The sequence below is a fragment of the Campylobacter sp. CNRCH_2015_1657 genome (assembly GCF_025772685.1).
In the GTDB taxonomy this organism is placed as follows: Bacteria; Campylobacterota; Campylobacteria; order Campylobacterales; family Campylobacteraceae; genus Campylobacter_D; species Campylobacter_D lari_D.
In genome coordinates, this window is record NZ_JAKMSO010000003.1 from 56,932 (window position 1) to 114,602 (window position 57,671).

The window sequence follows — 57,671 nt, forward strand, 5'->3', positions numbered from 1 at the left end:
ATTCTATAAGCAAATAAAAAAGCTAATGTTATGAGAATTTTATTTGTCAATGCTTTATTCATTATTTTTGTCCGCTAAAAGTGATCTTCTCGTCTTTAATTTTACTAGCAAGATCTTTAGCACTTGCTCCAATAAGCTTAACTTTATTTACATTTTTTGAAAGCTTATGAATACTATTGATTGTTTCAAATGTAATTTCGCTAAGCTCTTTGATTGCTGTGATTTTTTCAACATTAATCACATAAGGTTTTTCAAATTTAGAAGTAAAGCCTACTTTTGGTAAGCGTCTTTGAAGTGGTTGTTGACCCCCTTCAAAACCTCTTTTTTCGTTATAACCTTTTCTAGCAGTTTGGCCTTTTCCACCTTTAGTAGAAGTTTTACCCATACCACTACCTTGACCACGGCCTATTCTTTTGGTTTTATGTGTTGAACCTGGTGCTTTTGTTAAATTCATTGATTATCCTTTAAGCATTGTAAGTGCTTTGATAGTAGCACGCACAACATTTGCTGAATTATTTGAACCTAAAGACTTAGTTAAAATGTCTTTAATACCTGCAAGTTCCACGATAGGACGTGTTGAACCACCTGCAATAACCCCTGTACCTTCGCTTGCTGGTTTAAGTAAAATTCTACTTGCGTTGTATTTTACTTCTACATCATGAGGGATAGTTGAACCTTTTGTTTTAACTTCAACAATGTTTTTAAAAGCATCATCAACTGCTTTTCTGATAGCATCTGGAACTTCTTTAGCTTTTCCATAGCCCACACCAACTAAACCTTTTCTATTTCCAACGATAACTAAAGCAGTAAATCTAAATCTTCTACCACCTTTAACAACCTTAGTAACCCTGCCGATATCGACGATTACTTCTTCAAATTCTTCTCTATTATATTTTTCCATCGATCTTCCTTTTGGGTTATAGTTTGATTCCGTTTTCTCTTAGTGCTTCAGCTAATGCTGCAATAACACCATGGTATAAATAACCATTTCTATCAAACACTGCTTCTTCTATGTTTTTAGCTTTTAAAACTTTTGCAAATTCAGCTGCTATTTTTTTAGCACCTTCTTTATTTGCTTTAACACCAATTTTTCTTCCATCTACTGCTGCTAAAGTTACTGCTTTAACATCATCGATAGCTTGGATATATAAAGTTCTGTTTGATTTAAAAACAGAAACTCTTGGAAGAGCTTGTGTTCCTGAAATTTTTGCTCTAATTCTTTTTTTTCTTTTAATTCTTAAAGATATTTTTCTTTTTAATACATTTGCTCTCATATTCTATCCTTACTTCTTAGATGTCTTACCAGCTTTGCGGATAATACGCTCATCTGAATATTTAACACCTTTTCCTTTGTAAGGCTCAGGTGGTCTAAATTCACGAATTTGAGCAGCAACTTGACCTACCACTTGTTTATCACTACCTTTGATAATAACATTGTTTTTATCAACAGTAATTTCTATGCCTTCTGGAATAGCATAGTTGATAGGATGAGAAAAACCTAAAGCAAGTTCAAGAACTTTACCTTTTAACGCAGCTTTATAACCAACACCGTTGATTTCTAAAGTTTTGCTAAAACCATCAGTTAAACCGATGATGATGTTTTGAGCTAAAGCTCTATAAGTTCCCCAATAAGCTCTACTTTGTCTATCTTCACCTTTAGGAGAGAAAAGAATTTGTCCTTCTTTAATCTCAACATTAACATTTGCTTTTGTATCAAGCTCTTTTGCTAAATTTCCTTTTTTGAATTTTAGCAAGTTACCTTCTAATTTTACTTCTACTCCACTTGGAATAGCAACTGGTTGTTTACCTATACGAGACATTCATTTTTCCTTTTTACTTGTCTACGATATGACTACTTTATAAGAATGGATACCGAATACCATAAAAAGTAGAAACTCTTACCAAATAGTACATAAAACTTCGCCGCCAACGCCTGCTTTATAAGCTTCGTCGTTAGCTAAAACACCTTTTGAAGTGCTTACTACGATAGTACCATAACCGTTTTTAAATCTTTTGATCTCATCTTTACCTTTATAAACACGACGACCAGGTTTAGAAATACGCTTAACTTCGTTAATTACGCTTTTACCTTTTTCATCGTATTTTAAAACTACATTGATGAATTTCTTTTTATCCTCTTCAATAACATTAAAGCTTTCAATATAGCCTTTAGCTTGGAAAATTCCAAGTAAAGCTTCGATAACTTTAGAATGCAAAAGTTGAGTAGTCTCTAATCTTCTCATCCCTGCATTTCTAATTCTTGTTAGTGAATCTGAAATTAAATCATTTATCATGGTTCTTTCCTCTTACCAACTTGCTTTTTTAAGACCAGGAATTAAACCTTCATTTGCCATTTTTCTTAAGCAAACTCTACAAATTCCAAAATCTCTATAAACTGAATGTGGTCTTCCACAAATTTGGCATCTAGTATACCCTCTAACGCTAAATTTAGGTTTGCGGGCAGCTTTTGCAATCATTGATTTTTTAGCCATATTACTTTCCTTTTGCAAATGGCACGCCAAATAATTCTAATAATTTTTGTGCCTCTTTATCTGATTTTGCTGTTGTAACGATAGAAATGTTCATACCATGAGTTCTTAAGATTTTATCATATTCAACTTCTGGGAACATTAACTGCTCATCTAAACCAAAGTTATAGTTTCCTCTTCCATCAAAACCATCTCTTGGAAGACCTCTAAAGTCTTTAACACGAGGAAGAGCTATAGTAATAAGCTTATCTAAGAAAGCATACATATTATCTTTTCTTAATGTTACCATTACACCTACTGGGAAGCCTTCTCTTACTTTAAAACCAGCAACTGATTTTTTAGCTTTTGTGATAACTGCTTTTTGCCCAGCGATCAATGAAATAGTATCTGCAACATTTTGTAATACTTTTTGATCTTTTGCTAATTCCCCAGCACCTACACTGATTACAACTTTTTCAATAAAAGGAACAAGCATAGGATTTTTAATATCAAATTCTTTAACTAAAGCAGGTTTGATATTTTGAGTATATTTTTCTTTCAATCTCATCATCTTATTCTCCTGCCTTTGCTACATTTGAAATATCCATTGGCATTTCTTTATTGATAAAACCGCCATTTGGATTTTTATCACTTGGCTTAACAGCTTTTTTAGCGATTTTACAACCCTCAACAATTACTTTATTTGTCTTAGGAAATACTGCTAAAACTTTACCTGTTTTGCCTTTGTCATCGCCTGCGATAACTTTTACCATATCATTCTTTTTAATTTTTAATTTCATTACAACACCTCCGGTGCTAGTGAAACAATTTTCATAAAGCCACCATATCTTACTTCACGACCTACTGGTCCAAAAATACGCGTTCCGATAGGCTCTCTTTTAGCATCAAGAATAACTGCTGCATTTTCATCAAAACGAATTAAAGAACCATTGTCTCTATGAATTTCTTTTTTAGTTCTAACGATAACTGCTTTTACTACTTGACCTTTTTTAACTTTACCATTTGGTAGGGCTTTTTTTACAGATGCAACGATTACATCACCAACAGTAGCATATCTTCTTTTACTACCACCTAAAACCTTAATACACATTAATTCTTTTGCACCGCTATTATCAGCAACTGCAAGCCTAGTAAAACTTTGAATCATTACTCAACTCCTGCTGATACTATAGTTTTTAAGCGAAATGATTTTCTCTTAGAAAGTGGTCTGCATTCAATAGCAACTACAGTATTTCCCACTTTAAGTTCATTTCTTTCATCATGAATTAAATATTTTTTAAAGCGTTTTACGATTTTTCTGTATTTTGGGTGAACCACTTTTCTTTCAACCAAAATTGTTGCTGTTTTATCTCCAGCAATTTGAACAACAACGCCTTGAATTTCTCTTTTAAATGCCATTTTCTATCCTTATTTTAAAGCGCTAATTGCAGTATTGATTCTAGCGATGTCTTTTTTAACTTCGCTAATCTCTTTAGGATTAGTTAGCTGCATTGTTTTTAGCTTTTGTCTTAAAGTAAATAAAAGCACCTTTTTTTCTTTTAGCATTGTTGCAAGTTCACCTGCTGTTTTATCTTTAATCTCAGTATATTTCATTTTGGCTCTCTCTTGTAACAAACTTAGTTTTAAATGGCAATTTATGCATCGCTAAAGTTAAAGCTTGTCTTGCCATTTCTTCATTAACCCCTGCCATTTCATAAATAATACGACCTGGTTTAATGTTCATTACCCATTCCTCAACTGCACCTTTACCTTTACCCATACGAGTTTCTAAAGGTTTTTTAGTTAGAGGTTTATCTGGGAAAACTCTAATCCAAGTTTTACCTTGTCTTTTTACAAAACGAGTTAAAGCAATACGAGCTGCTTCGATTTGGCGTGAATTGATACGGCCAGCTTCAGTTGCTTTTAGGGCAAAATCACCAAAAGTAAATTCAGTCCCTCTGTTGGCATAACCTCTGTTACGCCCTTTCATCATTTTACGATATTTTGTTCTTTTTGGCATTAACATGATTATTTACCTCTTCTTGCTCTTCTAGTTTTTTTAGCTGGAGCGTTTTCTTCGGTTTTTTCAGGTTGAACACCCTTTTGTAAAACTTCACCTTTGAAGATCCACACTTTAATACCTATATTTCCATAAGTAGTATGTGCTTCTGCAAAACCGTAATCGATTTTTGCTCTTAAAGTGTGAAGTGGAACACGACCTTCTAGGTACCATTCAGTTCTTGCCATTTCAGCACCACCTAAACGGCCTGAAACTGAAACTTTAATCCCTTTAGCACCTGCTTTTTGCGCTCCTTGAATTACTTTTTTCATTGCTCTTCTAAAAGCAATTCTTTTTTCAAGTTGAGTAGCAACACTTTCAGCTGCAAGCTGAGCTGAAGCACCTGCTTTTCTTTCTTCTTTGATATTGATATTAACTTCTTTTTTGATTAAATCTTGAAGTTCTTTTCTTAAAATATCAACATCACTACCTTTTTTACCAATAATAATCCCTGGTCTTGCAGCTACAACAGTTACTCTTAATTTTTTCGCTGTTCTTTCTACAAGAATTTGGCTAATTCCTGCATAATAAAGTTTTCTTTTTAAAAATGTTCTGATTTTATAATCTTCACCAATATTTTCTGCTAAATTAGCTTTTGTAGGAAACCATCTTGATTCCCAATTTCTATTAATTCCTAGTCTTAAACCAATCGGATTTACTTTTTGTCCCATATTAGCTTTCCTTTTTCACTGATGCTTTTTTAGCTTTTGTAGTTTTTTCAGCACTTGCTTCTACTTTACTAACTTCTACCAAAATGTGTGAAGTTGGCTTTCTAATACGACTAGCACTTCCTCTAGCTCTTGGTCTAAATCTTTTTAAAACCGCACCAGCATCAACACGACAACTTGAAACAACAACTTCATTTGCTTCAAATCCGCCATTTGCTACAGCACTTGAAATAGCATTTGCTATAAATTTAGCACCTTTATTTGGCATAAATTTCAAACTAGCTAATGCAAGCTCTGCATTCATACCTTGAACTTCTCTAGCAATCAATCTCGCTTTAGTTGGAGATAATCTTATGAATTTAATTAACGCTCTACTCATAAATCTCCCTTACTTACCTATTTTTTTCTGAACAGAGCCTTTATGACCCTTAAATGTTCTAGTAGGTGCAAATTCACCTAATTTGTAACCGATATGATTTTCAGTAATATATACTGGGATAAAGCTTTTTCCATTATGAACATTAAAAGTTAAACCTATCATATCAGGTATAATAGTGCTGCGTCTTGACCAAGTTTTAATTGGCTTACCATCGTTAGCTTTTTTAGCAGCGATGACTTTTTTCATTACATGGTCATCAACAAAAGGACCTTTTTTTAGTGACCTAGCCATCTTACTTTCCTTTTCTTCTTGAAATTATTAGCTTATCGCTAGCTTTTTTACGGCGAGTTTTAGCACCTTTAGTTGGTTTACCCCATGGAGTAACTGGATGACGGCCTGAATTTTTCTTACCTTCACCCCCACCGTGCGGGTGATCAACTGGGTTCATCGCAGAACCTCTTGTTTGAGGACGAATACCTCTATGGCGGTTTCTTCCTGCTTTACCGATAGTCACATTTGACCATTCTTCATTACCAACTTCACCGATACTTGCCATACATTCAGCTAAAACTTGTCTCATTTCACCGCTTGCAAGTCTTAAGATAACATATTTTTCTTCTTTACCCATTAATTGAGCATAAGCACCCGCTGAACGGATCATTTGTCCGCCTTTGCCCGGTTTTAACTCGATATTGTGTACGATAGTACCCACTGGGATGTTTCTTAATTTCATAGCATTACCTGGTTTAATGTCAAGTCCACTTTCAGCAGCGCAAATAACATCACCAACGCTTAAACCTTTTGGTTGTAAGATATATCTTTTTTCACCATCTCTATAAGAGATTAATGCAATACGACAATTTCTGTATGGATCATACTCGATTGCTTCAACTTTACCTTCAATACCAAATTTTCTTCTTTTAAAATCTATAATTCTGTAAAGTTTTTTAGCACCTGCTTCTTTATGACGGCTTGTGATTCTACCATTATTGTTACGACCTGCATGAGCTGGAAGTTTTACAAGTAATGAACGCACACTAGCTTTTGCTGTGATATCATCAGAGCTTACACCTGTGATGTATCTTCTACTTGGAGTATATGGTTTATAAGTTTTAATTGCCATCTTATGCCTCCGAACTTTCTAAGCTCACACCTTCTGGTAGCTTAACATAGAATTTTTTAAAGCTATTTCTTTGACCTTCACGACCTCTAAAACGCTTTACTTTTCCATCCATTTTTAAAGAATTAATTCTTACTGGAGTTACACCAAAATATTCTCTTAAAACTTCTTTTAAACCATTTTTAGTCATTTTTGGAGAAGTTTGAATAACTACAACACCTTGCTCTTGAAGGTTTAAGCTTTTTTCAGTGTAAAGTATTGTTTTTATATCAGTAATATCTGCCATTTTAACCCTCTTTTACGATAGATTCAAGCGCTGCTTTTTCAATGATAACAGCATTAAATACAGATACTAAATAAGCATTTACTTCGCTAATATCAACTACATAGCAATTTGCTAAGTTTCTAAAAGCAAGAAGTGTTTTTTCATCTAGTAAATCTTTTACAATTAAAGCATCTTTTAAACCAAGCTTTTTAATAACTGCATTTGCATCTTTTGTTTTACCGCTTTCAATGCTTAAACTATCTACTGAGAATAATGCATTGTTTTGTGCTTTATCAGCCAATGCTCTTTCAAGCGCTAAGCGTTTTTGTTTTTTATTAACTTTTTGGAAATAATTACGATTGTTTGTAGGGCCAAATGCTACAGCACCACCAACCCAAACATTCGTTCTTGTTGAACCTGCTCTTGCACCACCACGACCTTTTTGTCTCCATGGTTTTTTACCACCACCGCTTACATCGCTTCTACCTTTAGTATGAGCTGTGTTTGCTCTAAGGCTAGCAAGATAAGATTTTACATATAAATAAAGGTTGTGAGGATTAACTTCTGCATATTTTGCTGGAAGATCGAGTTCACTAGCTTTTTCAAATTTATCATTTAAAACAGTTACTTTACTCATTTTGCAATCCTTATTTTACCCATAGCACCATTAAATCCTGGTACCGCACCTTTTACTACTAAGATGCCATTTTCTTCATCAAATGAAACTACTTCATTTTTAACAGTAACTTTTACATTACCATAATGACCTGCCATTTTCATACCTGGTTGAACACGACCTGGCCATTCGCGGTTACCGATTGATCCGTGGCGTCTGTGGAATCTTGAACCGTGACTTGCAGGACCTCCGGCAAATCCGTGTCTTTTAACAACCCCACTATAACCTCTACCTTTAGAATTAAAGCTTACTTTTAAGATAGAAGCTTCTTTTAAAGGATTAAGATCAATATCACCTGCTTCTGTGTTTGCTACTTCTAAAGAAGCAAATCTATTATATTCAGCTGAAAGATTGTATTTTTTTTGCTGACCCGCAATGCATTTATTATTTGCTTTGCCTTTTACATAAGCAACCAAAGCTTTTCCATTTTCTACTTCACATACTTTAGTTTGAACAAGTTTAAGTAAGGTTACAGGAATGCTTGGTGTGCTGATTGTTCTACTCATACCAATTTTTTCTACAATGTATTCCATATTCTATCCTTATTTACCCATAGCTCTTACTTCAACATTGACCTCTGGAGCCAAGTCAAGCTTAGTGAGTGAATCTACTGTATCTGGAGTAGCTGCTACAATATCAAGCATACGAGCATGAATTCTCATCTCAAATTGTTCGCGTGAATCTTTATTGATGTGTGGAGATTTCAAAACTGTGTATCTTTTGATTTTTGTAGGCATTGGCACTGGACCTCTGATGTCAGCACCTGTTCTTTTAACAGCTTCTACAATTGCTGCAACTGTGCGATCTAGAACTCTGTGGTCATAAGCTTTTAGCTTAAGCCTGATTCTTTCCATATTTTTTCCTTTGTAAAGAACTCGTTAGACCCATAAGAATCTAACCACCATATAAAATGATGTTGAGATTATATAAAAAGAGCCTTTGCTATGTCAAGAAATTTATACATTTTTTTTAATTATTTTCCTTTTAAAAAGGATAAAAATTAAATTTTATAAAATTTACAAGATTTTTTATACATTAAGAAAATCTAAGAAAAAATATAGTATGATTTCAAAATCTAAAGGGGCATTAGCTCAGCTGGGAGAGCACAACGCTGGCAGCGTTGGGGTCAGCGGTTCGAACCCGCTATGCTCCACCATTAATTACAAAGAAATTTATGAAATCACTACAATTTTTTTACGATAATTACCCAAAATTTCAAAAATTTGATGAAAGAAAAATTCAAATTCAAACCCATAAAAACATCATTATAAAAGGTGGTTTTGCAAGTGGTAAGAAAAATTTAATTTTAAATTTTTTATCTTTGTACAAAAGTGAAAATATACTTTTTATTGATTGTGATGATTTAAAATTTCAAGCAAGTGCTTTAATAAATCTAAATTCGTTTTTAACTTATAATCCACAAATTAAATTTTTAGCACTTTGCAACTTTGCTCATGATTTTGACTTTGCTAGTTTAAAACATCTTAACTTGCAAATCATACTAAGCGTTTGTGATAGTAATTTTTGCTTAGATCAGTTTGAAGAACTTCATTTAGACTATTTAGATTTTGAAGAATTTTTAAGCCTAAATAAAAAATATGCTGATACCAAAACCATGGTAAGTTATTTTTTACACACAGGGCGCAATGTGATTTTAAATCACAACTTTAACACAAACTCATCATACCTAAAAAGCTTTTATACCCCATTAGAGCTTACCATACTCAAACAAATCGCCTTAGAACTTGGGAATGAATTTAGCGTTAATGAACTATTAAAAACTCTAAAAAATAGTATAAAAATTTCCAAAGATACCTTATATAAAAGCATAGAAAAACTAGAATCAAACTACACTTTGTATTTTGTAAAAAATCTTGAAAAAAATTTAAAAAAAGTATATTTTTGGGACTTTTCACTAAAAAATTCTCTAAGTATACAAAAAGACTTTAGTGCTTTGTTTGAAAATTTGATTTTAAGCGAGTTATTTAAATTTAAACAAGAAATTTTTTATACTAAGCATTTTGATTTTTACTTACCAAGTCTTAAAAATGCATTTTTATGCTCGCCCTTTAAAGATAAAGATTTACTTAGTTTAAAAGTCAAAAAAATACTTAGTAAAAACCAACTCGCACTTTCAACTATTTATATCATCACGCTTTCACAAAGAGATGAGTTTTTCATAGAAGGGGTGCGTGTGATGATTTTACCTTTTGATGAGTGGGCTTTAGGAAATTAATCTAACTCATCAAGCTTATGTTGATTTATGATAGAAATAATAAGCTTGGTATAATTACTTTTAATCTCTGAATATTTTTCCAAATGACTTGCCGCTTCTTTACCATCAAGTTTTTCATTTTGATTTATAGCATCCCACCGCCAAGCTCTAAATTCCTTATAAGCATCATGACGATTTAAATTTAGCAAGTATGAATCCACACTTTCTTGTAAGCTATCAAATATACGAATTTTATGAGTTTTACCTTCACTTCTTTCTTTTGGAATCAAACCTTTCTCGCCCCAAGTCCATTCTCCAAATAAATTATTTGCTTCTTTAGCAAAACGACTTGTACCAGTTGCGCTTTCAATAATTGCTTGGGCTATGGCTAAAGATTTTGGAACTTTTTGGATACGCAGTTGGTATTCCTTGTGATCGTATAAATTTTTAACGCGATATTTTTCTTTTAAAAACCATAGTTTTTGCACAGCATTAGAATTTAGTTTTCTAAAATTACTCTTTAAAGCTTCCTCAAAAAAAATATCTATAAATTCTTTTTCATTTTCAATTTCTTTGAAAGAAACATCTAACAAAGCATTGATTTTTTTGATAAAAACTTCACGCTTTTCTTTTATACTTAAAGCATAATAATGTTTATCAAAACCTGCTATAAATTCAGCTTTTAAAAATAAAAAACTACTAAGTAAAATTATAATCAGCTTCAAAACAGCACTTTACCTTTCCTCTGAAAAATATTTGATCATCCTCTAATCTAAAATATAAATTTTCTTTGCTTTTTGGCTTTACTAAAATATCATCTTTAACTTTTTGATTTAAATAAGCAAGATAAAAACAAGCTCCCATACCTGTACCACAAGCTAAAGTCTCATCTTCTACCCCGCGTTCATAGGTTCTAACTCTTATAAATTCTTCATTTTCTATTTTAGCAAAATTAACATTTGCGTTATATTTTTTACGCACTTCTTTGCATAAATTTACATCAAATTCATTTAAATCATCAACAAAAGTCACCATATGTGGCACACCTGTATTACATCCTTGCCAAATTCTATCTTTATGTTTAAAAGCTTCTTTAATATCCTTCACTCCACTTAATTTAATCTCTACCATGTCATCATCAACAAATGATTTTATAAGTCCTGCTCCAGTTAAAAAATTTAAATATTGTGATTTTTTTAGATAATGATGAGCAAAATGAGCTGCTGCACGCGATCCATTACCGCACATATTTGCTTTACTGCCATCGCAATTATAAAATTCCCATTCAAAATCATATCTATCATGAGGCACAACTACTATAAGCCCATCAGCACCTATGCCCTCATAACGATTACAAAGAATTCTAGCTAACTCGCTACGATCTTTTTTTTCACCATCTGCAAATACTACAAAATCATTTCCGCTTGCACAATATTTATAAAATTTCATTTTTAACCTTTAAAGTATGTTTTAAAAAATTTAGCACATTTTCTTCAAATTTTTCATAACTTGAAATATTTTTTATCACAAAATCTGCTTTTTTTAGTTTTTCTTCTATATCAAGTTGCAAATTAATTCTTTTTAAGGCTTCATTTTCATCTAAATTATCTCTTTGTATTAATCTTTTTAATAAAATTTCTTTTGGAGCATAAATCAATATACTTTTTCCTAGATCTTGATAATGATTATTTTCAAAAAATAAAGGTAATTCTATAAAAAAAGCCTTATTTTTTTTATCTAAAATTAGTGCTTTTTGTAAAATTTCTTCTTTGATTTTAGGATGTAAAAAACCTTCTAACTTTTTTTTGGCGTTTAAATCATTAAATACAATAGCACCAAGCTTTTTTCTATCTATTTTTCCTGCTATGATTAAATCATTATTATCAAAAAGTTTAGCTATGGAATTAGCATTTTCATTTAAAAGCTCATGAGCTATCACATCTGCACTTAAAGTATCAAAACCCAAATTTTGAACTATTTTTATAAAGCTTGACTTTCCACCTGCTATACTTGAAGTCACAAAATAAGCATTTTGCATAATTTAACCTTAAAATATTTTTAGTTAAAATACCTTTTAAATTCTTAAAGGAAGATAAATGAATATAAGCTATGAAGATGCGGGCGTAAGTATAGATAATGGTAATACTTTTGTAGAAGCAATCAAGCCTTTAGTAAAAGAAACTTTTAATGAAAATGTTTTAGGTGGCATAGGTTCTTTTTCAGGTGCTTTTGCCATGCCAAGTGGTTTTAAAAATCCTGTTATGCTAGCAGCAACAGATGGGGTAGGCACAAAGTTGCGTCTTGCTATTGATAGTCAAAAATTTGACACAATAGGCGAAGATTTAGTAGCAATGTGCGTGAATGATTTAATTTGCAATTTTGCTACGCCTTTGTTTTTTCTAGACTATTATGCAAGTGCAAAGTTAGATGTAGAAGTAGCTAAAAAGGTTGTAGCAGGGATTGCTAATGGTTGTAAAAAAGCAAATTGTGCCTTAATAGGCGGAGAAACTGCTGAAATGCCTGGAATGTATCATAACAATGACTTTGACTTAGCAGGTTTTTCAGTGGGCATGGCTGAAAAAGATGAAATAGATAGAAGAAATTTTGTAAAAAATGGAGATATTTTACTAGCTTTGCCTAGTAGTGGGCTTCATTCTAATGGATATTCTTTAGCTAGAAAAGTATTATTTGAAGCACAAAAGCTTAAATTTGATGATAAAGTAGATGGTAAAAATTTAATCGATATTTTACTTGAACCTACAAGAATTTATGTAAAAGACTTTTTAAAATTAAAACCTTTCATCAATGCACTAGCTCATATAACAGGTGGTGGTTTAGTAGAAAATTTACCTAGAGTTTTTCCAAGAGGAATAGGTGCTATTATTAGAAAACATCATCTAAAAACTCCTGAAATTTTTTATCAAATAGGCCAAAGCGTAGAAGAAGCTGAAATGTATAGAAGCTTTAACATGGGTGTGGGCTTAGTTATGGTGGTAGATCCATCTAATGTAGGAAAAGTTTTAGAGAACTCAGATGCTTATGTAATAGGCGAAGTTGTGCTAAATGAAGGGGTTGTTTTAGAGTAATTAACTCTCTAGAGTTTGCTAATAAATCACATTGAGCTTAAAAATAAGCTTAATGTGATAGAGTGTATTTAATAAGGAGTTTATTGTTTTTAAATTATTTATAATACTAAAAACTTTTATAGTTTTTATATTCAACATTGGCACATTCTTAACTTTATTGTACCAATTGTGCTTTTTTTAAATTTTTATTTTGTCATTTTATAATCTGTTTTAAGCAAACTCTGGGCAATTAATTAAACACTAAGCCTTAAAAGGCTTAGTTAATCATTATTAAAATATAAAGTCAAACTGTAAAAATCCCGTATGCGAATGAGAATTATTTGCAAAAGTTCCATTATAATTAAATGACATTTCTAAATCTTCTGCCAAAGAAAAAATCAAAGACGCACTTGCATATTGATAAGTTCTTGGCAAATCTAAGGTTTCACTTGCTTTTAAGTTTGCAAAATTTACTCTTGATTCTACTTCAGGATTAAAATTAATTCTTGCACCTGCTTCAAATGAAGTGCTAATTTGTGGATGCCATTTATTAAGCCATTTAAGAGATGCCGTACTTGAAAATAGATTTAATTCACTCTTATAATATCTTTCATGATTTAATGCTCCATCTCCATGCATGCTGAAAGCTTTTGTGAAACCACCTTCATAGTTTAAAGACACCTCAGGAGTAATTATATTATCTGCCCCATCTAAATAAAAATTCATACCAGTTCCAATACTTGCTCCATAACCATAGGTATCTGTATTACCATTAGCCTCTCTTTTTCCTTTATCAACAAATTTTTGCACATCATTTTTGGTATATGCCGCTTTGGTATGGAATTTAAAAAAGGCTTCTTTTATCTCATCTTCTAATAAAATATTAGAATACTTCAAACCAGCATACACTGTTTGCATTTTTAAAGAAAAGTAATCTTTAGTATCCATATTAGCTTCTTCAGTTCCTACATAAGCTCCTAGCATACCTATATCTTTTAAGGTATGAAAACCTGCTACTATACCTTTAGTATTTCCTTTAGAATAATCATTTGTTCCTAAAAGCTTAATGCTATTAGATGAAAAATAAGGCAATATAAAGCCGTGATAATGCTCATCTGCATCAAAACCTACTAAGTCTTTATTTGTTTTATGATTATTGTGTATTCTTGCATGTTTGTAAGCCATTCTTGATGCATCATCTAAAACAGTATCAAGGAAGAATGATCTCATCATATAAGTGTTAATTATTGTTTGAGCCATAACAGAACCCACACCAGCACTTACATCTGCTAAGGTTTTATAAGTTCCTGAAATTGGATCATATACTAGATTTAATAAATCATTGTTTGAGCCAACATTACCTACTCCTATGTTACCACCACTACCAGTATTATTAACTATATTGTCAGGATTGATAGGTTTGCTTGCATCAAAATTTGGATCTGAAGTATCTACTGTGATATTATCTATATTTGTAGAACCACTTCCATTTCCACCTACATTAATAGCTCCATCAAAGCTACCATCTTCATTTGGTTTTACTATCCAATCTCCTACATTTACATTACCATTACCATTATTAGTAATGTGATTACCATCTTTATCAGGTTTAACTGTACCTTGGTTATCTATATTAACATCATTATTACCATTATTAACTATACCACCGCCGATATTACCATTGGAACCATTTGAAATAGAAGTATTACCACCACCACTACCTACAGTGATAGAACCTCCCAAATCTCCATCATTTTTGATTTCTAAATCACCGTTGTTATTCTCAATAGAACCGCTGATAGAACCACTATTGTTAATTGAGCCTAAATTACCATTGTTTGTAATATTTCCACCTATACTACCATGACCACTATTGATAATCTTATCTACAGAAGAATCTTTACCTATAGATACATCCCCTGTAATTTTTCCATAATCATCATTAATGATATTACCTACTTTTGAGCCATTATCAACGCTAACATCACTGCTAATAAGCCCATTACCAGAATTAGAAATATTAGTAACTTCGCTATTATTATCAACTTTAATACCACCAGTAATCTCTCCTTGCCCAGCATTGATGATGCTTCCAACTATACTTCCATTATCAACGCTAACATCTCCTGAAATTTTACCAGTAGAAACTCCATTATTATAAAAAGAACTTGCCAAAGCACCATTGATAATATTCTCAACTTTAGAGTGATTATCTACTTTTACACTACCGCTAATCTCTCCACTTCCAGCATTGATGATACTATCTATCTGTCCTTTATCATTAACCTCTATAGAACCCTCTATTTTACCATTATCTTGATTTATTATACCACCTACTATAGAAGAGCCTTCTCCATCCACTTTTATAGTTCCGGTAATCTTAGCATTATCTTTATTTAAAATACCAGTAACCACACCGCCACTACTGATTAAAATAGATCCGCCTATATTAGCACTATCAGCATTTATAATACCAAATCCATTCTCACCACCTGAGATCATACCTTTCTCTTTAACCTCTATAGTTCCTTTTAAAGCAGATCCTCTGCTTAAATAAATTCCAGCAATTCCACCATGTATTGCAGAATTTTCTCCAGCTATAGTTGTGTTTTTATTTAAATATGCGTGATCAAAATACATCCCATAACTACCACCATATATCATGCCACCATTTTTTATAGATATATCGCTTGTAGTAGAACCCGCACTTAAGAAAACACCACTTTCTCCTCCATAAATGCTACCATTATCAACATATAAATCTCCTAATTTTTGCCATTGATTTATATGTATACCACTTTTTTTAGCTATTATTTTTCCACCATCTTTTATTTCTACTGTTCCATATTTTCCATAAGATACATTAAGTCCATAACTGGCAGATTCAATTGTACCGGTATTAACTATAGATTCAATAGTAGCACCTTGTTCTATTTTAACGCCACCTGATAAATCTCCTGATCCCGTAGATTTAATATATCCATCATTTATAATTGTACCTATATTTCCATAAGCATATATACCAGTTGTTCCTTGTATAGATCCAGAATTGTTAATCGTATTAATTGAAGATCCCTTATCAACATGTATGCCAGAATCATACCAACCACTATTAACACTATTTCCAATTATGGTACCTGTATTATTAAGCGTTTCTAATTTACCTCCTTTATCAACTTTTATACCATTAGAACCACCTTTTATAATCCCGCTGTTTTCTAAATTTTTTAAAGTAGTACTATCAGATGTTACACTAACACCAGACTTAGAGCCTTCAATTAAACCTGTATTAGTGATTTTATATACAGTAGATTTTCCCCATATCTCTATACCATGATTATTACCATTAGCTGTACTTTTTATTGTACCAGCATTATTAATGGTTACATTAGTAGCACTATTCATAATTTCTACGGCATGTTTATTTGAGTTTGTAACACTACCTTTATCTGTAATAGTTAAAGTACCACCATCACTTCCATTTATGGTTACTATTCCTGTTTGTTTATCATTTATGGTACACTCTGTACCGCTACTACATCCACCACCACTAATATTTTTTGAATTTTTTACTTGTTTGGTTTTAGTGTTTTTAACACTACTATTAGAATTTTGGTCATTTATAGTTACTATACTAGCATTGGTACAGGTTGCCAAAAAAGATATAGTCGCTAAAGATAAGAAAATTTTTTTAACAAAAGAAAGATTATTGTTTGAATAAGATGATTTTAAAGTGGGATTATTTTCACATACCCCCCCCCATAAAATAAGACATTAAAACTCCTTGATTTATTAAAATTTTTTGTAATGATAAAAAATAATTATTAATATTTTTTAAATATGATAGTGCTTTTGTTAATTATTTGTGTAAATTAGGATATTTTTATTGTTGTTATTCTTAAGATAATTTAGCTTTGATTAAAAAAAGCCTCTTAAAAATAAGAGACTTTTTTCTTATTTTATAGGATGAAGTTCATTTGCATAAAAGCTTACTGAATTCATACCTTCTTTGATAGCCCATTCATAAGCTTTTACTACAAATTCCCAGTTAATGTGTGCGTAGAATTTGTCTAAATACACAGGGCGTGCATTACGGTGATCTACATAGTAAGCATGCTCCCACACATCAACTACTAAAAGTGGAACTTTACCTTCAGTGATAGGTGTAGCAGCATTGCTTGTAGCTACTAATTCTAATTTTTGATTTTGAGTGTTATAAACTAGCCAAAACCAACCAGAACCAAATACTCCTGTAGCTCCTTTGATGAATTCTTCTTTTAAATTTTCCATAGAACCAAAGTCTTTTTCAACCGCTGCTTTAAACTCATCACTTAAAGAACAGCCACAGCCACAGCATGCTTTTGGCTTAATGCAGTCAAAATAAAAGTCATGATTATACACTTGAGCAGCGTTGTTAAAAATTCCGCCATTTGAGTTTTGTATGATATAAACTAAATCTTTTCCTGCAAATTCAGTATCTTTAATAAGATTGTTTAGGTTATTTACATAAGTTTGATGGTGTTTGCCATGATGAAATGCAAAAGTTTCTGCGCTCAAAAAGTCTCCAAAAGCGTCTGCTTCGTAAGGTAGTTTTCTTAATTCAAACATATTGTTCTCCTTTTTTTAAATTTTATAGCATTCTAACATAGTTAAGTTAAAAAAGACTAAATGAGTCTTTATTTTTCAAAAAGTATTACTTTGCCTTGTTCTAAGCTTTTTGCTACATCGATAATGCGTTGGTTTTTACTACCTTTAAATTTTAAAGATAAGTCTTTTTGCTCTAAAATAAACTTCCCATCTATCAAAACATCAGCTAAGATAAGCAATTCTTTCATAGCTTGTTCTTGCAATAGCTCTTCATAAGTAAAACCTGTATATATAGTAAGATCAAGCCCTAAAGCCTTAATGTGCTTTGCTAGAATACTTAAATTTTTTGCTTGCATAAAAGGCTCCCCGCCACTAAAAGTAACACCTTGGAGCAAAGGATTTTTACAAATATCATCATACAAACTTGCTAAATCTTGCAAATATCCTTTGTTAAAATCATGTGTTTGTGGATTATGACAACCTTTGCAATGATGAGGGCAGCCTTGAGTAAAAATCACATAACGCAAACCATAGCCATCGACTATGGATTCTTTTACAACACCGGCTAATCTAAGAAAAATCGTGTTTAATTCTTGCATGAACTTCAGCTTTTTTAGCGTCATTAAAACGATCAAGCGTTCCTACTAAATAACCTGTGATTCTTCTTATGCGTTCAAATTTAATATCATCTTCTTTTCTATGGCACTTTGGACAAAACTCATCTATCACACCACTATAACCACATACCGGATCTCTATCTAGTGGGAAATTAATCGAGCCATAGCCTATATTGCTTTCTTTCATACATTTTATAATGCGTTCAAAACTTTCTAAATTCTTACTCACATCGCCGTTTAATTCTACATAAGTAATATGCCCGCCATTATTTAACTCATGATATGGGGCTTCGATTTGAATTTTTTCATATATACTAATAGGAAAATCCACAGGAATATGAAAAGAATTAGTATAAAATTCTTTATCAGTTATGCCTTTTAAAATGCCGTATTTTTTTTGATCTAGCTTTAAAAATCTTCCACTTAAGCCTTCAGCCGGGGTAGCTATGAGTGAAAAATTCAGTTTGTCTTTGAGTGCTTTTTCATCGACAAATTCACGCATAAAACGCACGATTTGCAAACCTAAGTCCCTTGCTTCTTGACTTTGTCCATGATGAGAACCTACTAAAGCTATTAAACTCTCACAAAGTCCTATATAACCTATAGCCAAAGTCCCGTGTGCTATGATTTTTTCTACGCTATCATTTTCTTTTAAAGAATCTGAATCTATCCAAATTCCCTCGCCCATTAAAAATGGGAAATTTTTAACCTTTTTTAGACTTTGAATTTTATACCTATGAAGTAATTGCTCATACACAAGCTCTAATTTTTCTTTTAAAAGTGAGTAAAAAAGCTCTAAATTTCCTTTGGCTTCTATGGCTAAACGCACAAGGTTTATACTTGTAAAGCTTAAATTTCCCCTGCCACTTGTGATTTCTTTGCTCTCATCATAAACATTTGCCATAACCCTAGTTCTACAACCCATATAAGCTACTTCACTATTATAATCATTTTTTTTATAGTATTTTGCATTAAAGCTTGCATCTAAAAAGCTAAAATTTGGAAAAAGTCTTTTAGAAGCACATTCTATAGCGAGTTTAAAAAGCTTGTAGTTTGGATCTTTTTCATTATAATTAATACCTTCTTTTACTTTAAAAATTTGCACAGGAAAAATTGGTGTTTCACCATTTCCTAAGCCTTTCATCGTGGCTTTGAGTAAATTTTCTATTACCATTTGCCCTTCAAAAGAAGTATCGGTGCCATAATTTAGCGTGCTAAAAGGCACTTGAGCTCCTGCTCTTGAGTTCATAGTATTAAGATTATGCACCAAAGCTTCCATAGCTTGAAAAGTCGCATCTTGGGTTTGCTTTAATGCTCTTTTGTAAGCATAAGCATTTGCTTGTTTTAAAAAATTCTCATCACTATTTAAATCAAGCTTTAAAAGCTCTTTAAAGCATTCTTTTTCGCTTGAAACTTGAAAATTAGCATTTTTAAAGCATTGCTCATCTAAGTTTTGCTCTAATTTTATTTCAAAAAAAGCATTTATAGCCTTTTTATACTCTTTTTGTAAAGTCTTTGCCACACCCTTTGCCATAGCAAAATCAAAATTTGGTATAGATTGACCTCCATGCATTTCATTTTGATTAGCCTGTAAAGCAATGCAAGCTAAAGAAGCATAAGATCTGATATCATTTGGCTCACGCAAACTTCCATGTCCAGTGCTAAAACCATTTTCAAAAAGCTTTAACAAGTCTATTTGACAACAAGTTTGTGTTAGCATATAAAAGTCTTTATCGTGTATATGTATATCGCCATTTTTATGTGCATTTGCGATATGTTTTGGTAAAATACACTCATCTACATAGTATTTTGCTCCTTCTGAACCATATTTTAACATCATACCCATAGCACTATCTGAGTTGATATTGGCATTTTCTCTTTTTAAATCAGCTTCTTTGGAATCTTTGAAGGTTAAATCATCATACAAATTTAGCAAATCATAGCTACCATTGCGGATTTGTGTTCTTTTTTGGCGGTATAATATATAAGATTTTGCAGTATTGATTAAAGCATTTTTTATTAAAACCTCTTCAACTTTATCTTGAATTTGTTCTACCTGTGCATGATTTTCATCAAGCAAAGCTACAACCTCATCACAAAGCCTACCTAATTCATCATTTTCTAATTTTTTATCAGTAGAGTTTATATTGGCTCTAAAAATAGCATTTTTAATTTTAAAAATATCAAATGCAACTTGACTTTTATCTCTTTTTGTAATAAATTTTATTTTCATGTAAATTTTCCTAAAAAATAATCTCTAGAAGCTAAAAAATAACGCTTTATGAAGATAAGTTTAGTACAAAAACTTGATGAAAAACTTAAAAAGACAAAAGAAAAATTCACACAAAAATTGTGTGAATTTTGTTTATTCTAACTCTATACCTTTTACTGCATAAAGTTTATCAATACCACGATTTCCAAACATTTTTTCAGTATTACAATCCTTTTGGATATTCCACTCATCTAGCTCATGATGGAAATTTTTGCAATTGTGAAAAAGATATGCCATAGTAATTACATTTTGCACATCCCAATTCACAACACTATGCTCATACGCATGACAGTTTTCAAAACAATGTGCCATTCTGGTAGTATTTGAAGTTTTCCAATGCAATAAAGAATGATTGAAATTAACACAATTAAAAAATATATAAGACATATCTTTTAAATTTTGAGTATCCCATTTTGATAAATCTTGATTAAAATTTTTGCAGTTAAAAAACATACTTGCCATATTTTCAACTTTAGAAACATTCCAGCGTGACAAATTTGCATTAAAACTTTCGCAACAATAAAACATATAAGACATATCTTTAGCATTTGATACATCCCAATGTTCAATACCTAAAAAATCCAATCTTTTAGAATAATAAAATACATAAGAAAAATCATCAATCAAAGATACTTCAATATCCCTTAGAGAAATTCTTTCATTATGCACCAAATTCATTAACTCATTTTTGCTTTTAGGTCTATACATTTTGTCCTCCTTTTTGTATATTTTAAAAAACAAGTGTGAAGTCAATGTAAAAAATTTACAAATTATTAACAATAACTTTCAATATATTAATAATAAGTATTTTAAAATAAACTTAATTTAAATAAGATAAAACAAATAAAAAATATTTAAATCGAACAATGTAACTTTTTGTAAAATATGACAATGATTATCAAAAAAAGCGGATATAAAATAGTAAGTGGTGACCCATACGAGACTCGAACTCGTGTTACCGCCGTGAAAGGGCGATGTCCTAACCGCTAGACGAATGGGCCATTTTGCAGTTTTAAGATGAAATTATAACAATTTTTACTTAATAATTATTTAAGGCATTAAAAAATACCTTAAATATCGATTTCTATCCCTACAGGAGCATGATCTGAGCCAAAAATATCATCTCTTATAAAAGCATTTTTAAGTTTATCTTTTAAGCCATTAGAAATGAAAAAATAATCAATCCTCCAGCCTACATTTCTTTCTCTTGCTTTCATTCTATAACTCCACCACGAATACTTTTCTTTAACATCGCCATTTATATGTCTAAAAGTATCTATAAAACCTAATTTTAATAAATCATCTATCCAAGCACGCTCAATCGGTAGAAAACCTGAAGTTTTTTCATTAGCTTTTGGGTGGGTTAAGTCTATCTCACGATGTGCGGTATTAACATCTCCACAGATGATAATTTCTTTACCTTCTTTTAAAAGTTTATCTAAATACATTAAAAAGTCATTATAAAATTTCATTTTAAAATTCAAACGCTCTTCATCTTTTTGACCATTTGGAAAGTAAATATTAAACAAAACTACATTTTTAAAGCTATGCTCTAAAACTCTACCCTCATCATCATCAAAAAACTCACATTTTTTTACCTCACAATCAAAATTACACAAGCTCATTACACCTGAATACCCTGCTCTTTTAGCACTATTTGAATACATATGTTTAAAAGGATACTCATAAATTCTTTTTGGAAATTTATCCTCGTGTGCTTTGATTTCTTGAAAACCTATAAAATCAATTTCTTCTTTTTCAATCCAATCAAGTGCATTTTTATCACAAATTGCCCTTAGGCCATTTACATTCCATGATAATAATTTCATAATTTAATCCTTAAACTTACAAAAAGCAAAATCATACCATAAAGATATTAAGTTAACCATTTTTATTTATAATTAAATCTTTAATTTTGAAAGGATTTCATGAAATTTTTTAATATATCGTGGCTTAAATTTATTATTTTGAGTGCTTTTTATATAACTAGTATCAATCTGAAATTGTTTTCTTATATTCACGAAAATTTACATCCTCATAATAATGATATTTCCATTATTTTATATATAATTATATATTTTGCGCTATTAGTTGGAATTTTCGCTTTATTATTTTTGCCTTATCTTAGCAAGATTTTAATGATTTTTTTAATAGGTGTGAGTTCAATTAGTAGTTATTTTATGATCAATTATGGTGTTATTATAGATCATGATATGATTAGAAATGCTATGCAAACTGATCAAAAAGAAGTACGCGATCTGATTAATTTTAATATTTTTGTTTATATATTTTTTACTTTTGTGATTCCAGCATTTTTAGTTATAAAAACTAAAATAGAATATCACAATATCAAAAAACATTTAATCATTAAATTTGGCACTTTATTTGTTGCTTTATTTGTTGCTTTTGGATTGCTTGGAATTTTTTCAAAAAGTATTGTACCATTTTTAAGAACTTATAATGAAGTAAGAGTTTACAACACTCCCTTTTATCAAATTTATTCAGCAATTAAATATATAAAATTAGAAGTTATTCCAGAAAAAGAACTTCAAAAGATAGCTTTAGATGCGAAAATGGAAAAAGACTTAAACAAAACTATGATTTTAGTCATAGGGGAAACCGCTAGAGCAAATAACTATTCTTTGGGTGGTTATACCAAAAATGATACTAATTTTTATACCAAAAACGAACCTAATTTAGTATATTTTGACAATGTAAGCTCTTGCGGGACAGCAACTGCTAGAAGTTTACCTTGTATATTTTCAAGACACAAAAGAGCTACTTTTGACAATAGTCTTTATGAAGAAAATGCTTTAGATATTTTACAAAGAGTTGGAGTTCAAAGTGTTTGGCTTGGAAATAATTCTGGAGGTTGCAAAGGAAACTGCGATCGTATAGCACATAAATTGATTTCAAAAGATTATGATGAGAGCTTACTTGAGCTTGTAAAAGAACAATTACAAAATCCATCTTCAAGTAAAATCATAGTCGTTCATTTGCAAGGTTCTCATGGACCAGCTTATTTTAAGCGCTATCCAAATGAGTTTAAAAAATTTACGCCAACTTGCGATACAAATGAATTACAACAATGCTCGCAAGAAGAATTAACTAATACCTATGACAATACTTTACTTTATACAGATTTTATCATCAAAAGTCTTATTGACTTATTAAAGCAAAGTCCTTCACAAAATGCCTCATTGTTGTATGTATCAGACCATGGAGAAAGTTTGGGAGAAAATGGAATTTACCTTCATGGAATGCCCTATTTTATAGCACCAAAAGAACAAACTCATGTTCCTATGATTCTTTGGAGCAAAGATAATAATTTAATCCAAGAATTACAAAAAAAGAAAGATTATAAATTATCTCAAGATAATATTTTTTCAAGTTTATTAGGATATTTTAATGTCCAAACTAAAGAATATGAAGAAAACTATGACTTATATAGTAAAAATTTAAAGGAAAATCCTTAATGAAGCCAAAGTATTCTTTATTTAAAAATGCAAGTTATGCCTTTAGTGGCATTAAATTCTTGCTTAAAGATGAAATGGCTTTTAGAATAGAATTTGCCATTATCTTACCTTTGATTTTTGTAAGCTTATTTTTACCTGCGAGTTTTTTAGAACATTTTGTGCTTATTTTAGTATTAGTTTTGATTTTAATTATAGAGGCATTAAATTCTGCCATAGAAGCTTGTGTGGATCTTTGTACGAGCGAATTTCACATCTTAGCTAAAAAAGCAAAAGATTGTGCGAGTGCCGGGGTGTTTTTTAGCGTTGTTTTGGCTATAATTACTTGGAGTTTTATTCTTTTTAATATGGCTAGAGAATGGATGATAAAGTAAAAACACTATGCATAAAAATCTTTGGTAAAAAACGCTTTGAAATTTTAGAATTTTTAGCCCTTCATGCTAATGAAGATGGCTTTGTCTTTGCAAATATCGAAGAACTTTCTAAAAAGTTAAACATCAGCAAACCAACCATCATTTCTACTTTTAAATTTTTAGAAGAAAAAGCTTTGCTTGAAAAGCTCAAAAACGGCTTATATAAACTCAAATAGGAGATAAAATGACGCTTAAAAACCCTTTGGATATGCATTTACATTTACGCGATGAAAGCATGCTTGAACTTGTAGCTCCATTTAGCGCAAAAGACTTTAAAGCGGGAGTTATCATGCCAAATTTAATCACTCCGCTTACTGAAATAAATACACTAAAAGCTTACAAAGAACGCATTTTAAAAGCATGTAAAAATGAAGATTTTACGCCTTTGATGACTTTATTTTTTAAAGACTATGATGAGAATTTTTTAGAAAAAGCTAAAGATGAAATTTTTGCTATCAAACTTTATCCTGCAGGCATAACTACAAATTCAGATAATGGAATTTCAAGCTTTGATATAGAAAAGTTAAAACCTACACTAAATGCTATGAGTGAGCTTGGCCTGCCTTTACTTGTACATGGAGAAACAAATGATTTTGTAATGGATAGAGAGGCAAATTTTGCTAAAATCTATGAAAAATTAACTAAAAATTTTCCAAAATTAAAAATTGTAATGGAACATATTACCACTAAGGTTTTGTGTGATTTATTAAAAGATTATGAAAATTTATACGCAACTATCACTTTACATCATTTAATGATAACCCTTGATGATGTGGTGGGTGGTAAGATGGATCCGCATTTATTTTGCAAGCCTATTGCAAAACGCTATGAAGACAAAGACGCTTTATGTGAGCTTGCTTTTAGCGGCTATGAAAAGGCTATGTTTGGAAGCGATAGCGCACCTCATCCATTGCACACTAAAGAATGCTGCGGGTGTGCAGCTGGCGTATTTAGCGCACCGGTGATTTTGCCTGTATTAGCTGAACTTTTTGAAAAACACTCAAATGAAGCAAATTTACAAAAATTTATTTCAGATAATGCTTGTAAAATCCATAATCTTAAATTTGAAAAAGATAAAATCATCACTTTAGAAAAACAAGAATGGCAAGTAGCGCAAAAATACGGCGATGTAGTGCCATTTATGGCGGGAAAAACTTTAAATTTCAAGGTTATTTAGCCTTGAAATTTAATCAATAATCAAAAGTTTTATCTTAGCTTCTATAATCTCTTCTACCTCATCTTTTACAAAGCTTTCTAACTCTTGTTTATTTGCATTAATGCCATTCATACTCAAATGCCATAAAGCATTTTCTATCGCACTATCCTTATCTCTTTTTACTACTCTAGTTTCATTAAAAATTTCATACTCATAAGGGATACTTTGTACATTTAAAAAACTTTGCAAATCCTCTTCATAAAAACCTTTAAAATGCGTGCTAAAATGCTCAAATATAGGATCTAAAAAGCTACTTTTGCGCCTACTCGCCCAGCCTAAATACACTTTTTTAGAAGCTAAGTTTAAAAAAGCTTTATAGTCTTTTTCATTTTGCAAAGCAGGAGACATACTCAAAAAGGCTAAACCAAAATTTGTGTTATTGTTTTTATAAAAATTTTCAAAGTCTAAATTTAAAGTTTTTATATTTGATATAGCATGAGTTTTTGCATCTTCTTGTAAAATTTCAAGCATAGCACTAGAGCTGTCTATACCTAAAACACTTTTTGCTTTTTGTGCTAAATGCAAAGTCCAAACACCGCTCCCACAGCCTATATCCACCACTATTTTGCCTTGTAAAGATCCAAGTTTTGCAAAAGTGGCTTTTTGAATTTCGTTTAAGTTAGAACTATATCTTGCATAGCTTTTTGCTTTTTTATTCCATAAATTCATCTTCACTCCTTATTTTTTCTAATATAGTATAATATTTTTTTGTTTTTAGAAAGGAAAATTATGCGAGTATTGTTTTTGTGTTTGATTTCATTTTTAAGTATATATGCCAAAGATTTGGTAAGTGTTAGTATAGCCCCACAAGCTTATTTTGTAAAGCAAATTGCTAAAGACACTTTGGACATCAATATAGTCATACCGCCTAATGCAAATGAGCATACTTTCGAATTTAAGCCAAGTGGTATTTTAAAGCTTGAAAAAAGTGATATTTACTTTACTGCAAATTTAGAATTTGAAAAAATTTGGATTTTAAAACTTAAAGATAATCTCAAAAATACCAAAATCATCTCTACTCAAAATAGCATTGATTTTATACCTTTGCAAGAGCATGTACACGAAGGACATCATCATCATGGAGATGACCCTCACACATGGCTTGACCCACTTTTAGCAAAAACCCATGCTAAAAATATCACCTTAGCACTTATAGAACAATACCCACAAAATAAAGCATTTTATGAACAAAATTTAGAAAATTTCTTAAAAGAAATGGATACATTAAATTTACAAATACAAGCTTTATTTAAAAACACAAACAATAAGCATTTTTTAGTTTATCATCCATCTTGGGGGTATTTTGCAAAAAGATATCATCTAAGCCAAATTCCTGTAGAAATAGAAGGGAAAGAACCTAAGCCAAAAGACTTAGCCAAACTTGCAAAACTCATACAAAAAGAGCAAATCAAAGCTATTTTCGTGCCAAAAGGAGCTGATAACAACACCATTAAAGCTATAGCGAGTAATTATAATCTTAAAATCATAGAACTTGATCATTTGCCAAATGATTATAAAAATGAGCTTTTAAAAGATGCAAAAAATATAGCAAGTGTTTTACAATGATAAAAATCAATATTAAAAATTTAAACTTTTCATATAACCAAGATGAGGTTTTAAAAAATATTAACCTAAACTATGAAAGTAAAGACTTTTTAGCCATAGTAGGACCAAATGGTGGAGGCAAATCTACACTTTTAAAACTCATACTAGGCTTGATAAATAGTCATAAAAATATAAACTTTGAAAACTTAAGTTTAAAGGATATAGGTTATGTCCCACAAAATACTTTAGCTAATCCAAACTTTCCAGTACGCGTGCTAGAAGTGGTGATGATGGGAAGGGTGGATAAAAAATTCTTTGGTTTTTATACCAAAAAAGATCAAGAACAAGCCTTACTAGCCTTAGAAAAAGTAGGTATGAGAAATTTTTGGGATAAAAAAATCAACGAATTAAGCGGAGGCCAAAGACAAAGAGTTTATATAGCAAGAGCCCTAGCAAGTGAATGCAAGCTTTTAATCCTTGATGAGCCTACTGCAAGCATAGATACTAAAGGCTCGGTACAGATTTTTGAGCTTTTGAAAAAATTACACGAAAGTGGGGTTGGTGTGATAGTAATATGCCATGATTTAAATGTAAGCTTAGCTTATGCAAATAAAATCGCGTATTTAAACAAAGAGTTATTCTTGCATGAAAATACGCCTGAAAAAAAGGCACATTTACTAGCACATTTAAGCCAAAATCACACGCATTTTTGTGATGTGGAGCTTAGCTTGGAGCGGTGTTGTTGCAAAGGAGAAAATCATGCTTGAGCTTTTATCTAGCTCTTTTATACAAAATGCTTTTTTAGCTGCATTTTTAACTAGCATTGCTTGTGGAATTATGGGGACTTTGATCATGATCAACCGCTTAAGCTCTATGGCAGGAGGCATTACGCATGGGGCTTTTGGGGGTATAGGCATAGCATTTTATTTTGGCTTGCCGGTATTAGTTAGTACGAGTTTATTTACTCTTTTTTTGGCTTTACTTGTAGCATTTTTAGTACAAAAATATCCTTTTAGAAGTGACAATATAGTCGGGGTTATATGGGCTTTTGGAATGGCTGTTGGTATCATACTCATAGACTTAACCCCTGGGTATAATGGTGATTTAATGGGGTATTTATTTGGTAGTATTTTGTCTGTGCCTACACAAGATATAGTTTTATTTGCAGTGATTGATGTGATTTTTATCATTTTAGTATTGCTTTTTTATCGTCAATTTGAAATTCTAAGCTTTGATAAAGAATTTGCAAGCTTAAGAGGGGTTAAAACTAATCTTTTTCATTATCTTTTAATCGCGATGATGGCTTTTTGTATCGTTATAAGTATCAAAGTAGTAGGACTTATACTTGTGATAGCTTTACTTAGCATACCTGCATTTATCGCAGAAAGTTTTTCTAAAAAGCTTGGTCAAATGATGATCATCTCTACGCTTTTGAGCATAAGTTTTTGCGTGATAGGGCTTTTTGTGAGTTTTTATTATAATCTTGCAAGTGGAGCTTGTATCATAGCTAGCGCTTGTATAGCTTTTGTGCTTTATCTTTGTTTTAGAGTTTTTGAAAAGAAAAGTTGAAATTTACTTTTATTTTAAAACGCTATTTTCATGCACTCTTAAAAAACTAGCAAATTTTGGCTTACCATTTTTGGTTAAGCCGTTGTATTTAAAAGTGATGATAGCACCAACTGGCGGAGGGTTTAAGCGATCGCTTTCTTTAAAACCTGAGCCTATTTTAAAACTTACTTTTTTACCCTCAATCACTGCTTCACAAAGTAAAGATCCCATTTTACCTTCAAATTTTCCCTTACCTTCAAAATGCTTTTTTACAACACATTCTGTATCATCAAAAGGTTTTAGTTTAAAAGCATTATTTGATCTTTTCTTTTCATAAGGCGCATTGTTTAATCTTATGATCACACCCTCGCCCTTATGCAAAATGATATCTTGATAAAATTGTTCTAAATGATTTTTATCTTTAATGGAAACTTGTGGAATAATTTTTATAAAATCATTTGGATTTTTAGCCAAATACTTTTTCAAAACTTCTAATCTTGCTTCTAAGGTGCAAGGATCAAGCTTAAATTCCTCACAAGCATTTGGCACATCAAAGATATTATAACTTACTTTTTGCCAAAGTTTTTCATCAGGATTTTCTTGGCGTATTAAAGATGAAATTTCTTCAAAAGAAGCTCTTTTTATCCAAAGTTCCCCATCTAATTCAAATTTAGGAAAGTTTTTTGTGAAAAATAAAGGAAGTTTTATAGTATTTCCTGCTCTTGTTTGCATAGACTTACCACTCCAAAGACCTCTTATACCATCGAGCTTTTCGCTCATGAGATAGTGACTTAAATTTACATCTTTAAATGCTTTTTCATCATAAACTTTAAAAAGCAAAATATCTTTAGCAAAAAGAGAATTTAAAAAGAAAGTAAAGAGAAAAACAAGGCTTATAAAAAGCCTTGCAGTAAGATTAAAGTGCTTTTTTAGCAGCATCTGCTATTTTAGCAAAAGCAGCTGCGTCATTCATCGCTAAATCAGCTAAGATTTTTCTATCAAGCTCAATGCCTGCTTTTTTAAGACCATTTATAAATCTTGAATAACTAATATCATTTAGTCTACAAGCTGCATTGATACGCACTATCCAAAGACGACGGAAATCGCGTTTTTTGCGGCGTCTATCACGATACGCATAAACCAAACTTCTTTCTAATTGTTCTTTAGCTTTTCTAAAGTGTTTGCGGCGACCACTATAAAAACCACGCGCAAGTTTTAAAACTTTTTTATGTCTGCGGCGTCTTACAACACCTGTTTTTACTCTTGCCATATTTATCCTTTCACAAATTGGCGTTCGTTAAACGAATCTTGCCCTTTAAAATAAGGGGAGCTTGAATGACTTTCGTCAAAAACTAAATTTAAGCGAGCTTAAATTCCTAACATTTTTTCAACCGCTTTAACATTGGTTGAGTGAACATACTTAGAAGTGCGAAGATCACGCATTCTTTTAGCAGGTTTTTTAGTCAAAATGTGGCTTCTATAAGCAGCACCTCTTTTGATTTTATTTTTACCTACTTTGAAGCGTTTAACAGCACTTTTAACGCTTTTCATTTTTGGCATGTGTATCCTTTGGATCAATTTTTTCATAAAAGAAAGCTATCATTTTACTACAACTATGCTTTAGAAAAATTAAATTCATTTCTTAAGAATTTTTCTTTAAAATTAAGTAAAATACCAAAATCAAACATTTTCAAGGAAAACCATGAACAATCTTTTAATCCTTTATAATCCTTACTATCAAGATAATGTCATCAAAGAGCATTTGCAAATTTTACATGATAAAGGCCAAGTTGCTTTTGCCAAAGTAAAATCAAAAATCAACGATCAAAACAATTCTTTTGAAAAAGACTTAGATGAAATTTATACTAGCACTAGTAAAGATAGTCCTTTGCAACTTTTTTTAAGTGATTATGCGAATTTATTTGTAGCAAAGGTCACAAAGGTAAGTAAAAGTTTAGATGATGAGAATTTATTGCCAAGTTATTATAAAGAAAAGAATTTTAACATCGAGCATTATTTCATCATAGAAGATTTAAGAGAATTAGTTCGTGAAGATTTTACAACTGTTAAAAATCACTATCTATCAAATTTTACCACGCCAAATTATAAAAACAACTCTTATGCTATTTATGGAAATTCTTATATATATCCTTTAATCATCAAGCAAAAAAACGAGATTGATTATTTTTTAGATGAAACAAAACATTATTTGGATATTTATAAAAACCAAGAATATTTGCAAATTCAAGATATTTATAAAAAATACATCTTTGGAAATGAACTTTTTCACCTTTTACACCCTGATAGCATTAGCAATATAATATACGCTGAAATGGAATTTGATAAAAACAAACAAGATCCTTTGTATGATTTTACTTCTATCATCGTTAAATACTCTAAAACCTTAGAATATGAAATTTATGATTTTTGTAAAAAAATATTTTTGCAACTTTGCCAAAAAGATGAAAGCATAAAAAACATAAGCTATAGCGTGCAACAAAATGCTTATACATTAAATGATTTTTTTAAACATAAACCAAATATAGGTACAATGAAGTTTTTACTTATCAATAAACAAATTCAAGACTTACTTGAAATAAAATGTAGAAATTTTATCATTTATGAGCTTTGCAAGCATATAAATACTTTACAAGATATAAGAAACACAGCTGTACACGAAAAAGCCTCATCGCTAGAGCAAACTAAAAAGTTAAGAAATCTCATCTTAGGCATGGATACTTTTAGCATTTTAAAAGGAATTTTAATACAAAAGCAAAGATTAGACGATAAACAGGTGTTATAACATCATAACACTTGCTTATCAAGAAGTGCTGATACCACCAACCCCACAAAACCACATGTGCATAAACTATAGATAAATACTTTCTCTTTTTCATTTTTATACATATAAATTCCCCATAAAAATAAAACTACCATTGATAAGCTTGCCAAAACACCCCCGCCTATAAACTCAACAACTCCATACACAACACAAATACCAAATATAAACATAGCAAACATAAAAAACATCAAAAACAAACTAATATGTAAAAACACCATTGCTACCATACATAAAAGCGCGAGTATTACCATTTTAAATCCTTTCTTTTTTAAAATGATACAAATTTTACATGACAAGTTGTGTCATGACACAACCTGTCATAAAGCTAAAATATAATTCCTTTTGTAAATCAAAACAAAAGGAGTTATTTATGGGAAAATTAGGTTTTATTTTAGGTGGAGTTGCTTTAGCTGCAACTGGATATGGATTAAAAAAATGGTATGACAAAACCAAAGAAGAAAATGCATACTGGACTGATGATCCAAAAGACATAGCATGTGAAATGCTTGGGCAAGCCGCTGAAAAAGTTTATAATGTAGTTGATGCGGTGGATGATAAATTTTTCAACGAACCTTTGGTTGTTTCAGATTTATTTGGCGGAAAAGAAGCCATAGAAAATAATCCCGAGCTTAAAGAAAAATACGAGCAAACATGCGCTAGCATAAAAGAGATTTTTGAAAATGCAAATCCAAACGAAACCTCAAAAACCCCACAAGAACAAATCCAAACACAACAATAAACCTCAAAACCACTAAGGTGGTTTTGAAATAAATTATCATTTTATTAAATCATAAAAATATTTATATTATTATTTTATTAAAAATAAATTCAAAGGATAAACATGTCTTATGCAAATAAAATACAAAGTATCATACAAGAATTAAACAAAGGATTATTAGAAAGAGATGAAGTAATAAAACTTGTTTTATTGGCATTTTTTTCAGGTAAATCTATATTTTTATATGGACCTCCTGGAACAGCTAAAAGTATGATAGCAAGAAGAAGTGCTTTAGCCTTTGGAGAAGATAATCATTTTTTTACTTATTTGATGAATAGATTTTCTACACCAGAAGAAGTATTTGGGCCTATAGATATTAAAGCTTTAAAAGAGAATAAATTAAAAAGAGTAACTAAAGGATATTTACCTTGTGCAAATTTTGCTTTCTTAGATGAAATTTGGAAAAGTTCTCCTGCTATATTAAATACTTTATTAACTATTATCAATGAGAAAATTTATAAAGATGGAGAGGATAATATAGAAGTTCCTTTATATGGACTTATATGTGCTTCTAATGAATTTCCTGCAACTAATCAAGGCTTAGAAGCTTTATATGATAGAATGCTTATAAGATATGAGGTATTGCCTTTAGAGCAAAGAGAGAGTTTTGAGAATTTGCTTAGAAATAAAAGCGAAAAAATAATGATCAAAAATCATTTCCAAGCAGAAGAGCTACAAAAAATTCTAATTGAGAGTGAAAATGTAGAATTTCCTGACGAAGCGATGGAAATACTTTTAAACATCAAATCAGACATAGAACTACATAATCAAAACTTAGAAGATATAGATGAGTTAATTTATATATCAGATAGAAGATATAAAAATATAGCCCAACTTCTTAAAGTATGTGCCTATCTAAACGATAGAAAGGAAATACTACCTATAGACTTAGCTTTATTAGAGCATTGTTTATGGAGTAATGAAAAAGATAAAAAAATAATCAAACAAATACTACAAGAAAATTTCACTCATGAAGTAGATGAGAAAGAATTTCTAAGAGTTAAAAACATTCTTTTAGCTTTAGAAGATGAGATTAATAAAGCTTGCTATCATAAAAATGGTAAAGCTAAAAAGATAGATCAAGCAACTAAAAATGAATTTTTATCTAAACTTCAACGCATACAAAAAGAATTTCTAAACTTAAAACAAAACTTAGAAGATGAATTTAACCAACTAAAAAATAAAAACAAAAATATCTTTTTAAGTGAGTATTCTTATAAGACTTTCTTTGCAAGTTATGATGAGTTATTTAAAGCTATTAAACAAGAATTATTAAAAACAGAGCAAATTCAGCATGATATAAATAATCTTGAGCAAAGTTCTAAAAAGATAAATACTAATAAAAACTATCCACATACCCCAACTACCAAAGAGCAGTTAAAAGATTTGGTAAGTCATTTAAGTGTAAATTTAGCTGATATTGATGTATCTAACATCACTGATATGAGCTACTTGTTTAAAAATTCTAGAAGACAAGATTTTAGCGGTATAGAAGAATGGGATGTATCTAATGTAACTAATATGTGTGATATGTTTAAAGATTGTGAAAATTTCAACCATGATATATCAAACTGGGATGTATCTAATGTAACTAATATGAGTGGCATGTTTTATGGTGCAAAAAATTTCAACCATGATATATCAAACTGGGATGTATCTAATGTAACTAATATGAGTGGCATGTTTTATGGCTGTGAAAGCTTCGATCAACCTTTAGAAAAATGGGATGTATCTAATGTGACTAATATGGGTAGTATGTTTCAAAATGCAAAAAACTTTAATCAACCTTTAGAAAACTGGAATGTTTCAAGTGTGGAAAATATGCAGGCTATGTTTATGGCTGGAGAATTTAATATTTATGGATTGCCTAGGACAACTTACAATACAGTTTATTTCAACCAACCTCTAAATACATGGGATGTTTCTAAAGTTAAAGATATGAGTTGTATGTTCTATGGAAACAAGTGTTTTAATCAACCTTTAGCTTATTGGGATGTTTCAAATGTTAAATATATGGAAAGAATGTTTGAATATAGCGCTCAAAACCCGCTACCATACTGGTATAAAGGATAAACATGTCTTATGCAAATAAAATACAAAGTATCATACAAGAATTAAACAAAGGATTATTAGAAAGAGATGAAGTAATAAAACTTGTTTTATTGGCATTTTTTTCAGGTAAATCTATATTTTTATATGGACCTCCTGGAACAGCTAAAAGTATGATAGCAAGAAGAAGTGCTTTAGCCTTTGGAGAAGATAATCATTTTTTTACTTATTTGATGAATAGATTTTCTACACCAGAAGAAGTATTTGGGCCTATAGATATTAAAGCTTTAAAAGAGAATAAATTAAAAAGAGTAACTAAAGGATATTTACCTTGTGCAAATTTTGCTTTCTTAGATGAAATTTGGAAAAGTTCTCCTGCTATATTAAATACTTTATTAACTATTATCAATGAGAAAATTTATAAAGATGGAGAGGATAATATAGAAGTTCCTTTATATGGACTTATATGTGCTTCTAATGAATTTCCTGCAACTAATCAAGGCTTAGAAGCTTTATATGATAGAATGCTTATAAGATATGAGGTATTGCCTTTAGAGCAAAGAGAGAGTTTTGAGAATTTGCTTAGAAATAAAAGCGAAAAAATAATGATCAAAAATCATTTCCAAGCAGAAGAGCTACAAAAAATTCTAATTGAGAGTGAAAATGTAGAATTTCCTGACGAAGCGATGGAAATACTTTTAAACATCAAATCAGACATAGAACTACATAATCAAAACTTAGAAGATATAGATGAGTTAATTTATATATCAGATAGAAGGTATAAAAGCGTGGCTGAATTATTAGCTGTATGTGCCTATCTAAACGATAGAAAGGAAATACTACCTATAGACTTAGCTTTATTAGAGCATTGTTTATGGAGTAATGAAAAAGATAAAAAAATAATCAAACAAATACTACAAGAAAATTTCACTCATGAAGTAGATGAGAAAGAATTTTTAAGAGTTAAAAACATTCTTTTAGCTTTAGAAGATGAGATTAATAAAGCTTGTTATAGAAAACAAATAGAAAAAGAATCCAAAGATTTTATTCTGTCCAAACTTCAACGCATACAAAAAGAATTTCTAAGTTTAAAACAAAACTTAGAAGATGAATTTAACCAACTAAAAAATAAAAACAAAAATATCTTTTTAAGTGAGTATTCTTATAAAACTTTCTTTGCAAGCTATGATGAGTTATTTAAAGCTATTAAACAAGAATTATTAAAAACAGAGCAAATTCAATACAACTTAAACGCATCAAAAGAAGTTAAAAAAATCTACAAGTATAAACCAAAAAATAAAACCGAATTAAAGCAACTTGTTAAAAACATAAACATAATATTATCTGATATTAATATATCAAACATTACCGATATGAGTGGAATTTTTAAAAACAGCAAACGACGAAATTTTAGTGGCATAGAAAAATGGGATGTTTCAAAAGTCACAAATATGAGTGGTATGTTTAGTGGTGTAGAAAGTTTTAACCACGATATATCAAACTGGAATGTATCAAAAGTCACAAATATGAGCCATATGTTTTACAAGGCGGTAAAATTTAACCAACCTTTATATAACTGGGATGTATCAAGTGTAAAAAATATGGAATATATGTTTGCAAATGCAACTCATTTTAACCAACCTTTATATAACTGGGATGTATCTAATGTTACTAATATGAGCAGGATGTTTTCTTATGCCAAATCATTCAATAGAAATTTAAATCAATGGAATGTAGCTAAACTAAAAAATAGAGCCTATATGTTTGCAGGTAGCGCCCAAAATACACTTCCACATTGGTATAAAGGATAGATAGTGAAAGATATCGTTAAAAAAATTCAAAACTTAGAAGATCCTGATGTAAAAGCCAAAGTAAAAGAGTCTTTAAGTCAAGTCCAAGAACAAATCAAAGAAATGAAAAACAATCATCCTTTTTTAGAAGAGGAAAAAAGGTTTTATGAAAGAAAAAGCATTGCAAAAGCCCATGAGCAAATTTTGCTTGAGGATTTGGATGAATTTGGCAAATTTAATCAACACAAAAACATGGATTTTGTGAAAAATAATCTAAAAAGCAAAGAAAAGTCACTAGAAGAACTTAGAGCCTATACGCTTAATATTTGGGATGAGGAATTAATCAAAAAAACCAATCACTACATAGACACTAAAAGAAGGGAAATTTTAGATGATTTTAGCAAGAGGATTGATATCTTAGTAGAGCAAGCTAGAGAGGCTAAAGAGTTAAGCGAAGAGTTAGGAGATGTTTTTGGGGATTTAAAACAAGATATTATAGATGATTTTGATATAAATGAGCTTGGAAACAAAGAATACTTTGAAAAAATCAAAAGAGCAAGCAAGGGCTATGATCTAAGCGCAGTTGATCCAAAAAAACTTGACATACAAAAAATCACTACATATTTTAAGATGATTAAAAACAATCCATCTTTAAAAGAAATTTGCAAGCTTTTAGGAAAATTAAAAGGCGTTGAAAAAGAAGAAAGAAAAATACTCGTTAAAGAAATGCGTAGCTATGAATTTTCTCAAAAAATTCCTACTAAAAACAGCAAAGAAGAAATAAGCGGAGTGATGTTGGGTAGAAATTTAGAAGAATTACTACCTCAAGAACTTGGGCTTTTAAATGATGAGGATTTAGAAAATTTATTTGTTTTAAAATACTTAGAAAATAGACTTTTTTGTTTTGAAAAGCAAGGCTATATAAGCCAAACAAAAATCTATGAAGTAGAAGAAGAAATAGAAAAAATAGAAGAAATAGAAAAACCAAAAGATGAAGGTGCGATGATAATTTGCGTAGATAGTAGTGGATCTATGAGCGGTATGCCTGAATTTATCGCTAAAGGCATTACGCTTTTTATGGCAAAAAAAGCTTTTGAAGAAAAAAGATCTTGTTATTTGATAAATTTTAGCTCTAGCATAAGCTGTATGGAAATAGGCTCTTTAAAAGGTATGAAAAATTTGTTTGAGTTTTTAAGTCTTAGCTTTAATGGAGGAACTGATGTAGGTATAGCCTTAAAAGAAGGTGTGAGAAAAATGCAAGAAGAGGATTTTAAAAAGTCTGACTTACTTGTTATATCTGATGGAGACTTTGGGGGCGTGAATAATGAAATTTTAAGACAAATACAAGAACAAAGAGAAAAAGAAAATAAATTTTATCTTTTAGATATAGATGGAAGTTCTGGAGCAAAAACCATTTTTGATAAACACTGGGAGTATAGCACCACAAACCAAAATGTGAAAATTCTTTATGAAATGAGTAAAGATTTTAGTTCAAGATGACACAAGCTGTCATTAGTTTGCATTAAAATACCAAAAAACAAGGAGAAAAAAATGTTAGAACAACAAACAAAATACATAGAATTTCTTGATGAGCTTGAGCAAAATATCAAGAAAATCAATACTTTAGATAGCGAGTCTTTTAAACTAGCTAATTTAAAAGAAGCAATAACAAATGTAGAATTATTAGTCCCTATAATAGGTGCATTTAGTGCTGGTAAATCATCGCTTTTAAATTCATTTTTAAATAAAAAATACCTAAGCGTAGATGTGACACCTGAAACAGCACTTGCAAGTGAGTTGCGTTTTAGCCAAAAAGAATACATCCAAGCAGTTAAAAACGATGGAAGTTTAGTAGAATTTCAAATTGATGATGGCTTGAAATTAAAAGAGCAAGCACATGAGTATAAATACGTAAGATATTTTATAAATCAACAAATTTTAAAGGATATAGAACCTATCATTTTAGTAGATATGCCTGGATTTGAATCCCCGATAGACTCTCATAATAAAGCTATATTAGAATACATAGAAAAAGGTGTGTTTTTTGTAGTTTTACAAAGTATTGAAAATGGAAATCTAACCAAAACCATGATCAATAGAATTGATGAAATTAGAACTTATAATAGAGACTTTGCTTTATTTTTAAGCAAAACCAATCTCATGCCAAAAGATGAAGCTTTAAAAGTAGCTGATAAATTTAAAGAGCAGCTAAAAGAATATTTTGATTTAGATAAAACTATACATATGGTAGATGATAATGGCGGAGAAAGCTTGCAAACCATCATAAAACAAATCAATCCGAATGAAATCATTAAAAACCTTTATGAGTGTATTTTAAGAGAAAAATTTAAAGATATCAAACAAACAATCAATGCAAGTATCAATGCTTTAGATAACAGCAAAGAAGAAAATTCACAGATTATAATAGAACTTCAAGAAAGCATCCAAAAACTAGAATTAGAGCATAAACAAATGCTAATTGAAGTACAAAATCGCTATGGAGAAAAAGGCGTTGATAATATCATAGAAAGCGTTGCGCGCGTTTTAAGCTCAAATGCTACCGAAATAGCTCAAACTTTTATAGACAATGGCTCCAATAGCGCCAATGCCTTAATCAATGAATTAGCTAGAACAACCTTAGCAAATTCGGTTAAACAAACTATGGAAAATATTAACAATGAGATCATCACTAGCTTAAGCGTTAAACTAGAAGGTATCAACAAAACCATGTCAGTTTTAACCGATAATCTAAACTGGACCAACGCCCTAGGTGTTGGCACGCAAATGCTTTCTAAAGTCGCCCCTGCTGCCTTACAAAGCGTAGCTACTGCCTTGATAGCAAAAGGTGGATTAGCGGCTGTTTTAGGAAAAGGACTTGGTATGGTTGTGCCAGTAGTAGGACCTATACTCTCTGTGCTTTCAAGTATATTGCCAGCCCTTTTTTCAAAAAGCGAAGAAGAGAAAAAACAAGAGCAATTAGAAAAAATCAAAAGCATGATTTTAACTCAAGCCTTACCGCAAGTTAAAGGTGAAATTCGCTCTAAACTTCCTGAAGTGTTTAATGCTCAAGTTTCGGATATGATAGAAAAAATATCAAATGATTTTAAAGAAAAAATCAATCAAAAAATCAGTGTTTTACAAAACACCCAAGCTGAACTTGATCAGAAAAAAGAAGATATAGAAAACACCATCAAAGCATATAAAGAAGTGTTAAATCACATAGATAGCTTAGCAAATAAATTTATATTTTAAGGAAAAACAATGCAAAAGCAATTAGAAAAACTAGAGCAAATTGAAAATCTAATCGTTAAATACAACGATAGATTAAAAGACAAGTCTGAAATTTTACTCAACGAGTATAGCCTAAGTACATCTAAGAAAATAAAAGATGATCTTTTGGCTATAAGTGATGAAGCAAGATTAATGAAAATAGGCATTATAGGAAGAGTAAAGGCTGGTAAGTCATCTTTAATCAATGCTTTAATTTTTGATGGTAAAAATATACTTCCAGCTGCAGCTACACCCATGACTGCAGCCTTAACTCAAATAAGATATGCACAAAAATACAAAGTAGAAATTGATTTTTTTTCTCAAGAAGATATACAAAACATCAAAAGCAAAGCAGATGAATTTCAAAAGCTACTAGACAATGAACTAGCAAAAGCTAAAGAAAGACCTCATAATCTTGGTAAAAGTGATGAAGAAATTTTAAAACCTATAAAAAATAGACTTATACAAGAGTATGAAATAGCAGGTGCAAGCCATCAGCAATACGAGATGATCAAAAAATCATCTTTTGATATCTCAAACACTTTAGAAGAAAAAAGCTTTAATGATTTAGAAGAACTTAAACAAGCTTTATATGATTATGTAGGCGAAAGTGGTAAATTTATGCCATTTACTAAAAGCGTTAATATATACTTACCTATAGAAAGTCTTGAAGGCATAAGCATAGTAGATACTCCAGGTATTAATGATCCTATTATTTCAAGAGAAGCTAGAACAAAAGAAGAGTTAGATCAATGTGATGTGGTTTTCATAGTATCACCTTCTGGGCAATTTATGTCAAAAGAAGATATAGAACTAATGGATAGAATTTCAAGCAAAAACGGCATTAGAGAAATTTATGTTGTAGGTTCAAAATGCGATATGCAACTAGGTGGAAATATAAAAGAAGAAGCAAATGGAAATTTCAATAAAGCTTTAGAAATTTTAAAAAATAAACACGCACAGCATTTAAGTAAAGTTTTATCAAGTCTTAAAGAAAGCAACCCAGAAGTAGGCGATGTTTTTGATACCTTGATAGAAAAAAGCAATGAAAAAATTTTTGTTTCATCAGGCTTAGCTTTAAGTATCATTAACAACAAAGAAAATTTAAATAGCATGGAACAACATACTTTTGAGAGATTACAAAAAAACTATGCGGATAATTTTTCAAATTTAAACGATGAGATAACCCTAGCTAGTTTAAATGAGCTTTCAAATATTAATGCTATTAAAAAAAGTTTAAATGCGGTTGCTTTAAAAAAAGAAGAAATAAAAAATCAAAAAATCAATGATTATCTAAACCAAAAAGGAAAGATAATCGAGGATTATTTGCAAAGTTTGATTTTATTTATCAAAGAAAGAAAAGAAGAAATTCAAAGCACAAAAATAGAAGATTTACAAAGTGAAAAAGAAGAAATCAACAACATAAAAGCCGATGCAAGCAGTGTATTGGATGAAACCTATGCTGATATCATCAATGAGTTTGAGACTATGATACCTGTAAAATTAAACACAGAGTTTAATATACTTTACAATCAAGCTACTTCTGATGTCAATAACGCTGAAAATACCGAAACAAGAACGGTTACAAAAACAAGAGATAAGGGAGCTGGATTATTTTGGTTGAGATCGTTATTTGGAACTCGATATGAATCCTATGAAAGCACTATTAGTGTAACCACAGTAAGAACTGGAGCTGTGAAAAATGCTTTGCAAAATTTACTTTCTAATATAGAAAATAAAATTCAGCAAGAATGCTTTAATAATATAAAATCGCTAAAAGATTCTATCAAATCAAGACTACTAAAAGAGCTAAGAAGTGTTGTAGATGATGATAGTATCAATACACGCAATTTCCGCCAAGTAATTAGCGCTATAGTTAGTTCTTTATATATGCCACAAATTAGCTTTAGTGATAAAAAGCTTCCAGAAGGTAGCGGGGTGTTGGAAGGTTCTAGTGCGCAAGATTTTATCTCTAGTGCGCAAGATTTTATACACGATTTAAAAACAGCAGTTGATGTGGATATAAAAACTTATACACGCAATCTAACCGGTGAGCTAAAAAGAATTTCATTATCGCAAAAACTTTTTCAAGAATACGATAAAAAACTTCAAGAGTTAGAAAATGACATCAACAATCAAGCTCTAGCACTAAGTGAGTTAAGTGATATAGAAAAACAACTACAAGATCTTAAGGCGTAACAATGCAAAAAAAATTACAATTTATCACGAGTATTTTGGATGCAAAAAAAGAAACAAATAACAATTATAAAGCCTTTGAAGAATTGATAGAAAATGATTATAAAAATTTTGCAAGCAAAGCAAGATTAAAAGAAGAGTTAAATTCATTTATGGATTTGCAAAGTATAAAAAATGAACTTTTAAGAGTTGTTTCTTTAAAAGCAATAGCAAATAAATCCACCATAGCAGTTGGTGGTGGATTTAGCGCTGGTAAAAGTCAATTTATATCAAGCTTCTTTGCAAACAAAAACATTAAACTTCCAATAGATGTACAACCTGTAACAGCAATTGCTAGTTATATTTTTAATGCTAATGAAGATAAAATCATAGGCTATAGCTATAATGGAGGGATTGTTAATATACCTTTAGAAATTTATTCTACTTTGTCACATGATTTCATAAAAGAATTAGGGTTTAATCTAAAAACAATCCTGCCTATGATGGCTATGCAAACTTCCATTCCTGATTTTCCTCATATTTGTTTTGTAGATACTCCAGGGTATAACCCTCCAAAAGTAGGTTCTGCAAAAAACGACTTTGAAACAGCTAAAGAGTATTTAAACAATGCAAATGCTTTAATTTGGATGATAGGTCTTGATTCTAATGGAACAATACCACACACTGATTTAGACTTTTTAGAAAAACTGAATTTAGAAAACAAAAAACTCTACATAGTAGCAAATAAAGCTGATTGTTTGCCTATTGATGAACTAGAAAGGGTTTTAGATAATTTTGAAGATAATCTTTTAGAATTTGGTTTTGAGTATGAAGGAATTAGTGCGTATGATTCTATAAATAAAGAAGAAATAATATATAGAAAACAAACACTAAGGGATTTTATTAATTGTGTTGATAAAAACATCATCTCTAAAGAACAAATCGCTCAAGAACTAAATGAAGTTTTTTTAAAATTAAAAAAAGAACTTTTATATGAAAAGAAAAAACAAGAAGATTTAAAATCGACTATACATTCTTTAGATATAGAAATTTTAGAAGCTAATCTTGATGATAGTTCTGCTATAGATAGAAGATTAGATAAGCTAAAAAGTATTGTAAATATCGCTGAAATTCAAGATTTGCTAGATGAGCTAGAGCAACTAAGAAAAAAAGCATTTGAAATTCTAAATGAAATATTTTTTGATATTTTCAATGAAAAATTACAACATTTACCAGATTTTGATGTAGAAATTTCATACATAAAAGCTATAGTGGATCTAAAGAAAAAAGAAGCCACAGAAATAATGCAAGAATTCTATAAAAAATGTGTTTTACTTTCCTTTTTACTATACACAAAAAAAGAAAGAGAAATCAAAGAATTTAAAAATTTCTTTTTTAATTTTTTACAAGCTAATGCACTCGATGAAACTTGTTTTGAAAGCATGGAAGAATATGAGATCGAATATGGAGAAGAGGTTGATTTGGCTTTGTTGTATTTAAATAACGCAAAGAAAGATTTTAGCGAAATAGAGCAAGAGTACCTAAAAACACTAAGTCTATTTTTAATGGTTGCAACTATCAACAAAATAAATCCTTATTTTTTCATGAAAAAAAAACACAACTTTATCATAAATAATGTCAAGCAAAATATAAAAAAAGCCTTAGGTTCTTGTGATGATGATAACACAGCAATTACGCTAAATATACTTGAAGAATTTAGTAAAGATAAAAATCCTATTAATGAAAAGAATTTTTTAAATAACGTATTTAATGCTTATAAGGATTTATCAGAAAAAAAACTAAAATACATCACAAAATCATCAAAATCTTATATCAACAAAACCATAGATGAAACTAACGATGAACTAGAAGAATTAAAAAAACTTTTATAAAGGAAATTGAATGATACGTCCTATGCCATTTAAAAAAGTATGTAAAAAATGCGGGTATTCTAAAGTGATAGTTCCAAAATCTGATGTTATGTCTTTTAGTGGTGAAATTTTTTCTTGTCCAAAATGTAAAGAACCTCTCCAAAGAAAAAATGCAAACGCCTTAGAAATGGCATTTAGCACCATACTAAGTGCTTTTAAAAGATAATGTCTTAACTTACGACACAAGCTGTCATAAAGCTAAAATATAATTCCTTTTGTAAATCAAAACAAAAGGAGTTATTTATGGCGGTTGTAATTGGTATTATAGTCATGATAGCTACTGCTATATGGGCTATTGCCTGCGGAGCTTTTTGGGCTTTATTTATATTTGTAGTGTGGTGCGTTATATTACCAAGTTTATTTTTAATAGAAAAATACGGAATTATAAATGTAGCGGTGTCTTATGCGCTAATTTTAGCAGGTATAATGGTGCTTGCAAGGATCATTAAAAGCAATAAAACTTAAGCAAATTTATATATAATAAAAAAATAAATTCAAAATTGAAATAAAATTTATGATTAGATTAATACAATCAGCATCTATACGCTGGTAAATTGGAGAGAATTTTTGGAAAGTATTTATCAAAAAATAAAAACTAGTATTGATGATTTAGAAAATATATTTAATAATACTAATGATAATGATAAGATAAGTGATTTAAATCAAAACGCCTTGTCTATATTTAAAGATCTAAAACAAAATAGCGCAAAAGAACTTGATGTTTTAAAAGATAATCAAGAATGGAATAATTTTACCATAGCATTTTATGGAGAAACCAATGCTGGCAAATCTACACTTATAGAAGCTTTAAGAATTTATTTTAGGGAAAAAAGTAAGCTAGAACAAGAAGATCAATTTAATAAATTTTGTTTGGAATATGACAAGCATTTTAAAAATAGCGAACAAAAAATTCAAGAATTTGAAGAGCAAATAAAAATCAATCTTAAAAACAAAGAATCCATAGAATTGCAATTACAAGATTTAAATAATAAGGGAATATTTTCTAAAATCTTTAATTTTTTTGCAGGTAATTTAAGAAAACTTAAAAAAAATCTTTTAGAAATTGATGATAATATTGCTTTTATTACTCAAGAAAAAGAAAGATATTGTAAAGAAAAGCAAGATTTAGAAGATAAAATTTTAGAAGTTCAAGACGGAGTTATTATAGGTGATGGTAGAAGTGATTTTACAAAAAATCTTTCTGCTTATAGTTTTACTTATAATGAGGAGTGTATCACTTTACTAGATGTTCCTGGTATAGAAGGCGATGAAAAAATCGTTATGGATGAAATAGCTAAGGCAACAAAAAAAGCGCATGCTGTTTTTTATATAAAAAGAGAACCAACTCCTCCTCAAAAAGGTAACACCAACAATAAAGGAACTATTGAAAAAATTCAAGAGCATTTAAGCGAACACACTGAAGTCTATACTATTTATAATAAACCAATTAACAATACAAGAGCTTTATCGCGTGAATTAATAAATGAAAATGAAAAAGAAAGTTTAAAAATTTTAGATGAAAAGATGCAAGAGATATTACACGATAATTATAAAACTTGTAAAATTCTCAGTGCTCAAGTAGCATTTTATGGTGTTTCAAGATGTGTATTTAAAAACACTAATCTTTACAAGCAAAGGGCTAAATTTTTAGAACATTTGAAACCAGAAGAGTTATTGCAAAAATCTTATTTTTATGAATTTATAGATTTTTTACAACAAGATTTGTTTAAAAATTTCAAAAAGAAAATTAAAATATCAAATTACAATAAAGCTTTAAAAGTTGTTGAAAAATTGATGCAAAACATTAATGCAATTAACAAACAATATATCAAACCTTTGCTTCAAGATTTTCAAAACATACAAGAATCAACCAGCAAAGATTTAGATTTATCAGTAAAAAATTTTATTTTAGATTTAGAAAATGATTCTAATTTACAAATCGAAAAATTCCAAAATAAAACAAGAACTACAATGTATAAAATTATAGAACAAGATATTACAGATGCTGAATTTAAAGATTATTTCGAGCAAGAACTTAAAAAACAAATCGAATTTTTGACGCAAAATATAGACCAATGTTTTAAATCATTAATAGTAGAGTTTAAATCAAAACTACAAAAGATTTTGCAAAAATTTCAAGAAAAACTAGAAATAAGTATAGAAAATAATTTTAAAACAAACATCAATAATAAAATACTACTTAATATAAATATAGATAGTGGTTTAGACAAAACAGCTCTTTTTGGTGCTTTAGGTGGTATGGCATTAGCTGTAGCGAATTTTTGGAATCCTGGTGCGTGGGTATTTTTAGCTATTTCTGTTATTTCAGGACTTATCGGGGTTTTTAAATCTATTAGAAAAATATTTGATAAAAATTACAAGCGTTCTCAGCAAAAAAAATCAGTAGATGAGAATTTAAGAAAAATCGTAGCTCAATTACAAGATGATATTAAAAAACAATTAAAAGATAACAATAAAAACATTAAAGAACCTATAAAAAATATAAAAAATACATTATTAGATCCTATAGTGCATTTAAAAACAACTATTGGCGATCTTGATAAAATAAAAAATAATTTAAATAAACTAGCAAATGTTATAAGAAAGGATATTATATGAATCAGACTATTGTAGAATTTAAAGCCTTGCAGCAAAAAAATTTAGAGCTTTTAACTAGCTTATTAAATTTTGTAACAGAGGGAGAAATTTATGGTGTTGAAGTAGATAGTGCTTTTATTAAGAAATTGCAAAATACTATTAATAGTGTAAGCAATGAAAAGTTAAAAGTAGCTTTGGTAGGAGGTTTTTCAGAGGGTAAAACATCCATAGCAGCCGCTTGGACTGAAAAATTAGATAAACATAGTATGAAAATAAATCATCAAGAGTCAAGCGATGCTATTCAAATTTATCCAATTAATGATGACTTAGAGCTTGTGGATACTCCTGGATTATTTGGTTTTAAAGAAAAAATAAATGATGAAAATAAAATTGAACAATATAAAGATATTACTAAAAAATATATTAGTGAAGCACATTTGATTCTTTATATTTTAAATCCATCTAACCCCATTAAAGATTCACATAAAGATGAATTAAATTGGATGTTTAGAACTCTTAATCTTTTACCAAGAACAATTTTTGTTTTGAGTAAATTTGATGAAATTGCGGATATAGAAGATGAACAAGATTATAATCATAATCTAGCTATTAAACAAGAAAATATCAAAAATAGATTGAACGATTTAATTAATTTATCAGACAAAGAAAAGGAGCAACTAAGTATAGTCGCAGTATCAGCAAATCCTTTTGATGAAGGGGTTGAATATTGGCTTAAGCATAAGGATGAGTTTCAAAAACTTTCTCATATAAAAAATTTACAAAATGAAACAGAGAAGAAAATTGGCGAAAATGGGGGAAAGCTAGTGATAGTTGAAGATACTAAAGAAAGTATTATCAAGGATATACTAACAAAACAACTCCCAGTAGCTAAGGATTTACATAATGTTTTTTGTGATGGTTTGGATAGACTAAAACAAACCGCTTTAAATATGCAAGATAATATCGAAGAGCTTGATAGTGATATAGCTAACGCTCGTATTAAATTAAGAGAATTTGTTATAGATTATTTTAGCGGACTTTGCGAACAATTACAAGGAACAACACTAGATACTTTTGGTGCTTTTATAACAAGAGAAATAGGACAAAATGGTATTAATATCGACACTAAAATTCAAAATGCTTTTGACACGCAAACACATAGAATCCACGCTCAATTTTCCAGAATTGAAACTAATTTTACAACGGAACTTTCTTTTTTTGAAAAAAGCATTTCGGCTTTTGGAAAGCAAGGGGTAAATTTTTTGCGCCATAGCGGAATGATAAATGCTACTAATATAAAAATCGCAAGAGATGTTGTAGTTCAAGGTGCTAAATATATAGGAATTGATCTAGGCTTAAAGTTTAAACCTTGGGGTGCAGTTAATTTAGCAAATAAGGCTAATGCGGTTCTTGCGGTTCTTTCGATTGGTATGGAACTTTGGGATAGCTACAAACAAGCAAAAAAAGAAGAAGAATTTCAATTAACCAAACAAAAAATGGAGAATAATTTTAATGAGCAAAAAGCAGAAATTTTAGAACTAATTAATGATGACAAAACATTTAAAGAGAAATTTTTCCCAAAAGTCTCTGATTTAGAATCAGCCTTAAAACATATTAAAGATAACATCTCTGAAGAAGAAAATCGCAAAAATTCTTTTTCTAATTGGCTTAAAAAGGGCGAGGAAATTATAGATACTCAAATAGTTTTATAGGTAATATCATGCTAAACAAACTACCTCAGCTTTTTTCATTGCTTTTTAGCTATAAATCAAACATCTTTGATATCATCTCAAAGCCAAAGCAAGCTTATACTTACACTAAGTTTGCTTTAGAGCTAAAAGAGCTTTATGAAAAAGAAAATGACAAAACAGAAGCCGCTTTTATCATCCTAGATAGAGTACTTAAATTTAAAAAAGAAAATCCTGATGATTTTAGTGATTTTTTAAAACTTATTCAAGAGCTTTTAACTACCTATGAAAATGATCCAAAAACAATCAAACAAAACATCAAAGATTTGCTAAAATAAACAAAAAAAGGTTGTATATGGAAAAAGACAAGCTTTCTACGCGTTTAGTTTCTATACTGCAGTGTTTAAACAATGGAGAGCGTTTTGGCTTAAAAGAGCTTGCGCAAGAATTTAATGTCAGCATTCGCACCATACAAAGAGACTTACATGAACGCCTTGCTTTTATCCCTATAAAAAAAGAAAATGGAAAGTATTTTTTAGAAGGCTATGTTTTAGGAAAATTAAGCTTTAAAGATATACAAAATTTTGCTATTTTAAGCGGTATAGGTAGGCTTTATCCTAGTTTAGATAAAGAGTTTTTAAACGACTTGCTTAATGAAAAAATCAATAAAGCCTTTTTAGTCAAAACCCAAAGCTATGAAACACTTGATAGAGAAGTTTTTGAGGAACTAAGTGCAGCTATCATAGCAAAATACCCCATTAGTTTTCACTACAAAGAAAAATGCAGAAAAGCCAATCCATACAAACTCATCAATATTGATCACATATGGTATCTTTTAGCAGATGAAAACGATACTTTAAAAACCTTTGCTTTTTCTAAAATCACACAACTAAGAGTGGAAAAAAAAGAAATTTTTACCCCAAAAGAAGAGTTTTTAAAACAAATTCAAAAAGATCAAAGCAACTGGATTAGTAAAGAAAACAAAGAAGCTATTTTAAAACTTGATAAAAAAGCTAAAGAATATTTCTTAAGAAAAAATGCCCTTACTAAATACGAATTTATAGATGAGGATGAGAATTTTATTTACATCAAGGCATTTTATACCTATGATGATGAGCTTTTAAATTTAATAAGATATTGGATACCATATATTAAAATAAACAAACCTATCGCTTTAAAAGAAAAACTTTTTGAGCAGTTAAATACATACATGCAAGATTAGCGTTTTTTTAATACATAAAGTTGTTCTTGTATATGCATAGAGCGCTTAGAAAGGTTTCTACTAGCTCTAAAGGCATTATACTTTTGCTCAAGCACAAAACATTCTCCAAGACTTTGAAGTCTTTTTGTGAATTTTTCTTTTTTTACAAAACCCTCACAATTATAAGAAAGCAATACAATCTTGGCTTTTAAATCATTTATCAAATCAAACAAAGCATCTTCGGCTTTTTTTTCTTTGTTAAAAGCACTGCGGTTCCAGTCTTTTGGTATACCAGAAACCTTTGAAATTTCCTTTGGCTTTTTATAATTAGCGATTAAATTTAACATAAAATAATTTGATCCATAAGGGTGTTGATTATAAGGTGGGTCTAAATACGCCACATCAAAGCTATCAAGCTCTTTAGCTAAAATATTTGCGTCTTTTTGAAAAACCTCATACTCACAAGTAAAATTTGAAAAAATAGGCATTTTTAAAGCTATATCACCCTTTATACGACTAAGCGCATTTGCTCCATTTCCTCCAAATTTTCCTACTCCATTTTTATCTTTATAAAAGCCTTTAAAAACCCCGCTTGTATTTGCATGTACACTTGCTTCGTAGATAAGAGGTGCGATGAAGTATTTTTGTATATTACTTGGCAGGCTTGAAATTTTTTCTCGCATAGAGTCTAAATACATAGCGTTTTTAAGTGTGTAGAAAACTCTTTCATTCTTTTGGATATACTCATCATCATTTGGCGCATAAAGCTTGCTTATAAAGCCTTTTTTGAGTTTTAAATCAGAAGTTAAAAAAGCATAATGTTTTTGTAATTCTTGTAAAAATTGTGCGTTTTGATTGCTTAAATAACACTCATTGATGATTTTAGAATAATCTTCCAAATCATTTGCCATGATAAAACTCGCATAAGGCTTCACAAAACGCGAAACTACCCCAGAGCCACTAAATACATCACAAAAACTAAATTTGTCTTTTTTAAGCTCATTTTGTGCGAATTTGAAGCCTTGATTTAAAAACTCAAGCAAAGATCTTTTATTACCAAGATAAGTTATGATTTGTTCTTTTAAAAATTGTGGATTTTCTTCTAACATAAGTTTAAAATACAAGCCTTAAAAAGGCTTGCGATTATTTTTTCTTTTTAGGAGTTACTAGCATATTTACATAGCGTCCTTCGAGTAAAGGCTCTTTGTCTCTATCTGCTATATCTTCAACCATTTGCCAAATTTTTTCAAGCAAAGCTACCCCTGCTTCAGGAGAGCCCATCTCACGACCTTTTAAAAACACTCTAAATTTCACATGCTTGCCTTGCTCTAAAAACTCGCTTGCATGTTTGACTTTATAATTAATGTCATTTTGAGCGATTTTCACAGAAAGTTTGATTTCTTTTATATCAATAACTTTTTGTTTTTTCTTTGCTTCTTTTTGTTTCTTTTCTTGTTGATAACGGAATTTTCCATAATCCATTATCTTACATACAGGTGGTTTGGCTTCAGAGGCTATCATCACCAAATCAAGCCCTAGTCTATTTGCTATATCTAGTGCTTCATCACTACTAATAATGCCATAAACCTTGCCATCATCACCTATACATCTGATCTCATCTGCTTGAATTTCTTCATTTAGCAATACTTCTTTTTCTTTACTCAAAAGCGTACCTCACTTAATTTCTCCTTTGTTAGGGTTATAAATTCATCTAAAGTCATTGTTTTTTGTTCTTTTGCTCTTCTATCTCTTAAAGCCACACTTTTGTTTGCTACTTCTTCATCGCCTAAAACAAGTATCATAGGCACATGTGCTTTTTCGGCTGTGCGGATTTTTTTATTTAAGCTTTCATTTTTATTATACACTTCACTATCAATGCCAAGTTCTAAAAGTTTTCTTGCTATTTCTTTTGCATAATCATGATGATTTTGCGAAATAGGTACTATAGCTACTTGAGTTGGCGCTATGAAAAATGGCAACTCGCCCGCACAATGCTCTACTAAAATTCCTATAAATCTTTCAAAAGAACCCAAAATAGCACGATGAAGCATTACAGGTTGTTTTTTCTCATTATCTGCGTCTGCGTATTCGAGTTTAAAACGGCTTGGTAAGTTAAAATCTACTTGTATAGTTCCACACTGCCATTTTCTTTTTAGCGCATCAGTGATTTTAATATCGATTTTTGGACCATAGAAAGCTCCACCACCCTCATCAATGCCATATTTTAAACCTTGTTCATCTAAAGCTTCTTTTAAAGCCTTTGTAGCTATGTCCCAAATTTCATCATCGCCTATTGCTTTTGCTGGGCGTGTTGAAATTTCCATTTCATAATCAAACTCAAAAGCTTTCATCAAAGTATCGACAAAGCTTAAAATTTCTAAAACTTGTTCTTTTATCTGACTTGGCATACAAAAAATATGCGCATCATCTTGAGTGAATTCTCTTACCCTAAAAAGCCCGTGTAAAACTCCACTTTTTTCATGGCGGTGCACCACGCCGTATTCAAAAAATTTCAAAGGTAAATCGCGATAACTTCTAACATCACTTTGATAAATTTTAATATGTCCTACACAATTCATCGGCTTAATGCCATATTCTTGCTCATCAATTTGCGTAAAATACATATTTTCTTTATAGTTTGCATAATGCCCACTAATTTTCCACGCATCAGCTTTTAAAAGTTCAGGCCCACGCACAGGCTCATAGCCTCTTAATCTATGTGCTTTATATAGCAAATGCTCTAATTTGCTTCTTAATTTTGCACCATTGCTAAGCCATATAGGAAGCCCACCACCTATTTCATCATCAAAGGCAAAAAGCTTCATTTCATTACCAAGTTTTCTATGATCTCTTTTTTTAGCTTCTTCAATAATTTTTAAGTATTCATTTAAACTTTCTTTATCTGCAAAGGCAGTACCATAAATTCTTGTGAGCATTTCTCTTTTTTCATCACCACCCAAATACGCTCCCGCTACACGAGTAAGTTTGAAAAATCTTAAATATCTAGTATTTGGTACATGAGGTCCACGGCATAAATCTTCAAATTCGCCTTGCTTATAAATACTTACTTTTCCATCAGGAATTCTTAGTAAAACTTCTTGTTTTAAATCATCATTAGCAAATTTTTCTTTAACCTCAGTCTTTGAGAGTTCATATTTTGTGATGTCTAGCTTTGCTTCAGCTAGTTCTTTCATTTTCTTTTCGATTTTGCTTAAGTCTTCTTCTGAAATCTTACTATCAACTCTAAAATCATAATAAAACCCATCTTCTATCACAGGTCCTACGAAAAATTTAGCCTCTGGATATAGACTTTTAATCGCTTGAGCCATTAAATGCGCACAAGAGTGGCGGATAACTTCTAAACTTTCTTTAGAATTATCAAAATAAATCGGAGTTAAATTTATATCATTGTTAAAACTTTGAGTATCTACCAAAGTTTCATTATTTGCATATGCAATTATATCTTTTGTCATTTCTACCCTTAACACTCACTAACCTTGTGAGCTTAAATTAAAATATAAGACTAATTTTAGCTATGAAAAACTTAAACTTTTTTTAAATAAAGGATATTTTTATATTTCAAACACCTGTTCTTGATATATCTAAAGTACCACTCATAAAAAGGTATAAAAATACAAAACCTAAAATTATCCTATAAATTCCAAAAGGTATGAAGTTTATTTTGCTAATTAATTTTAAAAATATTTTAATTACTATAAAAGCCACTACAAAAGCTGTTATAAAACCTATGGCTAAAGGAATGAAATTATTCATATTGCTTAGAACTTGTGGTTCTTTATAAATGCTATAAGCTGTTGCTATAATCATAGTAGGAATTGCAAGCAAAAATGAAAATTCAGAAGCCACTTTGCGATCAAGTCCAAGCAATAAGCCACCTATGATACTTGCTCCACTTCTTGAAGTACCTGGTATAATAGCAAGAGCTTGAGTTAAGCCTATCAAAAAAGCTTGTTTATAACTTACCTCATCTAAAGAGTGGATTGTATAGTCTTTTTTTCTATGTTTAAGTTCTATGATGATAAAAACAATCCCACCAATGATTAACATAGTAGCCACGGTATAGCCATTAAATATTTCTTTTAAAAACTTATATGCTATAAAACCCACCCCACCTGCAGGCAAAAAGCCCACAGCAAGTTTTAACCAAATATCAAGTTTTTGAGTTAGTTTTTCTTTAAAAATAAAAATCACCGCTAGTATAGAACCAAGCTGAATGATGATAAAAAAACTTCTCCAAAAATCATCTATATTTAAACCCAAAATTTCAGCACCCAAGATCATATGCCCAGTAGATGAAACAGGTAAAAATTCTGTCAGACCCTCAATGATTCCTAAAATCAAAGCATAATAATAATCTAAATTCATTTTTTAAGCACTCTTCTTGCAAAAATTAGCATAATCGCTACAAAAACTACAAAACCTATAATCCCATCATCTTTAAATGAAGTTGCAATAGCAAGCGGATCTTCAGTCCCACCTCTACTAATAGAAAGCACAGTTAAACCAGCTATTAATACTCCAAATATACTCTCACCCACTATCAAACCAGAGGCAAATAAGGTTCCTTTTTGCTCATGCTCTTGAATAAGTTCTTTTTTATGAGCATTTTTAGCATATCTTTGATCCAAACGCTTTTTAATTAAATATGCCAATAATCCACCTATAAACAAAGGCATATTAACAGCAGGTGGTAAATATATACCTATACCCACAGCTAAAGGCGGTAAAGTCATATTTTTCTTTCTTAATAAACGATCGACAATGATTATACCAACACCCACAAAAGCTCCCGCTATAATATAACTCCAATCAATGTTAGCGTTAAAAATACCTTGAGCTATAGTGCTCATTAAATTTGCTTGTGGTGCAGCAAGTGCATTTGCCTCATCCATTCCTTCTCTTGGCATTGCACCCACAAAACCATAAGCTTGGTATAACAAATTTAACACAGGAGCTATAGCCAAAGCTCCAAACACACAGCCTATAATCAAAGAAACTTGTTGTTTCCAAGGAGTTGCACCTACTAAATAACCAGTTTTTAAATCTTGTAAATTATCATTAGAAATAGCAGCAGTTGCCAAAATAACACTGGTAGTAAATATAGCAAAAGCAATAGCAAATTTAGACATTAAAGGATCATTAAATAAATCTACTTGATAACCCAAAAGTAAAATAATCAAAGAAGAAATCATAATCCCAATTAGTCCTATACCTGAAATAGGAGAAGATGATGAACCCACTAAACCTGCCATATATCCACAAGCAGAAGCTACAAAAAAGCCTATAAAAATAGCTACTAAAGTTCCTACTAAGGCAAAAAGAATTTGATAGCCACTTGCTAAATTTGAATCGGCCACAAAAGCATAAAATGAAATAAACAAACCTATACACATAAGCACAAATAAACCTAGCATAGCTTTTAAAGATAAATCCATATCTTTAGGATCTTGTGAGAGGTTTAATGAAGTTTTTTTAAGCATATTTTTCATGCCATCATATACAGGCTTTGCAAGTTCTATTAAAGTCCATAATGCTGCTATGGCAATAGCTCCTGTACCTATTAAGCGTACTTTTTGAGCCCAAATTTGATTAGCTATATCAAGTGCACTTAAGCTTACATCAAAACTTTCTTTAGCAGAAAAATATGGCACAAAAACCATCCAAGCAAGCACCATACCCACAAGCAATGCAACACCTCCAGCTATACCTACTAAGTATCCAGCACCCAAAAGTGCCACTGAATAGCCCATAGAAAATCCAAAAGTCATTTTTTGCCAAATAAATGCAAAACTACTTCCACTTGAAAGTAGTTTAAAGCCGCTTGAAAAAAGGCTTACAATAGAAGCTAATACTACACCAAGTGTGATTTCTTTTAAGCCCACCTTTCCTTTTTTATCAGCTTGATCTTTATTGGCCACTTTTAAAATTTCAGCAGCAGCCCTTCCTTCAGGATAAGCCAATTTACTCTCTACTACCATAGCTCTACGCAAAGGTATAGTAAAAAGCACGCCTAATCCACCTCCGCAAAGACAGAGCATAAAGGTAAGCCAAAGTGGAAATTCAAACCAATACCCACATATAAAAAGACCTGGTATAACAAAAATCACAGCCGAGAGCGTACCTGCAGCTGAAACTTGAGTTTGAACCATATTATTTTCTAAAATATTAGAATCTTTAAAGATTTTTAAAACAGCCATTGCAATTACAACAGCAGGAATAGAAGTAGAAAAAGTAAGACCAACTTTAAGCCCCAAATATACATTTGAGGCAGTAAAAATAATCGTTAAAATACTTCCTAGTATTATACCCCTAAGCGTAAGCTCCGGTAGTGAGTTTTTTGTATACATTTTGTTTCTCCATTTTTATTGACAACCTTCACATTCTATAGTTCTATCAACCACATCATCATTTACTTTTTGACTATCAGGGCTTTCGCTTCTTAGATAGTAAGTTGATTTAACACCTAATTCCCAAGCAAGTTGATAAATTTCATTTAAATATCCACCGCTTGCTTTATCTAAAGAAACAAAGATATTTAATGATTGACCTTGATCAATCCATTTACCACGAATCGCTGCTGCTTTTACTAAGATTTTTTGATCAAGCTCATAAGCAGGAGTGTAATACTGCCAAGTATTAGCACTTAGATTTGGCACCACAGTTGGTATCATACCACTTAAGTTTTGCTCAAACCATTTTCTTTTATACACAGGCTCAATTGTTTGAGTAGTACCCACTAAAATCGAGATAGAAGAAGTTGGTGCTATAGCCATTAAATAACCATTTCTTATACCATCTCTTTTTAGTTTTTCTCTTAATTTTTCCCAATCACACTCGCTTTGATCAAACAAACCTTCACTTGCGGTAAGTTTTTTAGCATTTTCATTTGCTACATCAATTGGCACTATACCTTTACTCCAATTTGACCCTTCAAAGTCAGGATAGCTTCCTTTTTCTAAGGCTAAATTTGAGCTAGCTAAAATTGCCTCATAGCTAATCATCTCCATAATACGATCAATTTTTTCAAAATGCTCATTAGAACCCCAATAAATTTGAGCTTCAGCCAGCATTTGCGCTTCACCCATTACACCAAGTCCTATAGCGCGTGATTTTAAGTTGGTATTTTTAACCTTTACATGGGGATAAAAATTTAAATCAATCACATTATCAAGCATTCTTATCGCTGTTGGTACTATTCTTTGGATATCTTCTTTAGTGTTGATTTTACTTAAGTTTATACTTGCTAGATTGCAAACTGCTGTTTTTCCTTCGTTTTTATATTTTTCTACTATGTAAACTTTTTTACCATTGATACTATCTAAAGTAGAAACTTTCTTAGCAAGTTTTTTATACCCTCCATCTATTGTAAGCTCTTCATTCTCATCTAAATAAAGCTCTGTTTTATCATCAAATACGATTTTAATTTGATAATAGTTTGAATCTGTATTTTGAAAAATTTCTGTACATAAATTTGAACTTCTTATAATCCCTGCGTGAGAATTTGGATTTGTCTTATTTGCACTATCTTTAAAACATAAAAATGGCATACCTGTTTCAAAATAAGATAAAAGTATTTTTTTCCAAAGCTCTTTTGCATCTATAATTTCTTTAGCTATGCTTTCATCTTTTTCAAATTCTTCGTATTTTTTCTCAAATTCTTCACCATATAAATCGCATAAACTTGCAGTATCAGCAGGATCAAAAAGCGTCCATTTACCATTTGTCCTTACTCTTTTCATAAATAAATCATTAATCCACAAAGCAGGGAAAAGTTCATGCGCTCTTCTTCTTTCTTCGCCAGAATTTTTACGCAAATCTAAAAAGTCATTAATATCCATATGCCAAGGTTCAATATATACAGCAATCGCCCCTTTTCTAGTACCAAGTTGATCAACAGCAACGGCTATGTCATTAGTGATTTTTAAAAATGGTATGATCCCGCCTGCTGCGTTTTTATGCCCATCTATACTTCCACCCATAGCACGCACCTTAGACCAATCCCAGCCTATACCACCGCCAAATTTAGATAAGAGTGCCATTTCTTGATAGGAATCAAAAATCCCTTCTATATTATCAGGTGTGCTTCCTATATAACATGAGCTTAATTGGTGTCTTGTAGTTCTTGCATTTGAAAGGGTTGGAGTTGCAAGCATTACTTCAAAAGTTGAGATCAAATCATAAAATTTTTTAGCCCAAGTTTGAGAATCTAATTCATTTTGTGCTAAAAACATCGCAATAGCCATAAACATTTGTTGTGGTAATTCTATAGGCATACCTTTAGAATCTTTAATCAAATACCTATCATACAAAGTTTTTATACCAAGATAAGTAAATTGCAAATCACGCTCTGGCTTGATATAAGCATTAAGATCATCTAAATCATATTTTTCTTTTAGGCCGATTAAAATCCTACCTTCTTTTTCGCCTTTTTCAAGGTATTCTCTTAAATGCTTATACCCATTATAACCACTTACTTTTTTATATAAATCATACAAAAACAATCTTGCAGCAACAAAGGTCCAATTAGGTCTATCAATATCTATTTTATCTACTGCTGTTTTTATAAGAGTTTGTTGGATTTCTTCTGTTGTTATACCATCGCGAAATTGAATTTTTGCATCTACTTCAAGCTCACTTTGACTTACATTTTCTAAATTTGCCACCGCGTCGGTAGTATATTTTTTAATCTTAGAAACATCTAACTCTTCAGTTCTTCCATTTCTTTTTAATACTTTCACTCAC

General features: G+C 30.6%; 64 protein-coding genes and 2 tRNA genes (1 of these 66 running past the window's edge). 24 read left to right on the forward strand and 42 right to left on the reverse strand.

What is annotated here, in order from left to right; all coding sequences use genetic code 11:
- From secY to rpsJ, 21 genes are all read right to left on the reverse strand, one after another.
- Nucleotides 1–62 carry the beginning of a preprotein translocase subunit SecY gene (gene secY / locus L8X27_RS03160; protein WP_133319135.1) on the reverse strand. Its footprint begins 1,201 nt before the window's first position, so only the first 62 of its 1,263 coding nucleotides appear in the window; the start codon lies at nt 60–62; its stop codon lies off the left edge, out of view.
- Nucleotides 62–454, reverse strand: a complete 393-nt coding sequence (gene rplO, locus L8X27_RS03165; protein ID WP_039617163.1) for a 50S ribosomal protein L15 — start codon at nt 452–454, stop codon at nt 62–64. The genes secY and rplO overlap by 1 nt, the downstream gene beginning before the upstream one ends.
- 3 nt (nt 455–457) lie before the next feature.
- Nucleotides 458–901, reverse strand: a complete 444-nt coding sequence (gene rpsE, locus L8X27_RS03170; RefSeq protein ID WP_039617161.1) for a 30S ribosomal protein S5 — start codon at nt 899–901, stop codon at nt 458–460.
- 16 nt (nt 902–917) lie between these two features.
- Entirely contained in the window at nt 918–1,274 is a 357-nt protein-coding gene (gene rplR, locus L8X27_RS03175; RefSeq protein ID WP_039617157.1) for a 50S ribosomal protein L18, read from the reverse strand.
- A gap of 9 nt (nt 1,275–1,283) precedes the next feature.
- The gene (rplF, locus tag L8X27_RS03180; RefSeq protein WP_039617154.1) at nt 1,284–1,820 is read right to left on the reverse strand and encodes a 50S ribosomal protein L6; all 537 of its coding nucleotides are present in this window, start codon (nt 1,818–1,820) and stop codon (nt 1,284–1,286) included.
- 78 nt (nt 1,821–1,898) lie between these two features.
- Nucleotides 1,899–2,294: a 30S ribosomal protein S8 gene (gene rpsH, locus L8X27_RS03185; protein WP_039617152.1), complete on the reverse strand. Its 396-nt coding sequence runs from the start codon at nt 2,292–2,294 to the stop codon at nt 1,899–1,901.
- A 12-nt stretch (nt 2,295–2,306) separates the two neighbouring features.
- Nucleotides 2,307–2,492: a type Z 30S ribosomal protein S14 gene (locus L8X27_RS03190; RefSeq protein WP_012660824.1), complete on the reverse strand. Its 186-nt coding sequence runs from the start codon at nt 2,490–2,492 to the stop codon at nt 2,307–2,309.
- 1 nt (nt 2,493) lies between these two features.
- Complete coding sequence (gene rplE, locus L8X27_RS03195) at nt 2,494–3,039, reverse strand: 50S ribosomal protein L5 (protein ID WP_133319134.1); 546 nt, start codon at nt 3,037–3,039, stop codon at nt 2,494–2,496.
- A gap of 1 nt (nt 3,040) precedes the next feature.
- The gene (gene rplX / locus L8X27_RS03200) at nt 3,041–3,268 is read right to left on the reverse strand and encodes a 50S ribosomal protein L24 (protein WP_012660822.1); all 228 of its coding nucleotides are present in this window, start codon (nt 3,266–3,268) and stop codon (nt 3,041–3,043) included.
- Complete coding sequence (rplN, locus tag L8X27_RS03205) at nt 3,268–3,636, reverse strand: 50S ribosomal protein L14 (protein WP_012660821.1); 369 nt, start codon at nt 3,634–3,636, stop codon at nt 3,268–3,270. Before rplN ends, rplX begins: the two co-directional genes overlap by 1 nt.
- A complete protein-coding gene (rpsQ, locus tag L8X27_RS03210; RefSeq protein ID WP_039617148.1) occupies nt 3,636–3,887 on the reverse strand; it encodes a 30S ribosomal protein S17 in 252 nt (83 codons plus the stop codon). Before rpsQ ends, rplN begins: the two co-directional genes overlap by 1 nt.
- Nucleotides 3,888–3,896: 9 nt before the next feature.
- On the reverse strand, nt 3,897–4,082 hold the full coding sequence (gene rpmC / locus L8X27_RS03215) for a 50S ribosomal protein L29 (RefSeq protein ID WP_012660819.1): 186 nt from the start codon (nt 4,080–4,082) through the stop codon (nt 3,897–3,899).
- Nucleotides 4,069–4,494, reverse strand: coding sequence for a 50S ribosomal protein L16 (gene rplP / locus L8X27_RS03220; protein WP_012660818.1), 426 nt, complete (start codon nt 4,492–4,494; stop codon nt 4,069–4,071). Before rplP ends, rpmC begins: the two co-directional genes overlap by 14 nt.
- 2 nt (nt 4,495–4,496) lie before the next feature.
- The gene (rpsC, locus tag L8X27_RS03225) at nt 4,497–5,198 is read right to left on the reverse strand and encodes a 30S ribosomal protein S3 (protein WP_039617145.1); all 702 of its coding nucleotides are present in this window, start codon (nt 5,196–5,198) and stop codon (nt 4,497–4,499) included.
- Nucleotide 5,199: 1 nt separating this feature from the next.
- The gene (gene rplV, locus L8X27_RS03230; RefSeq protein WP_039617143.1) at nt 5,200–5,574 is read right to left on the reverse strand and encodes a 50S ribosomal protein L22; all 375 of its coding nucleotides are present in this window, start codon (nt 5,572–5,574) and stop codon (nt 5,200–5,202) included.
- Between the two features lie 9 nt (nt 5,575–5,583).
- A complete protein-coding gene (rpsS, locus tag L8X27_RS03235) occupies nt 5,584–5,865 on the reverse strand; it encodes a 30S ribosomal protein S19 (RefSeq protein ID WP_039664929.1) in 282 nt (93 codons plus the stop codon).
- Nucleotide 5,866: 1 nt separating this feature from the next.
- Nucleotides 5,867–6,697: a 50S ribosomal protein L2 gene (gene rplB, locus L8X27_RS03240; RefSeq protein WP_039625087.1), complete on the reverse strand. Its 831-nt coding sequence runs from the start codon at nt 6,695–6,697 to the stop codon at nt 5,867–5,869.
- Between the two features lies 1 nt (nt 6,698).
- The gene (locus L8X27_RS03245) at nt 6,699–6,980 is read right to left on the reverse strand and encodes a 50S ribosomal protein L23 (RefSeq protein WP_039617139.1); all 282 of its coding nucleotides are present in this window, start codon (nt 6,978–6,980) and stop codon (nt 6,699–6,701) included.
- A 1-nt stretch (nt 6,981) separates the two neighbouring features.
- Complete coding sequence (gene rplD / locus L8X27_RS03250) at nt 6,982–7,596, reverse strand: 50S ribosomal protein L4 (protein ID WP_039617137.1); 615 nt, start codon at nt 7,594–7,596, stop codon at nt 6,982–6,984.
- Complete coding sequence (rplC, locus tag L8X27_RS03255) at nt 7,593–8,168, reverse strand: 50S ribosomal protein L3 (protein ID WP_012660811.1); 576 nt, start codon at nt 8,166–8,168, stop codon at nt 7,593–7,595. The genes rplD and rplC overlap by 4 nt, the downstream gene beginning before the upstream one ends.
- 9 nt (nt 8,169–8,177) lie before the next feature.
- Entirely contained in the window at nt 8,178–8,489 is a 312-nt protein-coding gene (gene rpsJ / locus L8X27_RS03260) for a 30S ribosomal protein S10 (protein WP_012660810.1), read from the reverse strand.
- 226 nt (nt 8,490–8,715) lie between these two features.
- Between rpsJ and L8X27_RS03265 the strand changes: the two genes are divergently transcribed.
- Both L8X27_RS03265 and L8X27_RS03270 read left to right on the forward strand, forming a co-directional pair.
- Nucleotides 8,716–8,791: transfer RNA gene (locus L8X27_RS03265), tRNA-Ala, on the forward strand.
- Between the two features lie 18 nt (nt 8,792–8,809).
- Entirely contained in the window at nt 8,810–9,871 is a 1,062-nt protein-coding gene (locus tag L8X27_RS03270; protein WP_263660384.1) for an ATP-binding protein, read from the forward strand.
- On the opposite strand, the gene L8X27_RS03275 is transcribed toward L8X27_RS03270, so the two are convergent.
- Genes L8X27_RS03275 through coaE form a run of 3 tightly spaced genes read right to left on the reverse strand, consistent with a single transcriptional unit; the run spans nt 9,868 to nt 11,888 of the window.
- Nucleotides 9,868–10,575, reverse strand: coding sequence for a glucosaminidase domain-containing protein (locus L8X27_RS03275; protein ID WP_263662697.1), 708 nt, complete (start codon nt 10,573–10,575; stop codon nt 9,868–9,870). The two genes, L8X27_RS03270 and L8X27_RS03275, sit on opposite strands and share 4 nt — an antisense overlap.
- Nucleotides 10,550–11,299 carry a diaminopimelate epimerase gene (gene dapF / locus L8X27_RS03280; protein ID WP_133319131.1) on the reverse strand — a complete coding sequence of 250 codons (750 nt, stop codon included), beginning with the start codon at nt 11,297–11,299 and terminating at the stop codon, nt 10,550–10,552. Before dapF ends, L8X27_RS03275 begins: the two co-directional genes overlap by 26 nt.
- Entirely contained in the window at nt 11,286–11,888 is a 603-nt protein-coding gene (gene coaE, locus L8X27_RS03285) for a dephospho-CoA kinase (RefSeq protein ID WP_263666455.1), read from the reverse strand. The genes dapF and coaE overlap by 14 nt, the downstream gene beginning before the upstream one ends.
- 58 nt (nt 11,889–11,946) lie before the next feature.
- Here coaE and purM point away from each other — a divergent pair, with 58 nt between their 5' ends.
- A complete protein-coding gene (purM, locus tag L8X27_RS03290; protein ID WP_263681034.1) occupies nt 11,947–12,936 on the forward strand; it encodes a phosphoribosylformylglycinamidine cyclo-ligase in 990 nt (329 codons plus the stop codon).
- A 270-nt stretch (nt 12,937–13,206) separates the two neighbouring features.
- On the opposite strand, the gene L8X27_RS03295 is transcribed toward purM, so the two are convergent.
- The 7 genes from L8X27_RS03295 to L8X27_RS03325 all read right to left on the reverse strand — a co-directional run bounded on the left by L8X27_RS03295 (nt 13,207) and on the right by L8X27_RS03325 (nt 22,220).
- Nucleotides 13,207–16,572, reverse strand: a complete 3,366-nt coding sequence (locus tag L8X27_RS03295) for a hypothetical protein (protein ID WP_263681035.1) — start codon at nt 16,570–16,572, stop codon at nt 13,207–13,209.
- A gap of 297 nt (nt 16,573–16,869) precedes the next feature.
- Nucleotides 16,870–17,523: a superoxide dismutase [Fe] gene (gene sodB / locus L8X27_RS03300; RefSeq protein WP_263681036.1), complete on the reverse strand. Its 654-nt coding sequence runs from the start codon at nt 17,521–17,523 to the stop codon at nt 16,870–16,872.
- 68 nt (nt 17,524–17,591) lie between these two features.
- Complete coding sequence (gene nrdG, locus L8X27_RS03305; RefSeq protein WP_263671426.1) at nt 17,592–18,101, reverse strand: anaerobic ribonucleoside-triphosphate reductase activating protein; 510 nt, start codon at nt 18,099–18,101, stop codon at nt 17,592–17,594.
- On the reverse strand, nt 18,073–20,352 hold the full coding sequence (locus tag L8X27_RS03310; protein WP_263681038.1) for an anaerobic ribonucleoside triphosphate reductase: 2,280 nt from the start codon (nt 20,350–20,352) through the stop codon (nt 18,073–18,075). Before L8X27_RS03310 ends, nrdG begins: the two co-directional genes overlap by 29 nt.
- 132 nt (nt 20,353–20,484) lie before the next feature.
- The gene (locus L8X27_RS03315) at nt 20,485–21,099 is read right to left on the reverse strand and encodes a BspA family leucine-rich repeat surface protein (RefSeq protein ID WP_263681039.1); all 615 of its coding nucleotides are present in this window, start codon (nt 21,097–21,099) and stop codon (nt 20,485–20,487) included.
- 218 nt (nt 21,100–21,317) lie between these two features.
- A tRNA-Glu gene (locus tag L8X27_RS03320) sits at nt 21,318–21,392 on the reverse strand.
- A 69-nt stretch (nt 21,393–21,461) separates the two neighbouring features.
- A complete protein-coding gene (locus L8X27_RS03325; protein ID WP_133319125.1) occupies nt 21,462–22,220 on the reverse strand; it encodes an exodeoxyribonuclease III in 759 nt (252 codons plus the stop codon).
- Nucleotides 22,221–22,319: 99 nt separating this feature from the next.
- Between L8X27_RS03325 and L8X27_RS03330 the strand changes: the two genes are divergently transcribed.
- The 4 genes from L8X27_RS03330 to pyrC are packed head-to-tail and all read left to right on the forward strand — an operon-like array spanning nt 22,320 to nt 25,454.
- Nucleotides 22,320–23,867: a phosphoethanolamine transferase gene (locus L8X27_RS03330; protein WP_263671424.1), complete on the forward strand. Its 1,548-nt coding sequence runs from the start codon at nt 22,320–22,322 to the stop codon at nt 23,865–23,867.
- Nucleotides 23,867–24,238, forward strand: a complete 372-nt coding sequence (locus tag L8X27_RS03335) for a diacylglycerol kinase (RefSeq protein WP_263662705.1) — start codon at nt 23,867–23,869, stop codon at nt 24,236–24,238. The genes L8X27_RS03330 and L8X27_RS03335 overlap by 1 nt, the downstream gene beginning before the upstream one ends.
- Entirely contained in the window at nt 24,223–24,453 is a 231-nt protein-coding gene (locus L8X27_RS03340; protein ID WP_012660796.1) for a helix-turn-helix domain-containing protein, read from the forward strand. The genes L8X27_RS03335 and L8X27_RS03340 overlap by 16 nt, the downstream gene beginning before the upstream one ends.
- Nucleotides 24,454–24,461: 8 nt before the next feature.
- Nucleotides 24,462–25,454, forward strand: coding sequence for a dihydroorotase (gene pyrC, locus L8X27_RS03345; RefSeq protein WP_263671423.1), 993 nt, complete (start codon nt 24,462–24,464; stop codon nt 25,452–25,454).
- Nucleotides 25,455–25,463: 9 nt separating this feature from the next.
- On the opposite strand, the gene L8X27_RS03350 is transcribed toward pyrC, so the two are convergent.
- Nucleotides 25,464–26,162, reverse strand: a complete 699-nt coding sequence (locus L8X27_RS03350; RefSeq protein WP_133319121.1) for a class I SAM-dependent methyltransferase — start codon at nt 26,160–26,162, stop codon at nt 25,464–25,466.
- Between the two features lie 60 nt (nt 26,163–26,222).
- Here L8X27_RS03350 and L8X27_RS03355 point away from each other — a divergent pair, with 60 nt between their 5' ends.
- The 3 genes from L8X27_RS03355 to L8X27_RS03365 are packed head-to-tail and all read left to right on the forward strand — an operon-like array spanning nt 26,223 to nt 28,607.
- The gene (locus L8X27_RS03355; protein WP_263671422.1) at nt 26,223–27,059 is read left to right on the forward strand and encodes a metal ABC transporter solute-binding protein, Zn/Mn family; all 837 of its coding nucleotides are present in this window, start codon (nt 26,223–26,225) and stop codon (nt 27,057–27,059) included.
- On the forward strand, nt 27,056–27,805 hold the full coding sequence (locus L8X27_RS03360; RefSeq protein ID WP_133319119.1) for a metal ABC transporter ATP-binding protein: 750 nt from the start codon (nt 27,056–27,058) through the stop codon (nt 27,803–27,805). Before L8X27_RS03355 ends, L8X27_RS03360 begins: the two co-directional genes overlap by 4 nt.
- On the forward strand, nt 27,798–28,607 hold the full coding sequence (locus L8X27_RS03365) for a metal ABC transporter permease (RefSeq protein ID WP_263671421.1): 810 nt from the start codon (nt 27,798–27,800) through the stop codon (nt 28,605–28,607). The genes L8X27_RS03360 and L8X27_RS03365 overlap by 8 nt, the downstream gene beginning before the upstream one ends.
- A gap of 9 nt (nt 28,608–28,616) precedes the next feature.
- Here L8X27_RS03365 and L8X27_RS03370 read toward each other — a convergent pair whose 3' ends face one another.
- From L8X27_RS03370 to rpmI, 3 genes are all read right to left on the reverse strand, one after another.
- Nucleotides 28,617–29,525: a DNA ligase gene (locus L8X27_RS03370; protein ID WP_263681041.1), complete on the reverse strand. Its 909-nt coding sequence runs from the start codon at nt 29,523–29,525 to the stop codon at nt 28,617–28,619.
- Nucleotides 29,503–29,856: a 50S ribosomal protein L20 gene (gene rplT / locus L8X27_RS03375; RefSeq protein WP_039617097.1), complete on the reverse strand. Its 354-nt coding sequence runs from the start codon at nt 29,854–29,856 to the stop codon at nt 29,503–29,505. The genes L8X27_RS03370 and rplT overlap by 23 nt, the downstream gene beginning before the upstream one ends.
- A 98-nt stretch (nt 29,857–29,954) precedes the next feature.
- Nucleotides 29,955–30,146 (reverse strand): 50S ribosomal protein L35, encoded by a 192-nt coding sequence (gene rpmI, locus L8X27_RS03380; RefSeq protein ID WP_039617094.1) that lies wholly within the window; start codon nt 30,144–30,146, stop codon nt 29,955–29,957.
- A 142-nt stretch (nt 30,147–30,288) separates the two neighbouring features.
- On the opposite strand from rpmI, the gene L8X27_RS03385 reads away from it, so the two are divergent.
- Nucleotides 30,289–31,389, forward strand: a complete 1,101-nt coding sequence (locus L8X27_RS03385) for an HP0729 family protein (protein ID WP_263681043.1) — start codon at nt 30,289–30,291, stop codon at nt 31,387–31,389.
- A gap of 2 nt (nt 31,390–31,391) precedes the next feature.
- On the opposite strand, the gene L8X27_RS03390 is transcribed toward L8X27_RS03385, so the two are convergent.
- Nucleotides 31,392–31,679, reverse strand: coding sequence for a hypothetical protein (locus L8X27_RS03390; RefSeq protein WP_263671418.1), 288 nt, complete (start codon nt 31,677–31,679; stop codon nt 31,392–31,394).
- 119 nt (nt 31,680–31,798) lie between these two features.
- Between L8X27_RS03390 and L8X27_RS03395 the strand changes: the two genes are divergently transcribed.
- The 13 genes from L8X27_RS03395 (at nt 31,799) to L8X27_RS03455 (ending at nt 48,929) form a co-directional block, all read left to right on the forward strand.
- A complete protein-coding gene (locus tag L8X27_RS03395; protein WP_257938893.1) occupies nt 31,799–32,167 on the forward strand; it encodes a hypothetical protein in 369 nt (122 codons plus the stop codon).
- Between the two features lie 102 nt (nt 32,168–32,269).
- Nucleotides 32,270–34,279: a BspA family leucine-rich repeat surface protein gene (locus L8X27_RS03400; protein WP_263681044.1), complete on the forward strand. Its 2,010-nt coding sequence runs from the start codon at nt 32,270–32,272 to the stop codon at nt 34,277–34,279.
- Nucleotides 34,280–34,281: 2 nt separating this feature from the next.
- Nucleotides 34,282–36,066 carry a BspA family leucine-rich repeat surface protein gene (locus L8X27_RS03405; protein ID WP_263681045.1) on the forward strand — a complete coding sequence of 595 codons (1,785 nt, stop codon included), beginning with the start codon at nt 34,282–34,284 and terminating at the stop codon, nt 36,064–36,066.
- Nucleotides 36,067–36,069: 3 nt separating this feature from the next.
- The gene (locus L8X27_RS03410) at nt 36,070–37,545 is read left to right on the forward strand and encodes a hypothetical protein (RefSeq protein ID WP_263681047.1); all 1,476 of its coding nucleotides are present in this window, start codon (nt 36,070–36,072) and stop codon (nt 37,543–37,545) included.
- A gap of 51 nt (nt 37,546–37,596) precedes the next feature.
- Nucleotides 37,597–39,297: a dynamin family protein gene (locus tag L8X27_RS03415; RefSeq protein ID WP_195678030.1), complete on the forward strand. Its 1,701-nt coding sequence runs from the start codon at nt 37,597–37,599 to the stop codon at nt 39,295–39,297.
- 9 nt (nt 39,298–39,306) lie between these two features.
- Complete coding sequence (locus L8X27_RS03420) at nt 39,307–41,514, forward strand: dynamin family protein (RefSeq protein WP_263681049.1); 2,208 nt, start codon at nt 39,307–39,309, stop codon at nt 41,512–41,514.
- A gap of 2 nt (nt 41,515–41,516) precedes the next feature.
- Nucleotides 41,517–43,382 carry a dynamin family protein gene (locus tag L8X27_RS03425; RefSeq protein WP_263681050.1) on the forward strand — a complete coding sequence of 622 codons (1,866 nt, stop codon included), beginning with the start codon at nt 41,517–41,519 and terminating at the stop codon, nt 43,380–43,382.
- 10 nt (nt 43,383–43,392) lie between these two features.
- The gene (locus L8X27_RS03430) at nt 43,393–43,587 is read left to right on the forward strand and encodes a hypothetical protein (RefSeq protein WP_263671534.1); all 195 of its coding nucleotides are present in this window, start codon (nt 43,393–43,395) and stop codon (nt 43,585–43,587) included.
- Between the two features lie 77 nt (nt 43,588–43,664).
- The gene (locus L8X27_RS03435) at nt 43,665–43,886 is read left to right on the forward strand and encodes a hypothetical protein (protein ID WP_263671535.1); all 222 of its coding nucleotides are present in this window, start codon (nt 43,665–43,667) and stop codon (nt 43,884–43,886) included.
- A 102-nt stretch (nt 43,887–43,988) separates the two neighbouring features.
- Nucleotides 43,989–46,040, forward strand: coding sequence for a GTPase (locus L8X27_RS03440; protein WP_263671536.1), 2,052 nt, complete (start codon nt 43,989–43,991; stop codon nt 46,038–46,040).
- Nucleotides 46,037–47,731, forward strand: coding sequence for a LeoA/HP0731 family dynamin-like GTPase (locus L8X27_RS03445; RefSeq protein WP_263671537.1), 1,695 nt, complete (start codon nt 46,037–46,039; stop codon nt 47,729–47,731). Before L8X27_RS03440 ends, L8X27_RS03445 begins: the two co-directional genes overlap by 4 nt.
- 8 nt (nt 47,732–47,739) lie before the next feature.
- Nucleotides 47,740–48,045, forward strand: a complete 306-nt coding sequence (locus L8X27_RS03450) for a hypothetical protein (protein ID WP_263666479.1) — start codon at nt 47,740–47,742, stop codon at nt 48,043–48,045.
- A 17-nt stretch (nt 48,046–48,062) separates the two neighbouring features.
- Nucleotides 48,063–48,929 carry a helix-turn-helix transcriptional regulator gene (locus tag L8X27_RS03455; protein WP_263671538.1) on the forward strand — a complete coding sequence of 289 codons (867 nt, stop codon included), beginning with the start codon at nt 48,063–48,065 and terminating at the stop codon, nt 48,927–48,929.
- Here the strand turns inward: L8X27_RS03455 and L8X27_RS03460 are convergent.
- The 6 genes from L8X27_RS03460 to L8X27_RS03485 all read right to left on the reverse strand — a co-directional run bounded on the left by L8X27_RS03460 (nt 48,926) and on the right by L8X27_RS03485 (nt 57,667).
- The gene (locus L8X27_RS03460; RefSeq protein ID WP_263671539.1) at nt 48,926–50,017 is read right to left on the reverse strand and encodes a DNA adenine methylase; all 1,092 of its coding nucleotides are present in this window, start codon (nt 50,015–50,017) and stop codon (nt 48,926–48,928) included. The two genes, L8X27_RS03455 and L8X27_RS03460, sit on opposite strands and share 4 nt — an antisense overlap.
- A gap of 34 nt (nt 50,018–50,051) precedes the next feature.
- On the reverse strand, nt 50,052–50,573 hold the full coding sequence (infC, locus tag L8X27_RS03465) for a translation initiation factor IF-3 (protein ID WP_220566975.1): 522 nt from the start codon (nt 50,571–50,573) through the stop codon (nt 50,052–50,054).
- Nucleotides 50,570–52,381, reverse strand: a complete 1,812-nt coding sequence (gene thrS, locus L8X27_RS03470) for a threonine--tRNA ligase (protein WP_263671540.1) — start codon at nt 52,379–52,381, stop codon at nt 50,570–50,572. The genes infC and thrS overlap by 4 nt, the downstream gene beginning before the upstream one ends.
- A 106-nt stretch (nt 52,382–52,487) precedes the next feature.
- Nucleotides 52,488–53,294, reverse strand: coding sequence for an undecaprenyl-diphosphate phosphatase (locus tag L8X27_RS03475; RefSeq protein ID WP_263659205.1), 807 nt, complete (start codon nt 53,292–53,294; stop codon nt 52,488–52,490).
- Nucleotides 53,291–55,276, reverse strand: coding sequence for an OPT family oligopeptide transporter (locus L8X27_RS03480; protein WP_263671541.1), 1,986 nt, complete (start codon nt 55,274–55,276; stop codon nt 53,291–53,293). Before L8X27_RS03480 ends, L8X27_RS03475 begins: the two co-directional genes overlap by 4 nt.
- A 15-nt stretch (nt 55,277–55,291) precedes the next feature.
- Nucleotides 55,292–57,667 carry a ribonucleoside-diphosphate reductase subunit alpha gene (locus tag L8X27_RS03485; RefSeq protein WP_263671542.1) on the reverse strand — a complete coding sequence of 792 codons (2,376 nt, stop codon included), beginning with the start codon at nt 57,665–57,667 and terminating at the stop codon, nt 55,292–55,294.
- Nucleotides 57,668–57,671 lie beyond the last annotated feature (4 nt).

Bases quoted from the DNA above. Each gene is read 5' to 3' on its own strand.
- L8X27_RS03405 (WP_263681045.1), top strand. From the start codon at position 34,282: ATGTCTTATGCAAATAAAATACAAAGTATCATACAAGAATTAAACAAA.
- rplE (WP_133319134.1), bottom strand. From the start codon at position 3,039: ATGATGAGATTGAAAGAAAAATATACTCAAAATATCAAACCTGCTTTA.
- rpmI (WP_039617094.1), bottom strand. From the start codon at position 30,146: ATGCCAAAAATGAAAAGCGTTAAAAGTGCTGTTAAACGCTTCAAAGTA.
- L8X27_RS03330 (WP_263671424.1), top strand. From the start codon at position 22,320: ATGAAATTTTTTAATATATCGTGGCTTAAATTTATTATTTTGAGTGCT.
- rplF (WP_039617154.1), bottom strand. From the start codon at position 1,820: ATGTCTCGTATAGGTAAACAACCAGTTGCTATTCCAAGTGGAGTAGAA.
- L8X27_RS03365 (WP_263671421.1), top strand. From the start codon at position 27,798: ATGCTTGAGCTTTTATCTAGCTCTTTTATACAAAATGCTTTTTTAGCT.
- rpsS (WP_039664929.1), bottom strand. From the start codon at position 5,865: ATGGCTAGGTCACTAAAAAAAGGTCCTTTTGTTGATGACCATGTAATG.
- rplP (WP_012660818.1), bottom strand. From the start codon at position 4,494: ATGTTAATGCCAAAAAGAACAAAATATCGTAAAATGATGAAAGGGCGT.
- L8X27_RS03430 (WP_263671534.1), top strand. From the start codon at position 43,393: ATGATACGTCCTATGCCATTTAAAAAAGTATGTAAAAAATGCGGGTAT.
- L8X27_RS03460 (WP_263671539.1), bottom strand. From the start codon at position 50,017: ATGTTAGAAGAAAATCCACAATTTTTAAAAGAACAAATCATAACTTAT.
- L8X27_RS03385 (WP_263681043.1), top strand. From the start codon at position 30,289: ATGAACAATCTTTTAATCCTTTATAATCCTTACTATCAAGATAATGTC.
- rpsE (WP_039617161.1), bottom strand. From the start codon at position 901: ATGGAAAAATATAATAGAGAAGAATTTGAAGAAGTAATCGTCGATATC.
- rplC (WP_012660811.1), bottom strand. From the start codon at position 8,168: ATGGAATACATTGTAGAAAAAATTGGTATGAGTAGAACAATCAGCACA.
- L8X27_RS03455 (WP_263671538.1), top strand. From the start codon at position 48,063: ATGGAAAAAGACAAGCTTTCTACGCGTTTAGTTTCTATACTGCAGTGT.
- rpmC (WP_012660819.1), bottom strand. From the start codon at position 4,082: ATGAAATATACTGAGATTAAAGATAAAACAGCAGGTGAACTTGCAACA.
- rplB (WP_039625087.1), bottom strand. From the start codon at position 6,697: ATGGCAATTAAAACTTATAAACCATATACTCCAAGTAGAAGATACATC.
- L8X27_RS03325 (WP_133319125.1), bottom strand. From the start codon at position 22,220: ATGAAATTATTATCATGGAATGTAAATGGCCTAAGGGCAATTTGTGAT.
- L8X27_RS03360 (WP_133319119.1), top strand. From the start codon at position 27,056: ATGATAAAAATCAATATTAAAAATTTAAACTTTTCATATAACCAAGAT.
- L8X27_RS03420 (WP_263681049.1), top strand. From the start codon at position 39,307: ATGCAAAAGCAATTAGAAAAACTAGAGCAAATTGAAAATCTAATCGTT.
- rpsC (WP_039617145.1), bottom strand. From the start codon at position 5,198: ATGGGACAAAAAGTAAATCCGATTGGTTTAAGACTAGGAATTAATAGA.
- rpsJ (WP_012660810.1), bottom strand. From the start codon at position 8,489: ATGGAAAGAATCAGGCTTAAGCTAAAAGCTTATGACCACAGAGTTCTA.
- L8X27_RS03315 (WP_263681039.1), bottom strand. From the start codon at position 21,099: ATGTATAGACCTAAAAGCAAAAATGAGTTAATGAATTTGGTGCATAAT.
- L8X27_RS03475 (WP_263659205.1), bottom strand. From the start codon at position 53,294: ATGAATTTAGATTATTATTATGCTTTGATTTTAGGAATCATTGAGGGT.
- rplO (WP_039617163.1), bottom strand. From the start codon at position 454: ATGAATTTAACAAAAGCACCAGGTTCAACACATAAAACCAAAAGAATA.
- dapF (WP_133319131.1), bottom strand. From the start codon at position 11,299: ATGAAATTTTATAAATATTGTGCAAGCGGAAATGATTTTGTAGTATTT.
- rplX (WP_012660822.1), bottom strand. From the start codon at position 3,268: ATGAAATTAAAAATTAAAAAGAATGATATGGTAAAAGTTATCGCAGGC.
- L8X27_RS03335 (WP_263662705.1), top strand. From the start codon at position 23,867: ATGAAGCCAAAGTATTCTTTATTTAAAAATGCAAGTTATGCCTTTAGT.
- L8X27_RS03340 (WP_012660796.1), top strand. From the start codon at position 24,223: ATGGATGATAAAGTAAAAACACTATGCATAAAAATCTTTGGTAAAAAA.
- rpsH (WP_039617152.1), bottom strand. From the start codon at position 2,294: ATGATAAATGATTTAATTTCAGATTCACTAACAAGAATTAGAAATGCA.
- purM (WP_263681034.1), top strand. From the start codon at position 11,947: ATGAATATAAGCTATGAAGATGCGGGCGTAAGTATAGATAATGGTAAT.
- rpsQ (WP_039617148.1), bottom strand. From the start codon at position 3,887: ATGGCATTTAAAAGAGAAATTCAAGGCGTTGTTGTTCAAATTGCTGGA.
- rplR (WP_039617157.1), bottom strand. From the start codon at position 1,274: ATGAGAGCAAATGTATTAAAAAGAAAAATATCTTTAAGAATTAAAAGA.
- pyrC (WP_263671423.1), top strand. From the start codon at position 24,462: ATGACGCTTAAAAACCCTTTGGATATGCATTTACATTTACGCGATGAA.
- L8X27_RS03480 (WP_263671541.1), bottom strand. From the start codon at position 55,276: ATGTATACAAAAAACTCACTACCGGAGCTTACGCTTAGGGGTATAATA.
- rplV (WP_039617143.1), bottom strand. From the start codon at position 5,574: ATGAGTAGAGCGTTAATTAAATTCATAAGATTATCTCCAACTAAAGCG.
- coaE (WP_263666455.1), bottom strand. From the start codon at position 11,888: ATGCAAAATGCTTATTTTGTGACTTCAAGTATAGCAGGTGGAAAGTCA.
- L8X27_RS03395 (WP_257938893.1), top strand. From the start codon at position 31,799: ATGGGAAAATTAGGTTTTATTTTAGGTGGAGTTGCTTTAGCTGCAACT.
- L8X27_RS03435 (WP_263671535.1), top strand. From the start codon at position 43,665: ATGGCGGTTGTAATTGGTATTATAGTCATGATAGCTACTGCTATATGG.
- L8X27_RS03245 (WP_039617139.1), bottom strand. From the start codon at position 6,980: ATGGCAGATATTACTGATATAAAAACAATACTTTACACTGAAAAAAGC.
- rplN (WP_012660821.1), bottom strand. From the start codon at position 3,636: ATGATTCAAAGTTTTACTAGGCTTGCAGTTGCTGATAATAGCGGTGCA.
- L8X27_RS03350 (WP_133319121.1), bottom strand. From the start codon at position 26,162: ATGAATTTATGGAATAAAAAAGCAAAAAGCTATGCAAGATATAGTTCT.
- L8X27_RS03445 (WP_263671537.1), top strand. From the start codon at position 46,037: ATGAATCAGACTATTGTAGAATTTAAAGCCTTGCAGCAAAAAAATTTA.
- thrS (WP_263671540.1), bottom strand. From the start codon at position 52,381: ATGACAAAAGATATAATTGCATATGCAAATAATGAAACTTTGGTAGAT.
- L8X27_RS03370 (WP_263681041.1), bottom strand. From the start codon at position 29,525: ATGCTGCTAAAAAAGCACTTTAATCTTACTGCAAGGCTTTTTATAAGC.
- L8X27_RS03355 (WP_263671422.1), top strand. From the start codon at position 26,223: ATGCGAGTATTGTTTTTGTGTTTGATTTCATTTTTAAGTATATATGCC.
- rplT (WP_039617097.1), bottom strand. From the start codon at position 29,856: ATGGCAAGAGTAAAAACAGGTGTTGTAAGACGCCGCAGACATAAAAAA.
- L8X27_RS03415 (WP_195678030.1), top strand. From the start codon at position 37,597: ATGTTAGAACAACAAACAAAATACATAGAATTTCTTGATGAGCTTGAG.
- L8X27_RS03310 (WP_263681038.1), bottom strand. From the start codon at position 20,352: ATGAAAATAAAATTTATTACAAAAAGAGATAAAAGTCAAGTTGCATTT.
- L8X27_RS03400 (WP_263681044.1), top strand. From the start codon at position 32,270: ATGTCTTATGCAAATAAAATACAAAGTATCATACAAGAATTAAACAAA.
- nrdG (WP_263671426.1), bottom strand. From the start codon at position 18,101: ATGCAAGAATTAAACACGATTTTTCTTAGATTAGCCGGTGTTGTAAAA.
- L8X27_RS03390 (WP_263671418.1), bottom strand. From the start codon at position 31,679: ATGGTAATACTCGCGCTTTTATGTATGGTAGCAATGGTGTTTTTACAT.
- rplD (WP_039617137.1), bottom strand. From the start codon at position 7,596: ATGAGTAAAGTAACTGTTTTAAATGATAAATTTGAAAAAGCTAGTGAA.
- L8X27_RS03190 (WP_012660824.1), bottom strand. From the start codon at position 2,492: ATGGCTAAAAAATCAATGATTGCAAAAGCTGCCCGCAAACCTAAATTT.
- L8X27_RS03270 (WP_263660384.1), top strand. From the start codon at position 8,810: ATGAAATCACTACAATTTTTTTACGATAATTACCCAAAATTTCAAAAA.
- L8X27_RS03450 (WP_263666479.1), top strand. From the start codon at position 47,740: ATGCTAAACAAACTACCTCAGCTTTTTTCATTGCTTTTTAGCTATAAA.
- L8X27_RS03425 (WP_263681050.1), top strand. From the start codon at position 41,517: ATGCAAAAAAAATTACAATTTATCACGAGTATTTTGGATGCAAAAAAA.
- sodB (WP_263681036.1), bottom strand. From the start codon at position 17,523: ATGTTTGAATTAAGAAAACTACCTTACGAAGCAGACGCTTTTGGAGAC.